This window comes from Pontibacter pamirensis (assembly GCF_010015475.1).
Taxonomy (GTDB): domain Bacteria; phylum Bacteroidota; class Bacteroidia; order Cytophagales; family Hymenobacteraceae; genus Pontibacter; species Pontibacter pamirensis.
The window spans coordinates 1-57,671 of sequence record NZ_SSNI01000014.1 but is presented as its reverse complement, the minus strand read 5'-3'; the positions used below and the strand labels follow the sequence as shown (position 1 = coordinate 57,671).

At 47.1% G+C, this 57,671-nt stretch carries 52 protein-coding genes (1 of these 52 running past the window's edge); 25 read left to right on the top strand and 27 right to left on the bottom strand.

The features are described from left to right. On the bottom strand, positions 1–161 hold the 5' end (the start) of the coding sequence (locus E1919_RS13220; RefSeq protein ID WP_162053879.1) for a YqgE/AlgH family protein. 409 nt of this gene lie to the left of the window's left edge; 161 of the gene's 570 nt are visible here — the first part of the coding sequence; it begins with the start codon at positions 159–161; its stop codon lies off the left edge, out of view. A gap of 581 nt (positions 162–742) precedes the next feature. Here E1919_RS13220 and pdxH point away from each other — a divergent pair. The 4 genes from pdxH (at position 743) to E1919_RS13200 (ending at position 4,640) form a co-directional block, all read left to right on the top strand. Beyond that, positions 743–1,393 (top strand): pyridoxamine 5'-phosphate oxidase, encoded by a 651-nt coding sequence (pdxH, locus tag E1919_RS13215; protein ID WP_162053878.1) that lies wholly within the window; start codon positions 743–745, stop codon positions 1,391–1,393. Between the two features lie 47 nt (positions 1,394–1,440). Beyond that, a complete protein-coding gene (locus tag E1919_RS13210; protein ID WP_162053877.1) occupies positions 1,441–2,739 on the top strand; it encodes a DUF1015 domain-containing protein in 1,299 nt (432 codons plus the stop codon). Beyond that, on the top strand, positions 2,705–3,283 hold the full coding sequence (locus E1919_RS13205; RefSeq protein ID WP_162053876.1) for a Maf-like protein: 579 nt from the start codon (positions 2,705–2,707) through the stop codon (positions 3,281–3,283). The genes E1919_RS13210 and E1919_RS13205 overlap by 35 nt, the downstream gene beginning before the upstream one ends. Before the next feature lie 172 nt (positions 3,284–3,455). Further along, positions 3,456–4,640, top strand: a complete 1,185-nt coding sequence (locus tag E1919_RS13200) for a class I SAM-dependent rRNA methyltransferase (RefSeq protein WP_162053875.1) — start codon at positions 3,456–3,458, stop codon at positions 4,638–4,640. 261 nt (positions 4,641–4,901) lie between these two features. On the opposite strand, the gene E1919_RS13195 is transcribed toward E1919_RS13200, so the two are convergent. Next, complete coding sequence (locus E1919_RS13195) at positions 4,902–6,296, bottom strand: methyltransferase RsmF C-terminal domain-like protein (RefSeq protein ID WP_162053874.1); 1,395 nt, start codon at positions 6,294–6,296, stop codon at positions 4,902–4,904. Between the two features lie 61 nt (positions 6,297–6,357). Beyond that, positions 6,358–6,750 (bottom strand): (deoxy)nucleoside triphosphate pyrophosphohydrolase, encoded by a 393-nt coding sequence (locus tag E1919_RS13190; protein ID WP_162053873.1) that lies wholly within the window; start codon positions 6,748–6,750, stop codon positions 6,358–6,360. A 245-nt stretch (positions 6,751–6,995) separates the two neighbouring features. Between E1919_RS13190 and E1919_RS13185 the strand changes: the two genes are divergently transcribed. Beyond that, positions 6,996–7,529 carry a hypothetical protein gene (locus tag E1919_RS13185; protein ID WP_162053872.1) on the top strand — a complete coding sequence of 178 codons (534 nt, stop codon included), beginning with the start codon at positions 6,996–6,998 and terminating at the stop codon, positions 7,527–7,529. Positions 7,530–7,657: 128 nt separating this feature from the next. On the opposite strand, the gene E1919_RS13180 is transcribed toward E1919_RS13185, so the two are convergent. From E1919_RS13180 to sdaAB, 4 genes are read right to left on the bottom strand one after another with little or no spacing between them, the layout of a single operon-like run. Further along, positions 7,658–8,647 (bottom strand): NAD(P)H-dependent glycerol-3-phosphate dehydrogenase, encoded by a 990-nt coding sequence (locus E1919_RS13180; protein WP_162053871.1) that lies wholly within the window; start codon positions 8,645–8,647, stop codon positions 7,658–7,660. A gap of 20 nt (positions 8,648–8,667) precedes the next feature. Further along, positions 8,668–10,053, bottom strand: coding sequence for an efflux RND transporter periplasmic adaptor subunit (locus E1919_RS13175; protein WP_162053870.1), 1,386 nt, complete (start codon positions 10,051–10,053; stop codon positions 8,668–8,670). Between the two features lie 7 nt (positions 10,054–10,060). Further along, complete coding sequence (locus tag E1919_RS13170) at positions 10,061–11,515, bottom strand: TolC family protein (RefSeq protein WP_237144339.1); 1,455 nt, start codon at positions 11,513–11,515, stop codon at positions 10,061–10,063. Between the two features lie 19 nt (positions 11,516–11,534). After that, a complete protein-coding gene (gene sdaAB, locus E1919_RS13165; protein WP_162053868.1) occupies positions 11,535–12,212 on the bottom strand; it encodes an L-serine ammonia-lyase, iron-sulfur-dependent subunit beta in 678 nt (225 codons plus the stop codon). Positions 12,213–12,595: 383 nt separating this feature from the next. Here sdaAB and E1919_RS13160 point away from each other — a divergent pair, with 383 nt between their 5' ends. The 3 genes from E1919_RS13160 (at position 12,596) to E1919_RS13150 (ending at position 15,847) form a co-directional block, all read left to right on the top strand. Next, the gene (locus E1919_RS13160) at positions 12,596–13,561 is read left to right on the top strand and encodes a tryptophan 2,3-dioxygenase family protein (protein ID WP_162053867.1); all 966 of its coding nucleotides are present in this window, start codon (positions 12,596–12,598) and stop codon (positions 13,559–13,561) included. A gap of 204 nt (positions 13,562–13,765) precedes the next feature. Continuing rightward, complete coding sequence (locus tag E1919_RS13155) at positions 13,766–15,349, top strand: NAD(P)/FAD-dependent oxidoreductase (RefSeq protein ID WP_162053866.1); 1,584 nt, start codon at positions 13,766–13,768, stop codon at positions 15,347–15,349. 135 nt (positions 15,350–15,484) lie between these two features. Then, positions 15,485–15,847, top strand: coding sequence for a CoA-binding protein (locus E1919_RS13150; protein WP_162053865.1), 363 nt, complete (start codon positions 15,485–15,487; stop codon positions 15,845–15,847). 203 nt (positions 15,848–16,050) lie between these two features. Here E1919_RS13150 and E1919_RS13145 read toward each other — a convergent pair whose 3' ends face one another. The 3 genes from E1919_RS13145 to E1919_RS13135 all read right to left on the bottom strand — a co-directional run bounded on the left by E1919_RS13145 (position 16,051) and on the right by E1919_RS13135 (position 20,541). Continuing rightward, positions 16,051–16,884: an SDR family NAD(P)-dependent oxidoreductase gene (locus E1919_RS13145; RefSeq protein WP_162053864.1), complete on the bottom strand. Its 834-nt coding sequence runs from the start codon at positions 16,882–16,884 to the stop codon at positions 16,051–16,053. A 247-nt stretch (positions 16,885–17,131) separates the two neighbouring features. Next, positions 17,132–19,711, bottom strand: a complete 2,580-nt coding sequence (locus tag E1919_RS13140) for an ABC transporter permease (protein WP_317168222.1) — start codon at positions 19,709–19,711, stop codon at positions 17,132–17,134. 122 nt (positions 19,712–19,833) lie between these two features. Further along, positions 19,834–20,541 carry an ABC transporter ATP-binding protein gene (locus E1919_RS13135; protein ID WP_162053863.1) on the bottom strand — a complete coding sequence of 236 codons (708 nt, stop codon included), beginning with the start codon at positions 20,539–20,541 and terminating at the stop codon, positions 19,834–19,836. 144 nt (positions 20,542–20,685) lie between these two features. Between E1919_RS13135 and E1919_RS13130 the strand changes: the two genes are divergently transcribed. From E1919_RS13130 to E1919_RS13115, 4 genes are all read left to right on the top strand, one after another. Further along, a complete protein-coding gene (locus tag E1919_RS13130) occupies positions 20,686–21,417 on the top strand; it encodes an arylesterase (protein ID WP_162053862.1) in 732 nt (243 codons plus the stop codon). Positions 21,418–22,039: 622 nt separating this feature from the next. Next, complete coding sequence (locus E1919_RS13125; protein ID WP_162053861.1) at positions 22,040–22,573, top strand: RNA polymerase sigma factor; 534 nt, start codon at positions 22,040–22,042, stop codon at positions 22,571–22,573. Positions 22,574–22,586: 13 nt separating this feature from the next. Beyond that, positions 22,587–23,480 carry a hypothetical protein gene (locus E1919_RS13120; protein WP_162053860.1) on the top strand — a complete coding sequence of 298 codons (894 nt, stop codon included), beginning with the start codon at positions 22,587–22,589 and terminating at the stop codon, positions 23,478–23,480. 12 nt (positions 23,481–23,492) lie between these two features. After that, on the top strand, positions 23,493–24,617 hold the full coding sequence (locus E1919_RS13115) for an outer membrane beta-barrel protein (RefSeq protein WP_162053859.1): 1,125 nt from the start codon (positions 23,493–23,495) through the stop codon (positions 24,615–24,617). 63 nt (positions 24,618–24,680) lie between these two features. Here E1919_RS13115 and E1919_RS13110 read toward each other — a convergent pair whose 3' ends face one another. Beyond that, positions 24,681–25,433, bottom strand: coding sequence for a TrmH family RNA methyltransferase (locus E1919_RS13110; protein ID WP_162053858.1), 753 nt, complete (start codon positions 25,431–25,433; stop codon positions 24,681–24,683). Positions 25,434–25,482: 49 nt separating this feature from the next. On the opposite strand from E1919_RS13110, the gene tamL reads away from it, so the two are divergent. Continuing rightward, positions 25,483–27,897 (top strand): translocation and assembly module lipoprotein TamL, encoded by a 2,415-nt coding sequence (tamL, locus tag E1919_RS13105; RefSeq protein WP_449422973.1) that lies wholly within the window; start codon positions 25,483–25,485, stop codon positions 27,895–27,897. A gap of 113 nt (positions 27,898–28,010) precedes the next feature. On the opposite strand, the gene E1919_RS13100 is transcribed toward tamL, so the two are convergent. Further along, positions 28,011–30,089 (bottom strand): alpha-ketoacid dehydrogenase subunit alpha/beta, encoded by a 2,079-nt coding sequence (locus E1919_RS13100; protein ID WP_162053856.1) that lies wholly within the window; start codon positions 30,087–30,089, stop codon positions 28,011–28,013. A gap of 226 nt (positions 30,090–30,315) precedes the next feature. On the opposite strand from E1919_RS13100, the gene hemF reads away from it, so the two are divergent. Genes hemF through E1919_RS13080 form a run of 4 tightly spaced genes read left to right on the top strand, consistent with a single transcriptional unit; the run spans position 30,316 to position 35,159 of the window. Then, a complete protein-coding gene (gene hemF / locus E1919_RS13095) occupies positions 30,316–31,215 on the top strand; it encodes an oxygen-dependent coproporphyrinogen oxidase (RefSeq protein ID WP_162053855.1) in 900 nt (299 codons plus the stop codon). Between the two features lie 6 nt (positions 31,216–31,221). After that, positions 31,222–31,794 (top strand): phosphatase PAP2 family protein, encoded by a 573-nt coding sequence (locus tag E1919_RS13090; RefSeq protein WP_162053854.1) that lies wholly within the window; start codon positions 31,222–31,224, stop codon positions 31,792–31,794. Positions 31,795–31,803: 9 nt separating this feature from the next. Continuing rightward, a complete protein-coding gene (locus E1919_RS13085; protein ID WP_237144336.1) occupies positions 31,804–34,221 on the top strand; it encodes a TonB-dependent receptor in 2,418 nt (805 codons plus the stop codon). After that, positions 34,218–35,159, top strand: coding sequence for a DUF4249 family protein (locus E1919_RS13080; protein ID WP_317168221.1), 942 nt, complete (start codon positions 34,218–34,220; stop codon positions 35,157–35,159). The genes E1919_RS13085 and E1919_RS13080 overlap by 4 nt, the downstream gene beginning before the upstream one ends. Positions 35,160–35,229: 70 nt before the next feature. Here the strand turns inward: E1919_RS13080 and E1919_RS13075 are convergent, their stop codons facing one another. Beyond that, positions 35,230–35,814 carry a riboflavin synthase gene (locus tag E1919_RS13075; protein ID WP_162053852.1) on the bottom strand — a complete coding sequence of 195 codons (585 nt, stop codon included), beginning with the start codon at positions 35,812–35,814 and terminating at the stop codon, positions 35,230–35,232. A gap of 249 nt (positions 35,815–36,063) precedes the next feature. On the opposite strand from E1919_RS13075, the gene E1919_RS13070 reads away from it, so the two are divergent. The 3 genes from E1919_RS13070 (at position 36,064) to E1919_RS13060 (ending at position 38,056) form a co-directional block, all read left to right on the top strand. After that, on the top strand, positions 36,064–36,723 hold the full coding sequence (locus E1919_RS13070) for a protein-L-isoaspartate(D-aspartate) O-methyltransferase (protein WP_162053851.1): 660 nt from the start codon (positions 36,064–36,066) through the stop codon (positions 36,721–36,723). Positions 36,724–36,843: 120 nt separating this feature from the next. Then, positions 36,844–37,392: an acyl-CoA thioesterase gene (locus tag E1919_RS13065; RefSeq protein ID WP_162053850.1), complete on the top strand. Its 549-nt coding sequence runs from the start codon at positions 36,844–36,846 to the stop codon at positions 37,390–37,392. A gap of 4 nt (positions 37,393–37,396) precedes the next feature. Beyond that, the gene (locus E1919_RS13060; protein ID WP_162053849.1) at positions 37,397–38,056 is read left to right on the top strand and encodes a hypothetical protein; all 660 of its coding nucleotides are present in this window, start codon (positions 37,397–37,399) and stop codon (positions 38,054–38,056) included. A 295-nt stretch (positions 38,057–38,351) separates the two neighbouring features. Here the strand turns inward: E1919_RS13060 and E1919_RS13055 are convergent, their stop codons facing one another. The 3 genes from E1919_RS13055 to alaS are packed head-to-tail and all read right to left on the bottom strand — an operon-like array spanning position 38,352 to position 43,590. Further along, a complete protein-coding gene (locus E1919_RS13055; protein WP_162053848.1) occupies positions 38,352–39,470 on the bottom strand; it encodes a TlpA disulfide reductase family protein in 1,119 nt (372 codons plus the stop codon). Positions 39,471–39,480: 10 nt separating this feature from the next. After that, the gene (gatB, locus tag E1919_RS13050; protein WP_162053847.1) at positions 39,481–40,938 is read right to left on the bottom strand and encodes an Asp-tRNA(Asn)/Glu-tRNA(Gln) amidotransferase subunit GatB; all 1,458 of its coding nucleotides are present in this window, start codon (positions 40,936–40,938) and stop codon (positions 39,481–39,483) included. Positions 40,939–40,953: 15 nt separating this feature from the next. Continuing rightward, positions 40,954–43,590: an alanine--tRNA ligase gene (gene alaS / locus E1919_RS13045; RefSeq protein ID WP_162053846.1), complete on the bottom strand. Its 2,637-nt coding sequence runs from the start codon at positions 43,588–43,590 to the stop codon at positions 40,954–40,956. A gap of 202 nt (positions 43,591–43,792) precedes the next feature. Between alaS and E1919_RS13040 the strand changes: the two genes are divergently transcribed. Together E1919_RS13040 and dprA are read left to right on the top strand one after the other, a co-directional pair. Next, a complete protein-coding gene (locus E1919_RS13040) occupies positions 43,793–44,140 on the top strand; it encodes a MerR family transcriptional regulator (protein WP_115565859.1) in 348 nt (115 codons plus the stop codon). Between the two features lie 12 nt (positions 44,141–44,152). Beyond that, entirely contained in the window at positions 44,153–45,286 is a 1,134-nt protein-coding gene (gene dprA / locus E1919_RS13035; protein ID WP_237144333.1) for a DNA-processing protein DprA, read from the top strand. 32 nt (positions 45,287–45,318) lie between these two features. Here the strand turns inward: dprA and E1919_RS13030 are convergent, their stop codons facing one another. Together E1919_RS13030 and E1919_RS13025 are read right to left on the bottom strand one after the other, a co-directional pair. Then, positions 45,319–46,281, bottom strand: a complete 963-nt coding sequence (locus E1919_RS13030) for a cation diffusion facilitator family transporter (RefSeq protein WP_237144331.1) — start codon at positions 46,279–46,281, stop codon at positions 45,319–45,321. 331 nt (positions 46,282–46,612) lie between these two features. Then, the gene (locus tag E1919_RS13025) at positions 46,613–46,909 is read right to left on the bottom strand and encodes a GIY-YIG nuclease family protein (RefSeq protein WP_162053844.1); all 297 of its coding nucleotides are present in this window, start codon (positions 46,907–46,909) and stop codon (positions 46,613–46,615) included. Between the two features lie 339 nt (positions 46,910–47,248). On the opposite strand from E1919_RS13025, the gene E1919_RS13020 reads away from it, so the two are divergent. Then, the gene (locus tag E1919_RS13020; protein WP_162053843.1) at positions 47,249–47,509 is read left to right on the top strand and encodes a hypothetical protein; all 261 of its coding nucleotides are present in this window, start codon (positions 47,249–47,251) and stop codon (positions 47,507–47,509) included. 9 nt (positions 47,510–47,518) lie between these two features. Here E1919_RS13020 and E1919_RS13015 read toward each other — a convergent pair whose 3' ends face one another. Continuing rightward, positions 47,519–47,719, bottom strand: a complete 201-nt coding sequence (locus E1919_RS13015) for a hypothetical protein (protein WP_162053842.1) — start codon at positions 47,717–47,719, stop codon at positions 47,519–47,521. Between the two features lie 156 nt (positions 47,720–47,875). Between E1919_RS13015 and E1919_RS13010 the strand changes: the two genes are divergently transcribed. Continuing rightward, on the top strand, positions 47,876–48,625 hold the full coding sequence (locus tag E1919_RS13010; protein WP_162053841.1) for a pseudouridine synthase: 750 nt from the start codon (positions 47,876–47,878) through the stop codon (positions 48,623–48,625). Here E1919_RS13010 and E1919_RS13005 read toward each other — a convergent pair. From E1919_RS13005 to E1919_RS12975, 7 genes are all read right to left on the bottom strand, one after another. Next, positions 48,612–48,968 (bottom strand): hypothetical protein, encoded by a 357-nt coding sequence (locus E1919_RS13005; RefSeq protein ID WP_162053840.1) that lies wholly within the window; start codon positions 48,966–48,968, stop codon positions 48,612–48,614. The genes E1919_RS13010 and E1919_RS13005 overlap by 14 nt on opposite strands. A gap of 38 nt (positions 48,969–49,006) precedes the next feature. Beyond that, the gene (locus E1919_RS13000; protein ID WP_162053839.1) at positions 49,007–49,939 is read right to left on the bottom strand and encodes a DnaJ C-terminal domain-containing protein; all 933 of its coding nucleotides are present in this window, start codon (positions 49,937–49,939) and stop codon (positions 49,007–49,009) included. Positions 49,940–50,091: 152 nt separating this feature from the next. Next, complete coding sequence (locus E1919_RS27915; RefSeq protein WP_262888711.1) at positions 50,092–50,718, bottom strand: YqaE/Pmp3 family membrane protein; 627 nt, start codon at positions 50,716–50,718, stop codon at positions 50,092–50,094. A gap of 159 nt (positions 50,719–50,877) precedes the next feature. Beyond that, the gene (locus E1919_RS12990; protein WP_162053838.1) at positions 50,878–51,597 is read right to left on the bottom strand and encodes an N-formylglutamate amidohydrolase; all 720 of its coding nucleotides are present in this window, start codon (positions 51,595–51,597) and stop codon (positions 50,878–50,880) included. After that, positions 51,591–52,847, bottom strand: coding sequence for a carboxylate-amine ligase (locus E1919_RS12985; protein WP_162053837.1), 1,257 nt, complete (start codon positions 52,845–52,847; stop codon positions 51,591–51,593). The genes E1919_RS12990 and E1919_RS12985 overlap by 7 nt, the downstream gene beginning before the upstream one ends. Then, on the bottom strand, positions 52,840–54,312 hold the full coding sequence (locus E1919_RS12980; RefSeq protein ID WP_162053836.1) for a RimK family protein: 1,473 nt from the start codon (positions 54,310–54,312) through the stop codon (positions 52,840–52,842). Before E1919_RS12980 ends, E1919_RS12985 begins: the two co-directional genes overlap by 8 nt. Positions 54,313–54,315: 3 nt before the next feature. After that, entirely contained in the window at positions 54,316–55,038 is a 723-nt protein-coding gene (locus tag E1919_RS12975; RefSeq protein WP_162053835.1) for a peptidase-C39 like family protein, read from the bottom strand. Positions 55,039–55,218: 180 nt separating this feature from the next. Here E1919_RS12975 and E1919_RS12970 point away from each other — a divergent pair, with 180 nt between their 5' ends. Then, positions 55,219–55,905: an MCP four helix bundle domain-containing protein gene (locus tag E1919_RS12970; protein WP_162053834.1), complete on the top strand. Its 687-nt coding sequence runs from the start codon at positions 55,219–55,221 to the stop codon at positions 55,903–55,905. Between the two features lie 161 nt (positions 55,906–56,066). On the opposite strand, the gene argH is transcribed toward E1919_RS12970, so the two are convergent. Beyond that, positions 56,067–57,398: an argininosuccinate lyase gene (gene argH, locus E1919_RS12965; RefSeq protein ID WP_162053833.1), complete on the bottom strand. Its 1,332-nt coding sequence runs from the start codon at positions 57,396–57,398 to the stop codon at positions 56,067–56,069. Positions 57,399–57,671 lie beyond the last annotated feature (273 nt).

Here is a 57,671-nt window from a genome sequence, read left to right as displayed (position 1 = left end):
TTCAAATTAGAGGTGCGGTTTAGCACTAGCCCAAATGTCCCCTCCTCTTCATCGTGGCTGCAAACAAGTATGACCGTCCGCTCAAAATTAGGATCTCCCAGAAATGGTTCTGAGATGAGCAAGCTGCCGTTCTGAGGTTTTATTAGACTTTTATCTTCCATGAATCTACCCGCGCTGAAAGAGCAAGTTTAACATTTCATTTTTGCTACCCAACAGCCTCCTCTAGAACCTGACACAGCCATTGCTGTTGCAACGGCCTTGCTATATCCTTTTGAGCAAGTCTTATCTGACCTAAAATCACATATGTTTGCACCAAAAACAAAATGAAAACAAGCTCTAAGTGTAATTAAAGAACACCAGGCTTAAACAATGCTGATTTCTTTAAGTTAAAGCTTTTATCATTCTTACGCAAAGCAGCAAATATGGTCGAATTCAGATAAACGTATATGCCAAAGGGAGTCAAATTCTGCATCAAACCACCATAAACGAAGGTTTAGAGCAGAAAAGGCTTGTTTGAAATGTGTATCCAGAGAGCATTATGAATGCCTTTAGGTAATGACAAGGCTCATCCTGAGTAGTATAATAGTAGTGCTTTTGCTAGAAACAATGGCTTCGTCAGAATCTGAAACATTCCTGTTGATAGCTCAAGGAACAACATCGAAACAATAGCTAACAAACCTGCCGGCACAAATTAGTTTAGAGACAGCGGATAATTTTATAATTTTGATTCAAATCTTAAAATATGGCCTTTACTCATAATCTTGCAGATATAAGAAACAATTACTCCAGGCAGGCTCTCTCTGAGGAATCTGTTTCCACTGACCCGATAAAACAGTTTCAGGCGTGGCTGGAGGAAGCCATACAGGCAAAGGCCGAAGAACCCACCGCCATGGTGCTGTCTACTGTGGATGCCTCCGGAAAGCCGTCTGCCCGTGTTGTGCTGCTGAAGGATGTGTCTGCGCAAGGGCTCTCTTTCTTCACTAACTACGATAGCCGTAAAGGCCTGGAACTGAAAGAAAACCCGTTTGCCTCTATTACTTTTTTCTGGCCGGCTCTGGAGCGTCAGGTACGGATAGAAGGCAAAGTGGTGAAAGTGGCGCCCGAGGTCTCTGACAACTACTTCCACAGCCGCCCGAAAGGCAGCCAGATTGGCGCATGGGCCTCTCCCCAAAGCCAGGAAGTAAAAAGCCGTAAAATATTAGAAGAAGCAGATAAAAAACTTACAGAGCAGTATGCCACGGCTGATTTAATACCACGACCCCCGCATTGGGGAGGTTACCAACTGCAGCCGGAGCGCATGGAATTCTGGCAAGGCCGCCCAAATCGCCTGCACGATCGCATTGTTTATAAGCAGCAGGAAAGTAACTGGAATATTAAGCGGCTTGCCCCCTGAAGGATGCTTTAAATGGCTTCTTTCTCTTTATATCAACAACAACATTGATGGCTGAAATACTACCCTTCCGCGCCTGGCGCTACAACGACACCCTGTCTGATAGTATAGATGAACTGACGGCACCTTTATTTGATGTGGTCTCTGAAAAACAGCGGCAGGCACTGTACCGCAACCCCATCAACAGCATACACTTGTCTGTGCCGCTTGGTGACAACCCTGCACAGGCTGCAGCTGTTCTGTTGCAACAATGGAAAAATAAGGGGGTGCTGCTGCAGGACCACCTGCCGGGTATTTACGTGTATTACCAGTATTTCCGGTTACCCGGTAATGACAAAGAATATGTGCGCAAAGGCTTTATCTGTAATATAAAGGCCTATGACTGGAAAGAGGGCATTTTGCTTCGGCACGAAAACACTATACCTGCTGCTGTTAACGACCGGATTGCGCTGCTGGAAGAAACAGAAATGAACACAAGCCCTACACATGGGCTTTATACGGATGAGGCGTTTATACTGGAGCCTTACCTGGACGAGAGTATCCGTTCACCTCTTTATGAAACGGAAGATTATCAGGGAGTGCGGGATGTGCTGGCAGTAATTCATGACCATGCCATCATCAGGCTTTTCGTGGAGACGCTGCGTGAGAAGCAAATTCTGCTGGCTGATGGGCACCACCGCTACGAAGGTTCACTGGAGTACCGGAAAAAGCGAATGGCGCAGAATCCGAACCACACTGGAGTCGAACCTTACAATTACCACCTCATGTACCTGACAAACTCTGAGCACGATGACCTGCGTATTCTCCCTACGCACCGGGTACTGAAACGAATGGAGATGACGGATGAGGAATTCCTGAGTAAGCTCAGTAGTTATTTTACCATCATACCGAAGGAAGACCCGCTGGAACTGAACGAGGTAATTGTTGGCAAGCAGTGGGCCTTTGGCCTGTTCTTAAGCGGAAATGCTTACAAACTGCGCCTGAAGCCGGAGGTGCATGGGCAAATAGACTGGAACTTTCCGTCTGAGGTAAAAAACCTCGACCTAACCGTGATGCATTATTTTATTTTTGAGAAGGTGCTGGGAATTTACCGGAAGGCGCAACGCGATTATGAAGACTTAAGCTACGTACGAAACTTTACCTCCTGCATCAGGCAAGTGGACTCTGGGGAGGCAAGGCTAGCGTTAATTACAAACGAGATCACCATGGATCAGGTGAAGCGTGTTTGCCACAGTGGAGCCATTATGCCTCAGAAGTCAACCTTTTTCTATCCTAAAGTTATTAGTGGTTTCTTATTTAGCTCCATCAAAGAAGATGAATTTATTACGGCCCCTGCTGCTTGCCTCTAACTCCCCCCGCCGCAAAGAACTGCTGGCCGGGCTTGGATTAGATTTTCAGATAAAAGTAAAGGAAGTACATGAGGATTTTCCGGATCACCTGAAACGGGCGGAGGTCGCTGAATACCTGGCCTCGCATAAAGCAGATGCTTACCAGCACGATTTGCAGCACGAGGTACTCCTTACCGCCGACACCATAGTTTGCCTTGAGGATCGTATTTTGAATAAGCCTGCTAACTATGAAGAAGCCTTCGAGATGCTAAGTGCTTTGTCTGGTACCTCCCATGAGGTAATCACGGGTGTCTGTGTGCTGATGAAAGAGCAAAAAGCTGTTTTCCATGATAGCACCAAAGTGTACTTTAAAAAGCTGACGAAGGCAGAAATTGACTATTACATCCGAAATTATCAGCCTTTCGACAAAGCTGGCGCCTATGGCATACAGGAATGGATTGGCATGATCGGAATTGAGCGCATTGAAGGGTCCTATTTTAACGTAATGGGCCTGCCAGTGGAGAAACTATACGCGCAGTTGAAAGCGTTAGGAGTGGTTCGTTAAAGCACTAGTCTAATTATTAACCTGTAAAAAGCTTTGACAATCTTATTCAACATGATTACGGGCTTCTTAAGGAAGGAGTAGACAGAATTAACTCTTGCCCCTGTAAGAAGAGAAGCTTTAGTAAATTACCTTATTAGCACATTGTTTCATTCAGCATTAGCACATCAAAAGCATGTCTTTTATCAAATTATACTTAGCTCCCGGAAAGGAGCATTCTCTAAAGCGCCAGCACCCATGGGTTTTCTCCGGGGCTATCAGGAAGGCAGACGGAGAGCCAGCCGAAGGTGATATAGTGGAAGTATACTCCAGTAAGCATGAGTTCCTGGCAATGGGCCACTGGGCACCAGGCTCTATTGCGGTACGCATTTTTTCATTTGAGCAAGTAACGCCGGATTATGCCTTCTGGAAAGGAAAAGTTCAGCAGGCCTACAACTATCGTGACCGCCTTGGTCTTACTAATAACGCACACACCGATGTCTACCGCCTGATTTATGCAGAAGGTGACGGCGTATCCGGATTAATAGTTGACTACTATAAGTATACGGCTGTCATCCAGACCCATACGGTGGGTATGTATAAGGTGCGGGATCACATTGCCAAGGCACTGCAGGAAATATACGGCGACAGGCTGAGAGCCATCTACGACAAAAGTGCTGAATCGCTTTCACCTAAATCACCGGTTGACGCTGTGAACGGTTATCTCTACGGGGAATCCACTGGCGGCGTGGTGGTCACTGAAAATAAGCATCAGTTTTTTGTGGATTGGGAAAGCGGGCAGAAAACCGGTTTTTTTATTGACCAGCGTGAGAACCGCGATTTACTGGCCCGCTATGTAAAGGACAAGTCGGTACTGAACACTTTTTGCTACACCGGGGGCTTCTCTGTTTATGCCTTGAATGCCGGTGCCAAAGAAGTGCATTCCGTAGACGTATCCAAAAAAGCCATTGAACTTACTATCAAAAACGGTGAACTGAGTCAGGAACCGGAGCGGCACGAGGCCTTTGCCGTGGATACCTTTGAGTTTCTAAAAGGCAAAGAGGAAATGTACGATGTCATCATCCTGGATCCGCCTGCCTTTGCCAAAAGCCAGAAGGTACGCCACAATGCCCTGATGGGATACAAGCGCCTGAACGCGGAGGCGATGAAAAAAATTAAGCCCGGAGGTATCCTGTTTACCTTTTCCTGCTCACAGGTAGTAGATAAGTACCTTTTCAACAGTACCGTGATGGCAGCTGCCATAGAAGCAGGGCGCAATATCAAAATCATGCACCATCTCTCACAGCCCGCCGACCATCCTATCTCTATTTTCCACCCGGAGGGAGAGTACCTGAAGGGACTGGTGCTGTTTGTGGAGTAAACTTTAGGCAAGGTTTCATAACCTTCCTTCCAAATTCCTTTATCCTTGAATTATAAGTATGCCAGAGACGCGAGCATAAAAGAGCAAGCGAAGCAGAGAGAAGTCTGAAACATCATGAGTTCATGAAATAAATAGGTTACTCACTGCTCTGCAGGTCCCTTTCGTCTCGCGCCTTTGGCATGTCCAAGTTACATTTAGGGTTTAAAGAGAGCTGTAATTGTAGCGTTCATTGATAGAAAGCCTATCATAGCAATCAACAATTTAGCTATTCAGCAAATCAAACAACGGCAGCTCCTGCGGCAGCTCCATACGGATACGCCATTCCTTTGTATAGTAATTATTCATGCGATTGCCTACCTGCTTTGCCCAGCCAAGGGGTGTATTTTTATACTGTAGCAGGAGCCAGTCGTTGCCTTCAATTCCTAAATTGATATCTTCTTTGCGGAGGTAACGGAGTGCCTGTTCCAAATCCAGTTCAGCCGTCTCGAACGCGGCTTTGTTCAGGTGCTGCGACAGTGCCAATCCTTGCAGGGGTTTTAGTTTTTTTCCTTTTACCTCCGCTATTTCCGTACCAGCATAAATCACATATAAGTTCTGAAATACCTTGTCAGCGGCTTCAAAGAGATGTGCGGGTATGGCAGAAATAATATCGCCATGCTGTATCCAGGCAAACTGTTCCGGATTATTGAGCCAATCCTGTACCAGTGCCTGCTCCTTCTTCCCGGCCAGGGTGAGTTTATACTTTTTCTTTTTACCGTGAGATGCCGCTTCTTCTGCTGCACCTGCCTTGCGAACTATGGCCACAAAAAAACCTTCTCCCTGGACCTGGTGCGGGTAAAAACGGTATCCTTCGATTCCTTTTAATTGTGAGGGCTTTACACCCCACTCTGGTTGCAAGGTCAGTTTCAGGGACTCTGCCTGCTCCTGCTCAGCCAGCCAGGCAATGTTTTCTTCGTTTTCCTGCTCGTTCCAGGTGCATGTACTGTATATGAGTATACCACCTGGTTTCAGCGCATCCCAAACATCCATCAGGATGCGCTGCTGGCGCTGCGCGCATAGGTTCACACTTTCATCCGACCACTCATTAACCGCCTGAGGGTCTTTCCGGAACATGCCTTCTCCGCTGCAAGGAGCGTCTACCACCATCACGTCAAAAAAGTCGGACAACCGGCCGAAATCCCTGGGATCGTTGCTGGTGACCAGCACATTACCACTCCCCCACTTCGCCACGTTTTCTGCCAGAACAGAAGCCCGACTCCTGATAACTTCATTTGAAACCTGCAAACTGTCCGAAGAGATCAGGCTGGCAAGGTGGGTGGATTTGCCACCAGGAGCACCACATAAATCCAGCACCTGTAGTGGTTGTTCCAGATTCACTACCTGCTTCAGGGCTTGCTCTAGGAACATGGAACTGGCCTCTTGCACATAGTAGGTGCCGGCATGCAGCAGCGGGTCCAGCGTAAAAGACGGACGTTCTGGCAAATAGTAACCATATTCCGCCCAGGGTACCTTGGAAATATTTGGCCTGGCATTTGTTTTAGCTGGATTCAGGCGTATACTTATCGGCGGCGCATGCTGCAGCGCTTTCATGAAATGATGGTAGTCACTGCCCAGCAGCCGCTGCATACGGTCTGTAAAAGAGATAGGAAATTGCATAGTAAACTAAAGGTACAGCAATTTTGATGCAGATAAAAACCTGGTCTGTTTGCAGCATTCCCTATATGCGATGCCACTGCTGCAGGTATTCTTCTACAACAGGCAAATCAGGGAGGCACCAGTCATACGTACGCAGGTCTTCAGGCAAAACCCAATTAAAGGCACGATGCTCCAGCAGTTGAATGTCACCTCCCCTTAGCGAACAAAGGAAAGGAATCAGCTGAATTGTTTTTGTTTGGGTTTGATGTAAAACGGAGGTCAGGTGCCGCAGGGGCTGAACGTATAAATTCAGTTCTTCTTTGATCTCCCGTACCAGGCATTCTTCTTCTGTTTCGCCGGGCTCTATTTTACCACCCGGAAATTCCCACAGCAGTGGATCCGGCATGGATTCACTCCGTTGCGTTATCAGTACCCGACCCTCATGTTCTATAATAGCACATGTTACTTGTAGCATGCCTGGCAAAAAAATAAGGTGAAAATCTGCAGCCTCAGAAAGTCTGTTCTTATATGCAGCAAAATGAAAAAGCATTTTTATATGCTGCCGCATAATAGCAGCGCTAAAGCTGAAATTATTTTGTAAAATAGAAAAGCGATGAAATGTATGGGTGTAAGTATATTTTATGATATATTTAACTTAAAGCCAGTATCTTAAGACTATTAAAGGCGTCATCAGAGTGATCTTTTCAGATAAAACAGCACATGGCTATCAGCATAAACTACAGGTTTCTTATTCGAATTGGAGGCTGGGTGATACTGTCCACAGCCATGCTGTGTGTGCTGCTGCTACAGGTGCTGGAGCAGCATGCGGAAATAGTGCCACTCTGGGGGCAGAAAAGCATATCTACCGACCTTCTAACTTTTAGCTTTGCTTTTGGATTCGTTTTAAACCTGATTGCCACAAAGTTAACGCATAAAGCTTTACTGGCTAAAAAAGTGCTCCCCTTGCACTGGCACCTCAAAAGCCAAACTCTTATTGACAGGCTTCCCAGGCTGCTTCTTCAAAGAGCATTTATGCTTGGTCTGGCTGGTACTCTGATGGCTTGTCTCACACTCTTTTTATTCCGGCTGGTACATGTAGAGCAGGTGCCATACCAGGAATATATAGTTATTTTTCTGCTACATGCCGTATCGCTGGCATGGGCAATAACTGTGATTTCTGTTTACAGAGCATTAGGTGATTACTCTATGCTTCGCAAGGCAAGAGAAAATAAACAGAGCACATCCGCATCCTAGCAAATGTGCTCTGTTTACTTTTTAAAGCAAACGTTACTGCAATAAACCGAAATTTCCTAAACCTGCTCTAACTTATTCTGCCACTCAGCAGCGTTAAGTATTGAGTTTTTGCTGTGCCTCTTTTCTTCTTATTTGAACTTGTCTTTCAGAATCTCAAATTCAACAGCTGGCGATATGCGCTCATATAGTACATGATATACTGCATTTGTAATAGGCATGTCTACTTTAAGCTTTTTGTTGAGTTCGAAGATACTCTGTACCGCATAGTATCCCTCTGCCACCATATTCATTTCAATTTGGGCTGACTTAACCGTATAGCCGTGGCCAATCATGTTTCCGAAGGTGCGGTTACGGCTAAATTGAGAGTAGGCTGTTACCAACAAATCCCCTAAATATGCGGAACCGCTCAAGTCGCGGTGAATGGGCATAATAGCATCCAGGAATCGCTCGATCTCAAACATAGCGTTAGATACCATCACCGCCTGAAAATTATCGCCATAGTTCAGACCCCGCGCTATTCCACAGGCCATGGCTATAATGTTCTTCATTACAGCGCAATACTCTATACCATCCAAATCGTCAAGCGGGTTTGCTTTTACATAGCGGTTCCGGAGCAGCTCACAGAAGCGTTCTGCCGTAGGCATGTCATGAGAACCAATGGTGAGATAAGACTGCTTCTCTAAAGCCACCTCTTCAGCATGACAAGGTCCGGCAATAACAAGCTGATGCGAATTCGGCACATGGTAATTCCGCTCCATATAATCCGTTATCAGAACGTTCTCCTCCGGAATCATGCCTTTTATAGCCGACACTACGACCTTCCCTGTAAATGTATCTTCCGCCAAATCAGCAAGTGCCAGCCGCACGAATGCGGCTGGCACTGCCAATATTACCCAATCAGCGGCAGCAAGCACTGCCTGTATATCAGAAGTAGGTTTTACATAATTTAAATCGAACGATACCTGGCTGAGGTAACGCGGATTGTGTTTGTAACTTATCAGGTGCTGCACATCATTCCTGTTGCGCATCCACCAGTGTACCTGAGATTTGTTTTCTGAGAGGATTTTTACAATGGCTGTAGCCCAGCTACCTCCTCCCAATACTGCTACTTTTTCCAAGGGTGCTTTTTAGGTTATTCCTATTGAGTGTCTGCGGCAATGGCCTGCTTGTCCAGCGTGGCTTCGTCTTTCACCGCTACTTTGGCTCCATCGTTCAGCGTCTGTGATACTGCCCTGAAGGGACCTGCCACTATTTTCTGCCCCGGCTCCAGACCGCTGATTATTTCGATGTTTTCAAAGTCACTGATACCAGTTTTAACATTTACAGCCTCAACTGTGTTTGTGGTGCTGTTATAGGCAAAAACAACTTCCTCTACCTGTGCAGGCGGTGTAGCAGGAGGAACGTTCTGCTGCTGCTCTTCCTCCTCATCTTCTCCTTCAGGATTCGTGCCTTGCCCAGGCGCGCCTGGTGAACGTGTTGTTACCGCAGACAAAGGTACAGATAAAACATTAGGTTTTCTTTCTGTTATAATTTCAACAGAAGCGGTCATTCCCGGTCTGAAAGGGCGGCTGGTTTGCGCGGTAAGGTGGCTGTAGGAGTCATTGATGAGGCGGATGCGCACTTCAAACTCTGTTACAGCCTCCAGTGTAGTCGCGTCTTTCGCTGTGTTGGCAATAGCCGTAACAACGCCTTTAAACTTCTCATCCTGGCTGGCATAAGAATCTACGTCTACCATAACTGAATCGCCAAGCTCTACCCGTATAATGTCGTTCTCGTTCACGTTCACGCGAACTTCCATGTTGTTCAGGTTGGCTATACTCATGATTTCCGTACCTGCCATTTGTGAGGTACCAACCACCCGCTCGCCCTGCTCCACATTTAACTTTGATACAGTGCCGCTTACAGGTGAGTAAATAGTAGTTTTGTTCAGGTTTTCACGGGCATCTTTCAGAGAGGCCTGGGCATTTTGAACGTTGAACCCGGACGCACGAACGCTTGCCTGCAACGATGCCACTTCCTGTTGTGCAGCTTCATAGTTAGCTTTTATCTGCTGCCATTCGGAAATAGAAATTACTTTCTGATCATATAAAGCCTTGTTACGATCATAGTTCTGCTTTGTCTGAGTCAGGTTTGCCTCTGCCTGCGCCAGCCTTGCTCTTGACTGCCCCAGGTTGGCTCGCTGTGTATTCACCATCGCCTCCTGTGCATCCACCATCGACTGGTAGTTATCTGGCCGGATGCGCAGCAGCAACTGCCCTTTCACGACAGAATCCCCTTCTTCCACGTGCAGCTCAATTATCTCACCGGAAACGTCCGGACTTATTTTTACTTCAGTTTCCGGTTGTATTTTGCCGGATGCACTTACCTTTTCTACAATCTCTGCTCTTTTTGCTTCGGCAAGTACAACTTCAGTTCCCTCGTCCTGTCCTATCCAGCCTGCTTTTTTGGCAATCACAACACCAACAAGCACTAACACAAGTACTGCAATCAGAATAGGAATTAACTTCGATTTTTTTTTAGCCATGGTTTTTTTAGAAAGATATATCTTCGCCTTGATAGAAATCCAATACCTTTAATTTAAAAGTATACTCATACTTCGCCTGTAACAGATTAGATTGCGCAGCGCGATAATTGTTTGCAATGATATTGAAATCTACAGTATTTATCACACCGCTGTTCAGCCTTAGCTGCGCATTGCTATAGTTCTTCTCAGCAGCCCTCAGCTGCTCTTTTGCAGAGGTATACCTGCGTTGGGCGGCCAAAGCATCCACATAAGCCTGCTCTATCGTCTGGCGCAGGTTGTTACGGGCAATATCAGCGTTCAGTTGAGCGTCCTGTTGCTGCAGTTTTGCCCGTTGTACATTGCTGCGCACCTGCAACCCATTGAAGATAGGCACCTGTAACGAAAAACCGAAGTTCTTACCTACCCCGTCTTGCAACTGATCAAAGTAAGCATAGGTTTCCCTTCTGAAGGTGGTGGCAGGAGTATAAATAATAAAAGGGTTAGTTCCTTCAGAATCGGTGAATCCAATTGGTGTTGGCCGCAAAGCGCCCTCTTCTGGAAAACGGAAGTCCCTGGCACTGGAGTAAAAGGTATTATATCCGGCAAACATGGACAGCCGCGGATAATAGGCACCTCTTGCCACTTCCAGGCCCTTGGCAGCGCTTAGCACCCGAAGGTCAGCTCCCTGTATGGCGGGTAGTGTTTGTAGCGCCACTTCATATACCTGCTGCCCGTTAATCAGTACAGGGTCCTGGTCTGGTTCCGGAATTTCTGGCACCACAATCTGAAAATCATCAGAGGTAGAAAGGTTCAACACCTGCATTAGGGTGAGCCTTGAAAAATCGCGCTGATTTTGAGCGTTAATGAGCTCCAGATCATCCGCAGCAAACTGCGACTCCAGGTCCAGCACTGCATTTTCAGCCACGCTGCCGGCCTTGAAAAGAATCCTAGTGCGGTCTAGTTGCTGCTGGGTTAAATCTTTAGTCTGCTGTGAAATTTTGATGAGTTCATCCGCAAAGAGGATGTTCAGGTACGAGTTGATGATCTGTAAGGTAATGTCGTTTTGCGCTGACAGCACGTCCTGCTCGCTGGCCCGTAATTCAATCTCGTTTTGCTTGATGGTATTTACCTGCTGGAAACCAGCAAACAAAGGCACGCTTGCATTCAACTGCCAGTTGTTCGTCCGGCTTTCCTCAGAACGCAGTTCAGAAGTCGTTGGATCCACATAAGTACCAAAGTTAAAGTTGTAGGAAGACCCGCCATTCAAGGAAGGTAAGCGCCCAAACTTTGACTGATTAAGGTCTGTTTTAGCTAATTCCCTGTTTAACAGGCTACGTCTTACCTGCAGGTTATTTGCTCTGGCATAACTCACAGCCTCCTCCAGGGACCACACATTGTCGTCCCCCGGGCCCTGCTGCTGGGCCAAAACACCACCCATGCCCGTTAAGGACAGGCCAATGACCAGAAGCAGTTTTTTAGACATTTTTTTCATAGTATAAAGATTAAAGATCGATATTGGGAATATAGATTACATGCTTCACCCAGCTTAGCTGCCGCAGGTACTCCAGGGTAATGGGTTTAATACCTGAATCCATCTCTATAAACTGACGTGCAAGCTCGTTTTTTCCTTTCCTGGACACGCTCATGGTGGCTATGTTACATTGGTCATGTGCCAGTACCGAGGCAATAAAAGCAATACTGCCTGTTACATCCTCCGCGTCTATAATCAAGGTATGCAGTGTTGCCGAAAAGTTAGCAGCAAAGCCATCTACTTCTACAATTTTAATAACACCACCACCGCGGCTCTGCCCTATTACTTCCACCTCGCGGCCAGCTGCTTTAAGGTTTAATTTAATTGTGTTGGGGTGCATGGTAGAAGAATTTCCTACCGACTTGAAAGTATATTTCAGCCCACGTTCCTCCGCATGCTCAAAAGCATCTTTGATTCGCTTGTCATCTGTTTTAAAGTCAAGAAGCCCAGCCACAATAGCACGATCGCTGCCGTGCCCCTCGTAGGTGCGTGCAAACGAATTATAAAAGGTAATAACCACCTCTTCCGGTGCCGCACCAAGTAGCCTGATAGCAGCCCGGGCTATCCGTACCACTCCTGCCGTGTGCGAACTTGAGGGTCCAATCATGACAGGCCCAATCATATCAAAAACGCTGCTTTTCTCAGCCATACCCTTTCTCCCGTAATAATATCGCAAAAATCAAATTTAGCAAGAAACTAAGAGTTTTGCATTATTAAAAAGTTTATTTAGATTTAATTCTACCAACACCGCATATCCATCTACAAAATAAGGAACAGCCTCCACTAAGCGAGAGACAAATATTTTAATAGGCGGGAGTTTTTCCTGGTTCCTCACGAAATTGCCAGTCGTCTTACCCATTTTCCTGCTTCACTATGCACTTAAGATGCAAATTTTTTGCTGATGGTTGCCTCATCTTGAAGATACACTCAATTTTTGAATAGGGGAAATTTTTATACTCATGCTGGGTGGCAAAGGGGAGATTTGCGTACTTTGTAGTCGTTTAAACATCACGTACCACAAATCGTCTTTAAATGGAGCACAGATTTGACCCGGAAGTGCTGGAGCAGCTAAAGCGACTGGAGGAGAAATACGTTCCGCTAGGCCAGAACCTGGCCGCCTACCTCGAAGGGCTTTACTATACTGACTTTTTAAATTACTGGGACTATATCCACCTCGATACGCTGCTAAGCCTTCAGAATCCGCGCACTAATATTCCGGATGAGAAGATCTTTATCATGTACCACCAGATTACAGAGTTATACTTTAAGCTTTGCCTGGAAGAGTATAAGCAAATTGCTGAAGACAAAGAGATCACCACGGATTTGTTCCTGCGCCGCTTAAAGCGCATTAACCGCTATTTCGATAACCTGATCAGTTCTTTTGATGTGATGGTGGAGGGTATGGATCCGCAGCAGTTCCTGCACTTCCGGATGGCACTCATGCCTGCCAGTGGGTTTCAATCGGTGCAATACCGCATGATCGAAATCGCCTCCACTGATCTGCGTAACCTCGTGGACAAGACAAGACGGGCGGCACTGGGTTTGCAAAGTACGCAGGAAGAGATGATTGGCTGCATCTACTGGAAAGAAGGTGCTACGGAAGTGGCTTCAGGCATTAAAACACTGACGCTGCTCCGGTTTGAAGAAAAATACACGAACCAGCTGATACAATTTGCAAAGGAGTATGAGCATACGAATGTATGGTCTGTTTATAATCGGCTTCCGGTAGAAGAGCAGCAGAATCCTAAGCTCACGAATGCCCTGCGCTCGCTCGACAGCAACGTGAACGTGAACTGGCCGCTGATGCACTATAAATCCGCTGTTCGCTACCTGCAGAAAGACCCTGAAATTATTGCGGCCACGGGTGGTACCAACTGGCAAAAATACCTGCCTCCGCGTTTCCAAAAGCGTATCTTTTACCCGGAACTCTGGACTCCGCACGAAGTGGAGGAATGGGGCAAGGGCTGGGTTGAGAAGATTCTGAAGGATGAGATTTAGTTAAATTGTTGAATTGTTAAATTGCTTGATGGTTGAATTATTGCGACAATAAGGAGAATATTGCTCATAAGCAGGTTTTTTGCCATTTAATAATAACATTCCTGCTGTAGACAATAAAACGAACTACAGTAGCGTAAATCATGTTCTGAACTAGCAATTCAACAATCAAACAGGTTTAAGGATAAATCCCTTACCCACTATTCCATGAGAAAAAAAGAACTTGATCTGGTGCTAGCGCCAGAGGTTGCGTTTGATGCGCAGCAATTAGAGCACGAAATGCTGAAGAGTGCTCATATTAAGCCCGAAGATGTAAAATTCCTGCATCGTATCAAGCGCTCTATCGATGCGCGTGGACGGGAAGTTCAGGTACGGGTACGGGCTGACATTTACTTAGACAATCCTCCTACTGATATTCTTTCTCCGCAGTACCATTACCAAGATGTAACCAACACCAGGCTTGTGGTGATTGTGGGTGCTGGCCCTGCCGGCTTGTTTGCCGCTTTGCGTTGCATTGAACTCGGTTTAAAACCAGTTGTACTGGAGCGGGGAAAAGATGTGCGGAGCCGCCGCCGTGACTTGGCAGCCATTAATAAAGAACACACTGTAAACCCAGACTCCAACTATTGCTTTGGAGAGGGAGGTGCCGGCACATACTCTGACGGAAAACTTTATACCCGCTCCAAAAAGCGGGGCGATCTGCAGCGTATTCTGCAGATACTGGTACAGCATGGTGCCACACCGGATATCTTATTTGATGCTCATCCGCATATTGGCACAAACAAGCTTCCCAAAATCATAGAAGCCATTCGGGAAACGATCCGAAACGCTGGTGGCGAAGTGCTTTTTGATAAGCGCGTGACAGATTTTATTCTGGAGAAGGGGGAAATGCGCGGCGTGGTTACGCAAGACGGGCAGGCCTATACAGGCGAGTCTGTTATACTGGCCACCGGCCACAGCGCTCGTGACATTTTTGAACTGCTGCATCAGAAAGATATTACAGTGGAGGCCAAGCCCTTTGCCATGGGCGTTCGGGTAGAACACCAGCAAAGCCTGATTGACAGCATACAGTATAAGTGCGAAGATCGTGGTCCCTGGCTGCCTGCCTCCTCCTATGGCCTGGTGCAACAGACGCATTACAATAACAGGCAGCGCGGAATCTATTCTTTTTGCATGTGCCCGGGCGGCTTTATAGTTCCTTCGGCTACAGCGCCCGGCGAGGTGGTAGTAAACGGCATGTCGCCGAGCCGCCGCGACTCCCGCTTTTCCAACTCTGGCATTGTGGTGGCCATTGAACTGGAAGACATGGAACTGGAGAAGTACGGGCCTTTGGCTGGCTTGCGTATGCAGCAGGCCCTGGAGCAGAAGGCCTGCCGCATGGCGGGTGGTACACAAGCGGCTCCTGCCCAGTTGCTACAGGACTTTACCCGTCGCAAAACAGGTGGAGCCTTGTTAGAAACATCTTACCAGCCCGGACTGGTGCCGGTTGAGATGAATGAACTGTTCCCGGAGGACATGAGTTACCGCCTACGCGAAGGTTTCAAAGCCTTTGGCAATAAAATGCGTGGCTACCTCTCTAATGATGCTCAAATAGTTGGTGTAGAAAGCCGCACCTCCTCCCCTGTCAGAATCCCGCGCAATCGGGAAACATTAGAACATGTGCAGGTAAAGCGTTTCTTCCCTTGTGGTGAAGGAGCCGGTTATGCTGGTGGCATTGTATCTGCTGCCATGGATGGCGAGCGTTGTGCTGAGATGGCGGCTTTAAAAGCTGGAGTTGCCGTTAATCAATAGGCTTTAACCTGCCTTAGTCCATGTTGTTATCCCTGCATTAGCGATCGAAGTAGACATAAAAAACTAACTATTTCGGACGCAGACCGGTAAAATAAAGTATAAACTTGTAGAAAATAGCATTTAAACTTTATATATATGAAGAAGACAGTTGTATTAGGCGCTTCCGATAATCCGGCCCGTTATGCCTACAAAGCTATACACAGGCTGCAGCAGCATGGGCATGAGGTGGTGCCTGTAGGTATAAAAAAAGGAGAAGTGGGCGGCAAGAAAATTATCCACGATAAAGACGAACCCATTGAAGATGTAGATACGGTGACACTATATGTAGGGCCGCAGAACCAGCCTTCCTGGTATGATTATATCCTGAGTTTGAAACCAAAGCGCATCATCTTTAACCCGGGAACAGAAAACAGGGAATTTGAGCAAATGGCAGAGAAAGCTAACATTGCAACACTGCATCACTGCACGCTGGTTATGCTGGCTACTGATAGTTACTGATGCTGTAAAAATTTTAAAAAAAAAGATAAACCTGTCACATATAAGTACGTAAAAGGAGTAAAATAGCAGATGGCATTTGTTGTCTATGCTCAAAGAAGGGACCTTAAGGCAAGGTCCCTTCTTTCGTTTTGTGGCAGGGCAAATAAAAAACCCCACCAGCTATTTTTTAATGCTGGTGGGGTTTTATTTTAGAGCCTTAATTATCAGGTTTCAACGTGATGTTTTTCTCCGCCTTCCGCTTCTTCCATCATCTTGCGCATGGCGGCGGCAGACGTACTGTCAGGCACCATATTAGATGCAGTGGCCTGCACCTTGTTCATCATACCGGAAACAATCTTGGTTTCCCCGCTCATCAGCGCTTCGTATCCATCTCTGGCTACTTCTGCCGGCTCTGATAAAGGACCATTTGCTGCTTTCGTATGTGCAGCTCCAGCTCTTCGGAAGAACATAGTATTACTGGCACCCGGGCATAAGGCTGTCACTGTTATATTTGTATGTTGCAGTTCATTGCTTAATGCTTCAGAAAATGAAAGCACGAAGGCTTTTGTTGCACCATATACAGCCATCAACGGCGAAGGTATCTGGGCTACGACGGAAGCTACGTTCAATATTTTACCTTCGTTGCGCAGCTTCATGTCCTGTAGAAATAGCTTTGTGAGTGCCACGGGTGTGTTCACGTTCAGCTGTATAATGGCATTCTCCCGCTCCAGGTCTGTTTCATGAAAAAAGCCGTGTACACCAGCCCCGGCATTGTTGACCAATACATCTACCTGAATGCCGCTTTTCTTCACCTCTTCGTATACCTCTCTTGCTGAATCCGGACGTGCCAAGTCAGATGTAACAACACAGACATGTTCTAACTGGTGGTCGTCCTGCAGTTTGTATGCCAGCTTCTTCATTCTGTCGGTGCTGCGTGATACCAGTATCAGGTTATAACCGTCCTTTGCGAAAAGCCTGGCAAACTCCAGGCCGAAGCCGTTTGAAGCGCCCGTTATCAATACTGTTTTTCCTCTGTTGTTTTCGTTCATTGCTTTCATAGTTTAAGTTCAAGTACTGCCAATAAGATGCAGCAGTGTTATCTTTTACCAACTAAACAGCAAATGGGTTGCCTCCGTGTACTCGGGTCGCTTCTGGACATGGTCAAGAAACTGGATTGCAGCAGGTTTTAATTTAATGCAGTAGAAGCCTTTCAGCTGATAAAGCGAAAGCCCACGCAATGTCATGGGCTTTCGCTTATAACTAATTAGCACGCTAATGTAAAGACTAAAAAACAGGCAAAGATGTTTAGCCCTCTCTGCGCAGTACTTCGAGTGGTGGCCGGTTTAAAATACCGCGGCTATTCAGCATTCCCACAAAAACAGTCAGGGCGGTTATACCTATGAAGATGGGTAGAAGCGGTGCCAGATCAGGAACAAAAGGCACTTCAAAGCTAAATATCGCGAGGGCCCAACTGGCACCCAGGGCAAGAATTATACCCGTGCCTGCGGCTAATGCTCCAAGCAGCAGGTACTCAAATGCATTGATAGATAGAATCTGTTTTCTGCTGGCACCGAGTGTACGCAACAGCACGCTCTCCTGTACCCGCTGAAACTTGCTGATGTTTACCGAACCGATTAGCACCAGTAAGCCGGTGCTAATGCTGAAGAGCGCCATGAAACGAATTACAAAAGCGATTTTCCCTAGTATATCATCCAGCGTGCGTAGTATCAGGTCCAGGTCTATGGCCGACACGTTTGGAAAGCGCTGCACCATTGTTCTTTGGAACTGCGCCGATTGACTGTCGGTCTGAGTCCGCGTCATAAGCACATGAAACTGGGGAGCCTCCTCTAAAACACCTTCCGGAAACACCACCCTGAAATTTGTCTGTACCCTGTTCCACTCCACTTCACGCAATTGGGCTACTATGGTAGGTATTAGAGCTCCCTGCACATTAAACACAATAGTGTCGCCAACCACTACCTCCAGCCTGTCAGCATACCGGTCTTCTAAAGAGATAGGCACAGCTCCTCCGGAGGAAACTACCTTACCCTGCCAGCTTCCGCCTACTTCCTTTTCAGAATCTATAAGCGAGTCGCGGTACGTCACACGGATCTCGTTAGTGAAAGCTCTTTCTGAGATACCGAGTGTAGTATCCTGGCGCACATCAGCAGCCGTGTATCCTTTAATTTCATCAATGCGCATCGTTACCACTGGTACCATCTGCAGCACAGGCAGGCCCTGCTCCCGCGTGAGTTGGGCCACCTCCTCCTTCTGGGCATTCTGAATATCAAACAAGACCAAGTTGGGCTGATTTTCACTTCCGGCGATGGCTACTTCACTTAAGAGTAGGCGCTGCATCAGGAAAAGCGTTGCAATCAGGGCCGTTCCCAAGCCGATAGACACAGTGAGCAGCAGCGTCTGGTTATTTGGGCGATACAGGTTTGCCAGGCTTTGCCGCCATACATAACCCCAGCTTCTGGGAAAGAAGCGCTTCACCAGCCCCATCATCAGGCGTGCTATCAGGGCAAGCACCACGAAACCTACCAGCACCCCGGCAGTAAAACCTGATGCACGGAGCCAGGTACCCAACTGCAGGTAAGCGAAAACGAAAATAAAGGCTAAAATCAATCCACTCACAGCCCAACGCAATTTATCGGGCTGTTTCGAGACGTGCTCTATTCCGGCACGCAGCGTAATAAGGGGCGAAACATTCCGGATAGACAGCAGCGGCAGCAGTGCGAAAAGGATAGACACCACTAACCCAATGCCAATACCCCCGGCGATAGCACTCCAGGATATTCCCACCGTTACCTCAACGGGCAGGAAAGACTGGAACAACTGTGGAAGATACAGCTGAATCAAGCTTCCCAATATCGCGCCTGCCACAGAACCAATTAGTCCCATCGCCGCCACCTGGAACAGGTAAACCAGGAAAGCCTGTTTGCCACTCATGCCCAGGCAGCGCAATACGCCAATGGTAGATAGTTTCTCCCGAATGTATACATGCACGGCACTCGCTACACCCACACAGCCTAGCAGCAAGGCCACAAAGCCAACCAGCGATAGGAAGCGCGCCAGATTGGCATATGATTCCCCTGTGCTCTCTTTGCGGCTCTGCACGGTATCAAAACCGAAGCCCGCAGCATCAAAACGCGGCTCCAGCTTTGTTGCAAGCTCATCGGCATCTGTATCAGGGGGCAAACGATAGTAATGGTAGTAATTGATGCGGCTTCCTTTCTGCAGCAGGCCCGTTTCCTCCAGGTACTGCTTCGGGATATAGACAGCTGGGGCTATGGTGGCCGTCATCGCAGACTGACCTGGAATTTTATGAAGTGCGCCGGCTATTTCGAAGGTCAGATTACCGACTTTTATAGAGTCACCGGGTTCAGAGTTGTACTGTAGCAGCAGTGTATGGTCTACAAGTGCTTTGCGTCCGCCGCTGCGGAAAGCCGTACTGGCGTCCTGCGGTTCAGACTCAATCTCGCCATAATAGGGAAATCCGCCTTCCTCCAGCGCCCGCACCTGTACCAGCCGTGTGCCCTCAGATGCCTGGAAGTAAACCATGGAGGCAAAACGCACCTCATCAGAACGGTCGCCTCCCACGGCAATGGAATCAAGCAACTGCTGCATCTCGGGCTCAATTTCCTTATTACTAGCTACTACTAGGTCTGCTCCTATCAAAGACTTCGCCTGGTTATCAATATCACTGCGAAGGTTATCAGAGAAGGAGTTGATAGCCACAAGCGCTGCAATACCGAGCACAATAGAAGAAATAAACAGCGCCAGACGCGCCCGGTTACGCCTGCTATCACGCCACGCCATTTTCAGGAGCCAGCGCAGGTTCAGGCTGTTTTTCTTTTCTATATGAATGATGGTATCAGGCACGGGCGAGTTCTTAAAAAGTTAAATGGCTAAATATAAAGCAATGGTTAATTCACGGGTAGGTACTCATGGAGTGGAATAATTTCTGTCGTGACACCTGCTACATGTGGTATAGTAACAATTCTTTATATTTCGTCTCTGCTCACAGAAACAGGGGCACCGGTATCAGAGACAACAGTACCTCCTTTAATACGAATAATACGCTGCGTTTTCTCTGCCAGGTCCAGGTCGTGGGTCACCAGCACCAGGGTAGTGCCGCTCTCCCGGTTCAGGTCAAACAGCAGCTGCTCCACCCGCTGACCTGTCTCTTCGTCCAGGTTACCGGTTGGCTCATCTGCAAAAAGAATAGTCGGCCGGTTAGAGAAAGCCCTCGCCAGCGACACCCGCTGCTGCTCACCACCGGACAATTGTGTGGGATAGTGATCATGTCGTTCGGCCAGCCCTACCCTTCCCAGCAGTTCCATGGCCTGTCGCTGCACGTTGCGCTCGCCTCGCAGTTCCAGTGGCACCATCACATTTTCCAGTGCTGTCAGCGTTGGTATCAGCTGAAAGTTCTGGAAGATGAACCCTACATACTGGTTGCGTACCTGTGCCCGTTCATCCTCTGACAAAGTGTCTAATTTTACGCCATTCAGAATAACAGAACCGGAACTGGCGCGGTCAAGTCCTGCACAGAGGCCGAGCAGGGTTGTTTTACCGCTACCTGAAGGGCCTACGATGGAGCAGGTGTCTCCAGCCTGAAGTGAAAAATTAATACCTTCCAGCACTGTTAAATGGCGGTCGCCGCTGTTATAGGTTTTCTTTAAGTCCTGAATATCGAGAATTGTAGACACGAATAAGTTTTTTATGTATAAGTACTGGTATAAGGTTTGTTAACACATTTTATACCAAAGCACATTCATCTTAAACCAAATAACTAATACAGCACGTTATTAGTTTTAATTGGAGAAGTATAAATTTAGCAAACAATTGCTTGTATGAAGATAGAAAATAGTTTTTTAACGATATGCTTGGCCAGTATAATGGTCATATCCGGTTGTGGTAACGTGAATACGGCAGATCAGCTTGAAGCGGAGCAGGAGACACGGATAGAAAACCCCAGAACTGAAGCGGCCAATACAGAATCTGGAACAAAGACAATTCTTTTCTTTGGCAACAGCCTGACGGCAGGCTATGGGTTGGAACCGGAACAGGCCTTTCCAGCGCTTATTCAGCAGCGCATCGATTCAATGAATCTGTCTTATAAAGTGATCAACGCGGGTGTTAGCGGGGAAACCACATCCGGAGGCAAGAGTCGCATCGACTGGCTCCTGAAACAGCCTGTTGACGTTTTTGTGCTGGAGTTGGGCGCCAATGACGGGTTACGGGGTGTCAGTACAGAGGAATCTTACAACAACCTGAAGGCTATTATTGGGAAAGTGCGCGCTAAATACCCGGATGTAAAGGTTGTGTTGGCAGGGATGCAGATACCGCCAAGTATGGGACAGCAATATGCCCAGGATTTCAGAGAAATATACACGCGCATTGCTGAAGAAGAAAACGTGGCCCTTATCCCTTTCTTGCTGGAAGGTGTAGCGGGTAACAGTGAGCTAAACCAGGGAGACGGCATACATCCGACAGAGGAAGGACAAAAGATTCTGGCTGAAAATGTGTGGGATACTTTAGAGCCTATCGTTCAGGAAGAGGAAGTACAGGAGGAGGAAGTATAAGAAACTGAAATTGAAGTAAATTTGCTGTTGAAATTAATTTTTAAGCAATAGCAACTACTCTGGCCAGATGGCGTACATATGTATGGCTAAAAGTTGAAAATTTAATTTTCAAAAAAATGAAAGGGCTCCTCATCTGCAGGAGCCTTTTTATTTTTCATTCAGCCCCTCTGTAGTAACTCCACTGCTACTCCGTCTGCTTATCACCTGTTGCACCACTATCATTTCACTTCCCGGTGCTTTAAGTATAGAGGCTTTATCTTTCTCTTGAAGATATCCATTTGAAAAGCGCCTCATTTGCAGGTGCTTTTTCTTCTGTATAACATGGTTATGCCAAAAATCAATTACACTCCTACCCTATCTTACCTTAACTTAACTTAACATCAAGGATACATACACTGTCAATAAATAGAATTGGTTTAGTATATATAGCATAATCAGAGTAAATTTATGGCTGAACATCAGCTATTTATAGTGAAGGAGTTGGCGGATCCGGAAAAAAACAAAATATTTAGTAAGTCTCAGGCAACCACACCACGGGTACCTTGCATCTAAGGGGTAAAGAGCAACAAACAGCTCCGGGAATTCGACTTAGCAAAAATTATTTGATAAACCTATACAAAGCGTGACAGAAGCAGAACTGATAGCAGGATGCCAGAAGGCAGACACTAAGGCGCAGAAGCTCCTGTATGAGCGTTTTGTGGCGCAAATGTGTGGGGTGTGCAAACGGTATCTCAGAAACGAGATGGACGCGGAAGAAGCACTCCTTAACGGGTTTATGAAGATTTACCAGAACATTGATCGCTTTGAAGCGAAAGGCAGCTTTGAAGGCTGGGTGCGCCGTATAATGGTGAACGAAGCCCTCGCTTTTTTAAGAAAGAAAGAGCTGCTGCACCTCGCTATCGACGATAGCCACGTACAAGTGGCCGGCACATCTGGGGCTGATCAGGATCTGGCAGAGGAAGAACTGATGGAGCTGTTAAGAACTTTACCCTCTGGCTACAGAGCGGTATTTAACCTGTATGCCATTGAAGGATACTCACATAAGGAAATAGCAGACATGCTCGGTATAACCGAAGGCACATCTAAGTCGCAGTTGAGCAAGGCCCGCGCCATGCTGCAGCGCCGACTTACAGGCCAGGAAGCTATTACAATATAACAAGAAGATGACCATGAGACCAGAAGATATAGACAAATTATTTAAGGAGCGCCTGGGGAACACCTCCCCCACGCCGCCCGCCGATCTGTGGAGCCGCCTGCAGGACCGCATAGAGGAAGAGATGCCGCAAAAGGCACCGCTACAGTTAAAAGAGGAAAGACGCAGCTATATGTGGATTTACTCCTCTGTGGCTGCCTCCATCTCATTGGTGCTAACGGTAGGTGTTGTATTCTTTAACATCAACACGGGTTCACCCGAAATCAATCAGGCTATCACAGAGAAAGGCCCTGTGGAATTACATGAAACGCCTGTCATCAGCCAACCAGCCCCTGAGACTATAGCGCAGGCTGATGTTATAAAAGAAAGCGGCCCTGAAGAAAAAAATATTCACACTCAGGCAACTGATGCAAGCCTTTCCGCATCTAATAAAGCAGAAGAGGATGTTAAAACAGAGGCCATAGCCAAAGCGACACCAAAAGCTGTACAGCAAAAACAAGTGAAGGCTTTAACCTCTAAACAACCTCCGGTGAGTGTGCAGCAGGCCATCGCCGCCAATACGCTTTCTGAAAGAGCCGCTGAAGCTGCAGAGGCCGTGACTGTACCAGCTGGGAAGCCTGTAACCTCCACGTCACTCGCTGTAGCCGATGCCAACATGAACGCTGCGCCTGTCGAAATTATCATCAAACGTGCCAATACGTCTCCAACACAAGTTGCCATGGCAGAGACGGACGACACTTCAGGTGGTTTAGACAAAAGAGCAAGACTTGCAAAGAACATTTTTAAGCAGGTGCGTAACCTGGCAAATGGCGAAGAAGTGGAACTCTCTGAGTTGGGTATAAACGCCGACAAGGTGGCTTTGAACACACAGATCGGCAAGCAAAAATTCTCTAAAGTAATCAATCTCTAACCCTACAAAATCATGAAACGAATACTATTACTCATGGCTATTTTCATGGCCACTGTTACCGGTGTGTCTGCCAAAGGCGGTCCTACCATAGGCGAACGCCTCGGAAGCGAACAGGATACAATCATTATCAGAATGGCAAATGGTGCCAAAATGATACTGCAACTGGAAAACATTCAGCAACTGAAAGCTTTCCAGAACTATAGCCTGGACTCGCTGATGCGGGAGCTTAACACGTATGTGGATCGGGTAGACCAGATGGAGAACTCTAATCCGGGCTCTAAAGACATGACCGTAACATTCAACACATCTAAAGCTGCAGATGGCTCCGGTGACCAGGTGACCGTAACGGTGCAGGAAAATACTCCACAGGGAGAAGTAAGAAAAGAGCGTCATGAAATCCGCATTAACAAGTCGTTTAAGATTGATGTGGAAGTGGAGGAAGACGGTGACAACACCAGAGTAAATGTGGATGTACCTACAAAAGCAGAGCGCGACAGTACCCGTACTGCCCGAAAAGAGGAAAACTATAAATCCACTAAAATGGGCTTTGACCTGGACCTGGGCCTGAATGCCTTTACAAGCGATGCTGCAGATATCCCGGATCTTAAACCATGGGGTTCCCGCTATGTGAGCCTCAACTGGCGCCTGAAGTCGCGGGTGGGTGGCCGCAAAAGCCCTTTCCTCATCGTGTCAGGCCTTGAGTTTGCCTTCAACAACTATATGTTCGAAGACAATATAGTGGTTGAGGAAACAGGTAACATAACCACTTTCCGGGAGGTGCAGGACGTAAACTTCCAGAAGACAAAACTGACGCATTCTTCTGTCAACCTTCCCCTGATGGCACTGCTACAGTTTCAGCGCGAAAACGGCAAAGACGGCTTTATGATTGGTGCAGGTCCCTTTGTAGGTTACCGCCTTGGCAGCCACACCAAACTTAAATTCCAGGAAGACGGCAGAACAGAGAAAGACAAAACCCGTGATTCTTACAACTTAAGCGACTTGCAGTATGGCGTGGAAGGTGTAGTAGGCTACGGAAGCCTGAACCTGTTTGCCAAGTACAATATGAACGACCTCTTTAAAGATAATCGCGGGCCACAGACGAATGTTGTCAGCTTTGGACTAAGGTCATTATTTTAAGTTAAAAGAGTTTTGAGTAATAAGTAAAAAAAGAGGAGCGGTATACCACTCCTCTTTTTTTTTTTAGGGTTGGGTATGGCGACGGAAGTTATCGATGATAATGGCGGTAGCAGTAGCCACATTTAAAGACTCGGCTTCGCCGAATGAGGGTATTTTAATGAGTTGATTCACCTGAGCCGCTATTTCAGGACGTATACCATTTGCCTCGTTGCCCAGCACCACAATACCTTCCGGCTTCAGGGCCATGGCATGCAAACTCTCACCGGCCAGAGAGGCGCCGTATATGCTGAATTCTTTTGTGTGCTGCTGTAACCATTCCGCCAGGTTCAGGTAATGCACGTTAACACGTGTAAAAGAACCCATGGTGGCAGAAATAACCTTTAAATTGTAAAAGTCAGCGCAGGTCTCAGAACAAACAATCGATTTAATGCCATACCAGTCGGCGATACGGATAATGGTGCCGAGATTTCCCGGATCCCTTACGTCGTCTAAAGCAATAACCAATTCTTCTTTTTTAATTTGCAGTGGGGGCAGCTGCCGTATACGAGCCACGGCAAGCGCCGCGTTATTGCTTGAGAAGCTACCTGCCTTTACAAGTTCTTCTTCTGTAACAACGTCAAAAGCAAGTCCCTGTGGCAAACTACTGGTATGTTGCCTGTAAAATGGTTCGGTTATGAAAACATACTCCAGCTCAAAGTCCGCTTGAAGTAATTCCAGCACGCTCTTGGCTCCCTCTACTACAAAGGCTTGGTGTTGCTTGCGGTATTTTTTTATTTGCAACGATTTGATATACTTTACAACTGCTTTTGATAACATACTTCAACGTTTGAAATCACGATTATACATATCTGTACTGGCATTAACAATGTTGTGTTTACAGTCCTGTGTGCCCACCAGGTATTTAGGTGAGGATGAAAAGCTTTTGGTAAGCATTCAACCCGAAGGACTGGAAACAGTGGAACCCACTGCAATACAGGCACTTTACCAGCAGGAGCCAAACCGTATGGTGCTTGGGTCAACCCCCTATCTGGGCCTTTATAATTTCGGTAAAAGGTTTTATGATCCGCAGCAGATCCAGGAGCGCATTGAAAAGCAGGAAGCCAGGATGCAGCAACAAATTGTAGAGGCAGGCACTGATTCAGCAAAGATACAGCGTCTGCGGCTAAAGTTTGAGAGCCGCATCGACAGGCTACAGGAAAAAAAGACAGAAGGCAATTTTCTGATGCAGCTTGGTGAACCTCCCGCCATCTATGATTCTACGCTGATGGAGAAGACAATGGATCAGATTGATATATACCTCAATGCTAAAGGCTACTTCAACCACCAGACCAATTACGAGAAGGAAGTAAAAAGTGATAAGCTGGTTTACATCACCATCAATATAGAGGAGAACGCCCCCTTCCGGTATACAGAGTTTAGCTATGGCATCCCGGACGAAGACATCCGGCAGCTAGTGCAGGCTACCGCCAACCGCTCGTTGCTGCAGCTAGGGGATAAATATGATGAGGATGTGTTGACCGCAGAACGCGACCGGTTGTACACCTTGCTGAGAAACAGGGGCTATTATGACTTTGCCCGTGCATACATAGAATTCGAAGTAGATACCAGTGCTACCGGTAGAGCCGCTACGATCAAGACTATTATTCAGAACCCGGAGCAGGACTCCACGCATAGGTTATATACTATTAATGAAGTGTATTTCAAAACAGATGAAGACCGTTTTGGCATACCGCGCGATACGATAGTATACAATGGCATCAACTATGTTGCCTACAGGCACAAATACTCTCCGGATATTCTGGATAAAAAGGTAGATATATACCCCGGCCAACGCTACAGCCAGTTTCGCACCTCCGCCACTCAGCGCAAGCTGGCTGAGTTAGACGTTTTTCAGTTCAACACTGTGCTGTATAACCGGATAGATGCCACCACCGACTCCAGTTACCTGCTGAATGCTTACATCAATGCCTTACCAGCCAAAAAGTTTCAGGAAACACTGGAGTTGGGATTAAACTATACCGAACGGATTCCCGGCCCCTTTTCAAGTATAAGGTTGCGAATCAGGAACATCTTTGGTGGGGCAGAAAACCTGGATATAGGCCTGAGAGGAGGAATTGAGGGGCAGGCAAGCTTCACAGATCCAAACAGAGCTGTACTTATCAAGGAGTTTGGCGCTGATGTGTCTTTGTCATTTCCTGTTATTCTGATGCCGTTTACCAATAAAAGCCTTCTGTCAGAATACAGCCCCAGAACCCGGTTTTATTCCGGCTACACGAGTAGTGACCGGGAGCAGTACTCCCGCACAAACTACCAGCTTGGCCTCGACTATATCTGGCAAATTACAAGGAACCCGCTTCGGCCACCGGTGATGCAGTTCATCTTTTCTCCTGTAAACCTGAATATTGTACAGGGAGAAATATTAGACAATAATTTCCGGCAAAGTCTTATCAATAACAGTGAGGGCAGCAGGTCGCTTATAGAGAGTTTTTCAGATGGTATCATCTCTTTTATAGGGTTCAACTTTATCTATAATACCAACGACTTTACACAAACCAGAAACGCGCACTATTTCCGTACCCTCGTGGAAGTGGGCGGACTGTCAAGGCAGTTGGGACTTGATATAGGCTATAATAACCTTCAAACCTTTCAGTACGCCAAAATTAATCCTGATTTTCGCCGCTACATTCCACTGGGAGGGCAAAGGTACTTCGTGTACCGCGTGAACGGAGGAGTAGCCTCTCCTATTTTTGATTCTAAAGTGCTGCCTTATGAAAAGCATTTTTTTGCTGGTGGCGCCAGTAGTGTGCGTGCCTGGCAGTCGCGCCGCCTGGGCATGGGCTCCTATGCTTCTGTGAGACCTGTAGAAGAAAATGGGAATGACGGGTCTTATACGGTGGGTTTAGAACGCGACTATAGCCTGGAACAGCCTGGTGAAGTTTTGATTGAGGCAAACGTAGAGTATCGTTTTAATATCTTTAGCTTCCTGAACGGAGCCTTATTCGTGGATGCAGGAAATGTATGGCTTCTGCAGGAAGACGTTAACAGGCCGAAAGCAAACTTCGACTTCAACAGGTTCTACAAAGAGATGGCAGTGGGCACAGGCTTTGGTATCCGCTTCGACCTAGCCGTACTGATACTCCGCTTCGACCTTGCTACAAAAGTCTATGACCCGGCAGGACTTTATGGAAACAAGTTTATCCTGAACGACTTCAGATTCTCGGATTTCTTCACCAGAAACAGCCAAAGTACACTGCAGATTGGCATCGGTTATCCTTTCTGATGTAGAAAATTTATACTTGGCTTTGAAAGATATTTGAAGGGTATGTATAAAAAAGTTAAGGCGGCCTCTGTTATACCAGAAGCCGCCTTTACTTTTTTATAATGCATTCATAATTAATAGTTTAGTAAATCCTCCATAGCAGCGGCTACCTTTTCCGGGTTAGGCAACATCATCTTTTCCAGATCCACGTTAAGCGGAATAGCCGGAAGATTAGCAGCTCCCAACGTATATATAGGGGCGTCCAGCTTCTGGAAGCAGTCTTTTGACAGGCGCCCTGCCAATGACTCCGCAAAGGAATTCATCAGCGGCTCCTCCGTGAGCACCAGTGCTTTACCGTGCCGTTCTACCGATGCTTTCACAGTCTCATAATCAAGCGGGTTCAACGTACGGAGGTCTACAATTTCTACACTTCCGGGATACTGTTTTGAAGCTGCTTTAGCCCAATACACGCCCATGCCATAAGTGATGACGGTCATACTGTTGCCCCTACGCATCTCCTGCTCATCAGCCTGCTGTACGATACTTGCTTTGCCAAGAGGCAGGATGTAATCAGCGTCAGGCTCAAAGGTTTTCGCGTCCTCAGTGCCAGGCACTTTCGACCAGTAAATTCCTTTGTGCTCCAGCATCACCACCGGGTTCGGATCCAGGAAAGCAGCTTTCATCAAGCCCTTCATGTCGGCGGCATTGCTCGGGAAAACTACTTTGATGCCCCGGATATTGAGCAGTGTCGACTCTATGCTTCCGGAATGATAAGGACCGCCGCCTCCGTAAGCCCCTATCGGCACCCGGATAAGGGACTGCACCGGGAACTGCCCATTTGAGAGGTAGCAGCTTTTAGACAGTTCCTCTACTAGTTGATTAATGCCAGGCCAGATATAATCAGCAAACTGGATTTCCACAATTGCTTTAGCCCCAACAGCTGACATGCCCGCTGTAGAACCGACTATATAGGCTTCTTGTATCGGCGTATTGAATACCCTTGCATCGCCATATTTCTTCGCCAGCAGGGCTGCCTCCCGGAACACGCCTCCCAACTCTCCCCCGACATCCTGTCCGTAGAACAATGCCTCGGGATAATTCTTCATAATATCATCCACCGCATGTAGCGCCGCATCCACCATAGTCACTTTTTCGGCACCGGCCGGTTTGCGCTCGCCCTTTTCTTCCGTAACAGGCGTAGGAGCAAACTCATGCGTATCAAAAGTAGTCGGATCAGGCGCAGGTGCTTCCAGCGCCCGCTGGTAATCCAAGGCCACTGTATCCTTTGCCTCCTGCTCCAGCGCCTCTATTTCATCTTCAGAAACTTCCGCATCCAGCAAGGTCTGGCGCATTTGAGGGATAGGATCATTTGTTGCATGCTGTTGAAGGTTGTCGCCCCGGTACCACTCGCGACGCACGCCGGAGGTATGATGGCCCAGGAGCGGCACTTTAGCATGCACGAGTATAGGCCGGCGCACCTTGCGGGCATATTCAAAAGCTACACGCATGCCTTCGTACGACTCCTCAAAATCAGATCCGTTTACGCGCAGGCGCTCCATACCCTTAAAGCCAGCCGCAAACTCATAGGAATCCATGGCGCGCATCTCTTTGCCGGTGGCGGAGATACCCCAGTCATTGTCCTGCACGAGGTATACTATCGGCAATCCTTTCAGCACTGCCATCTGGAAAGCCTCAGAGACTTCTCCTTCCGTTACAGCACCATCCCCTATAGAGCATAGCACCACGGGCTTCTCCTCACCCTGCAGCAGCCCCTGTCCTTCCAGGTAAGAGATACCATGCGCCATACCAGTAGCCGGAATAGCCTGCATGCCTGTGGCCGAACTCTGGTGCGGAATAGTTGGAATGCCCTCCCGCTTCAGCGAAGGATGGCCGTAATAGGTGCGCCCGCCTGAGAAAGGGTCATCTGCTTTCGCCATAAGCTGCAGCATAAGTTCGTAAGGTTGTAAACCTATACCCAGCAGCATTGCATCATCCCGGTAATAGAGAGAGGCATAGTCGTAAGACTGAAGCTGGAAAGCAGCCGCTAATTGAATGGCTTCGTGTCCTCGCGAGGTACTGTGCACATACTTGCTACAGACTGCTTTATTTTCTTCGTAGGTGTCTGCCAGTGTTTTGGCAGTTATCATAAGTTGGTAAGCTTTGTTTAACAGATCCACGTCCAGTTTTACAGCTTCCAAAGAATCTTTTACCATAATTTTGTATTGGTTTGCCCAAAATTACGAATTTCCGGCTTCTTCCTAAAATTTGTCACTTGCTTCGGTTGTACGCTTTTGATTTGGTAATTTTACTTCTGATAAAGATATATTTTAAGTACCGAGTATTTATTCAGGATAAATTTCCCTCTGTTTGAGTTTGTTCATAAGCAAACATGAATACAGGAACAGTAAATAATTGTTTTAACCCTGCAGCCATAAAATCATGTTCAGAGATGAAGTACAAGCGTTTATGCGCCAGTTTCAGAAAGACCTTTACCAAGCACTGGAAGCCTGCGATGGCGGTGCTACCTTCAGTGCCGACGAGTGGCAGCATGAGAGCGGCGGCGGGGGCATATCCCGCGTGATAGAAGGCGGAAATGTTCTGGAGAAAGGTGGCGTGAACTTTTCGGCCGTGGAGGGTGAACTCTCTCCTGCCTTTATGAAAATGCTGCTGATGCCTGACCCAAATTATTTTGCCACTGGCGTATCGGTAGTCATGCACCCGCATAGCCCAATGGTGCCTATCACGCACATGAACGTGCGATACTTTGAGGCCGGAGACGGACAAGCTTGGTTCGGCGGCGGCATAGACCTTACCCCCATCTACTTGGATCTGAAACAGGCAAAGGAGTTTCATGAGCAGATGAAAGCGGTATGCGACAAGCACCACCCCTCCTACTATCCTGAGTTTAAAAAGTGGGCAGATGATTATTTTTACAATGAGCATCGGGAAGAAACCCGGGGTGTAGGCGGCATTTTCTTTGACCGCTTATCTGCTAATGAGGAGTTCACCATAGAGGAACGTTTTGCTTTTGTGAAGGATGTGGCTTATGCTTTTATTCCGTTCTATACCTCCATCATGAACCAGAACCGTGACCTGCCCTACGGGGAGCGGGAGAAACAGTGGCAGTTGTTGCGCCGTGGCCGCTATGTAGAGTTCAACCTGGTGTATGACCGGGGTACTAAGTTTGGGCTGCTCACAAAAGGCCGAATCGAGTCTATCCTGATGAGCCTTCCTACCCACGCCTCCTGGATCTATAATTTTACACCGGAGCCAGGCAGCGCCGAGGAACAAACGCAGGCATACCTGAAAAAAGAGATTAACTGGCTACAGGTGCAATAGCAGAACATGGAAGAACTGGAACAACTCGATCAAGACCTGTTCGTTTACCTCAACGACATGCAAAATCCTTTTTGGGATGCCGTGATGGTCTTTGTCTCGAATAAATATGTCTGGATTCCTTTTTACTTGGGCCTGATCGTTTACCTTGTGTGGCGTTACCGAAAGCAGAGCATCCCGATGCTGCTGTTGGCTATTGTAGCGGTTGGGCTGGCAGATTTTGTGGCCTCAGGCATTTTTAAGCCTTATTTCGCACGCCTGCGCCCCTGCCACGACCCAGAACTTTCAGCAGTGGTCAACATTGTTCAAGGCTGTGGTGGCCGGTTCGGATTTATGTCTTCACACGCCTCTACAGGCTTTGCGCTTGCGGTGTTCTTTAACCTTATACTCTCTGACCGCTACCTGATTTTTAAGATTGTGCTGGTGGTCTGGGCGGTGGTGGTATCCTACAGCCGCATATATCTTGGGGTGCACTATCCAGGCGATACAATTGGAGGCGCTTTACTGGGTTCTTTCTTCGCTTACTGTTGTTCGCTTGGTTATACTATACTTTTAAACAAATATCCCTCTCTTATACGTTAAACCTTTAGGATGAAAAGCTGTTCTTCCATCATCTATAAAACAGCCACTGGTTTGCGCATAAACAGCATCAATTTATTGGTTTCTATCATGCTTTTCCTAGCTTTTGCCCCTGCATCTGCACAGGATAGCTACAGGCTTTCCGGACGTGTGGTAGATGCACTAACCGGTGAGGGGCTGGCCGGAGCATCTGTTTCCCTGCAGGAGCGCATTAGCATAGGTGCTATCACAGAAACAGATGGAAGCTTTTCTCTGACTGCTCCAGCCGGCACCTATACCGTTGTGGCAAAATACATCGGCTACGATGACACAAAGCAGGTGCTGGAGTTAGACCAGAATAGCCAGGTTAACATAAAATTAGCACCAACAGCCTACAGCGTGCAGGAGGTGGTAGTGGTGGCGGAACGGCAGCAACCCATTACCCAAACAGCTACCCTGGGGCAGTTGGAATTGCCGATGGAAACCATCAAAACGCTCCCTGTTCTTTTTGGGGAATTGGATATCTTAAAAACCATTCAGCTGTTACCGGGTGTGCAGTCCGGTGGCGAGGGCAACACAGGCTTTTATGTGCGTGGCGGAGGAGCCGATCAGAACCTGGTGCTGCTCGATAACGCCGTCGTTTACAATCCAGGGCACCTGCTGAACTTCTTTTCGGTGTTCAACAGCGATGCCATAGCGAACACCACTCTTATTAAAGGAAACATGCCTGCCCGGTACGGTGGCCGCCTCTCTTCAGTGCTCGACATAGAAATGAGAGAAGGAGACATGTCTGATTTCAGTGCAGAGGGCGGTATTGGATTAATCTCTTCGCGGCTTACGGTGCAGGGACCAATTGTAGAGGACAAGGCTTCTTTTATCTTTTCCGGTCGCCGTACTTATATTGATGCCATTCTGAATCCTTTTTTAAAAAACACAGAACAGGGTGGCGTGCCCTTTCGGTTTTATGACCTGAACGGAAAATTAACTTATGATTTGTCGGCGAAAGACAAACTGTCTCTGAGCGGTTACTATGGGCGGGACATTGGTGATTTGCGCTTGTCTGATGGTCGCTTCAACTCTGAGTTTTCCTGGGGCAATGCCACGGCCACGGCCAGATGGAAACACCTGTTCAACGATAAACTTTTTATGGATGTGTCAGGGGTGTTCAGCAATTATCAGTTTGAGTTTAACTGGGACTTTGGTGGCTACAATACTGTGCTGCAAACGGGCGTGGAGGATTATAGCCTGAATGTTGATTTTGATTTTACACCAAGTGTGCGGCACCACCTGCAGTATGGGGTGCAGTATACGTACCATACCCTTCGCCCCCGCACAGGCGAGGCGGAGGGCGAAGATGGAGAAACCTTTGGCACCAGCCAGGTTCTGCCCAAATACGCCCACGAAACAGCCTTCTATGTGTCTGATGACTGGAACGTGACGGACAAGCTGCTTGTTAGCCTGGGCTTGCGTAGCAGCCACTTTATGCAGGTGGGGCCATTCAGTTATTACCGTTTCAACGAGAACAACATTGTTACAGACTCTACCAGGTATGGAAGTGGCGAGAAGGTGAAAACATTTCAGGCGCTGGAGCCAAGGGCGTCCGCGAGGTATAAACTCAGTGAGCAGTCGTCGGTAAAAGCTGGCTTTGCCCGTTCTGCACAGTACCTTCATTTAGTTTCTAACGCTTACACTACCCTGCCGCTGGATGTGTGGGTGCCGAGTTCTGCTATTGTTGAACCGCAACGCGCAACACAGTATGCTTTGGGCTATTTCAAAAGCTTTGCTGAAAACCAGTATGAAGGATCTATGGAAGTATACTACAAAGACCTAGAAAACCAGCTGGAATATAGAGAAGGCTTTGCCCCCGGCCCCAGCAACCGCGACCTGGAATACGAGTTTGTCAGTGGCAATGGCGAATCATATGGTGTGGAGTTTTTCCTGCGCAAAAACTATGGCAATTTGCAGGGTTGGTTTGGTTATACACTGTCTAAAACCACTCGCCAGTTCCCGGACCTGAACAATGGAAGAGAGTTTCCTGCCCGCTTCGACCGGCGCCACGACCTGTCGCTGGTAGGCAGTTACAAATATAACAACCGCTGGACCTTTGGTGGCAGCTTTATTTTTGGAACCGGACAGGCGACTACTTTGCCTTTGCGACGCTATTACCTGGAAGGCACCATCAATTACCAATATGGCGACCGTAACAGCTTTAGGATGCAGCCGACGCACCGCCTCGATTTGTCGGCAACGTTGAAAGGCAAAGACCGCGAACGCATTGAATCAAGCTGGACTTTCTCTATTTACAACGTCTACGGGCGGCGGAACCCATTTCTATATTATGTCGATAACGAGGGAAGCCTATCGAATCAGAACCTGAAGCTGCAGGCGAAGAAGGTATCCATTATCCCTTTCCCGCTGCCTTCTGTTACTTGGAACTTTAGCTGGAAATGAATATGAGAATGCATCCTTCTATATTTTATTTGTTCTTGCTCCTGCTATTCTCTAGCTGTGAAGAAGACCTAAACTTAATCCTTCCTGAAGGAGAAGAAATGCTTGTGGTGGAGGGACATATAGAACAAGGCACTCCTCCGGTAGTAGTTCTGACACGGTCAGTGCCTGTTTTCTCAGATCTATCTGTAGAAGCGCTGGAGCAAAGCTTTGTCCATGATGCACAGGTAACGGTAACGAGCAACGGGCAAGCGTATACGCTACAGGAAGTTGCCTCCCCGGCGTTCTCCGAAGCGCTGCGGCAGGTCGTAAGCATGCAACTAGGTATTCCGGTGGAGCAGCTAAGGCGCAACAGCGGCTTCCTCTTTTATGTGTATACCACTGATGCGTTATTGGGTGAAGTGGGTCAGAGCTACGGGCTGCGCATCAATCAGGAGGGCAGGTTGCTCACTGCAACTACCACCATACCGCAACTCAATCCAGTTGATTCGCTCTGGACAGTACCGCACCCCGACCCGCAGCAGGATAGCCTGCGCATTTTGTACTACAGCTATACCGATCCAGACACGCTGGGAAACAGCATCCGTTACTTCACCAAGCGTAACAACGAGCCTTTTTTCCCCGGCCTGTTTACCTCTGTTTTCAACGATGAACTGGTGAACGGCAGCTCCATCAGCTTTCCGCTGGACCGTGGAGAGCCGAAGGGGCAGGCAGAGATAAATGTGGATTTATACAGCTACTTTGGTGTAGGAGACACAGTTACTGTACGTTGGGCCGCTATCGATTTGCCGCACTATCGCTTCTGGTATAGCCTGGAGAATGAACAGAACAGCAACGGCAGTCCCATTGGCACTCCTAACATCACACAATCCAACATAGATGGTGGTCTCGGCATCTGGGGTGGCTATGGTGTAACGTATCACACCATCGTAATAGAATGATTAAATTTCCAAAGAGATAAGATATCCTTCTGTTATTTCAGTTACTCAAAATTCACTCATTCAAAATTAACTACTTCCCCAGCAGCCGCGCTACATACTTTCCAATGATATCGAACTCGAGATTCACTGTGTCTCCGGGCTTCACGTGCTGCAGGCTGGTGTGCTCGTAGGTATACGGAATTATAGCTACGGAAAAGGCATCTTCTCTAGAGTTAACGACTGTCAAACTGATACCATTTACACAGATGGAGCCTTTCTCTACTGTAACATTTCCTTTGGAGGCATCATACCGGAAGGTAAAGACCCAGCTCCCGTTCTCATCTTCTACTGATTCGCAGATAGCGGTCTGGTCCACGTGGCCTTGTACAACGTGCCCATCGAAACGGCCATTGGCTTGCATGCACCGCTCCAGGTTCACTATATCGCCTTCTTTTAAATTGCTCAGGTTAGTTTTTTGCAGCGTCTCGTCAATGGCTGTCACCGTATAGGCATCTCCTTCAATGTTCACAACAGTAAGACAAACCCCATTATGCGCCACGCTCTGGTCAATCTTCAGCTCATTTGTGAAAGAGGCACTGAGGGTATAATGCTTGTTTGTGTTTTCCTCCCGGATTTTAGTGACACGTCCTAAGGTCTCTATTATTCCTGTAAACATTTTCCTGCTTTATATGTGTATTGGATGTCCTGCATAAAACAGAAAAATAAGTTTTATGTAAGCTAACACTACTATTTTTAACAAAATTAACTTAATTCTGCGGCTAATGTTCCAGCGACACCTTTTAATAACAGTTTAAGTATGAATGAAGAAGCATATTTGAGCAGGTATGCTTAATTTCGCATAGCTACGGTACTTCATAAAGGTATTGTAGCATGATATGGTAGTATAATATAAGAACAGATAAAGATGGAAACAGATTCGTACAGACACAAAGGCATGCGCCGTGCATTAATTAAAATACTGCAGGAGAAAGGCATCCGCGACCCACGCGTGCTGGCTGCCATTGAGGCTGTACCAAGGCATTACTTTTTTGAGAAAGCATTTCTAGAGCAGGCATACCAGGACAAAGCCTTCCCGATTGGGGAAGGTCAGACGATTTCACAGCCTTACACTGTCGCATTTCAGACGGAGTTACTGAACCTGAAGCCAACAGATAAGGTGCTGGAGATTGGCACCGGCTCTGGTTACCAGTGTTCTGTGTTGCTGCAACTGACACCACATGTATATACCATAGAATACAACCGTGCGCTGTATGAAAAGGCGCTTCTTTTCTTCAAAAAATATGGATTGAAGCCGCATATGTTTCATGGCGATGGCTCAGAAGGTTTGCCCACCTATGCGCCATACGATAAAATTATCGTGACAGCTGGTGCTCCCGGTGTGCCGAAGAGCCTAGTGCGCCAGTTAAGTGTGGGAGGCTCGCTGGTAATACCTGTTGGAAATGAAAAGAGCCAGAAGATGATGCGGATAACACAGGTAGAGCAAAACGAATTTACCAAAGAAGCGTTCAGCAACTTTAAATTTGTGCCGCTTTTAGGAAAATCTGGCTGGGAAAGGGAAATGTAACAATACTTCGTACAGGGGCTTGTACATCAATTCATACATCACTTTGCCCCTTCTGCTGAAGTATATTTCCTGCTTTAAGCTTCCACATGTATCTTTGCGGCATCAAACAAGCATAACAAAATGCGAAAATCAAAAAAAGTACAAGACTCTTACGTCATCATGACGGAGCTGGTGTTGCCAAACGACACCAATACGCTACATAACCTGATGGGCGGCCGTATGATGCACTGGATGGACATCGTATCAGCCATCTCTGCCCAAAGGCACTCTAACCGAATCGTAGTAACAGCTTCAGTAGATAATGTTTCTTTCTCAGAAAGCATTAAGCTTGGAAATGTGGTAACACTGGAGGCCAAAGTTACACGCGCCTTCAACTCCTCTATGGAAGTACACATCGTAGTGTATGCCGAGGATATACCAAGCGGAAAAAAAGTGATGTCGAACCAGGCTTTTTTCACTTTCGTAGCTGTTGACCAGTTAGGAAACCCAATTGACGTACCGGAGGCGATACCTGAAACAGAAGAAGAAATCAAGCTTTACGAAGGAGCTTTGCGCCGCCGCCAGTTGCGCCTTGTTTTAGCCGGCCGCATGAAACCGAGCGAGGCAAAAGAACTCAAATCGATTTTCGAAATCAATGAAGAAGCACAGGGTTTAGATAAGGTACAATAAATATATGGCAGGTTTACAGGCAGACAATATTAACCCGGAGTTTTTGAAGAACTTTATCACGGAAACCATTTATGTGGTGGAGGGTGATGTTGCCGCCGTGCCTGCCTCGCCACCTGCTGCATCAACAGCGCCTCCAACTCCGGAGGCAGAAAGAACTACAGCAGAATCCAGGCCTCAAACCGCTGTTAAGAACCTGATAACAGACCATGCACTTGTATCCACGCCACATCTTCCTAAAACACCTGATGCCGCTGCTGCAGTAGCAAAAACGGTTGAAAAATACGAGATAGCTGGCGCCAACGCCAAAGGAGTAGTTGTGCTGGTAACCTTGCCTGATGATGAATTCAACAAGTTGCCGAAGTTGCAGTTCCTGCAGAAGATTTTAGGGGCTATCGGACTACAGCCTGCTGATGTGGCTTATGTCAATAACAAAACAGGCGCTACTGCCTTGTTCGAAGACCTGCAGCAAGCGCTACAGGTAAACTATATTATCAGTTTCGCGAGCCGCCTGGATACAACGCTGCCCCATGACAAGTTTACACTTTACCATCCGGTGATAGTGGGAGATGTGCCGGTTGTTTTCTCCCAGGCCCTCTCTATGCTGGAAAATGACCAAGAACACAAGAAATTGCTGTGGAACGCACTGCAACAGGTTTTTTTATAGGGGTAGGCAATTTTCTCTAAAATAGAGTCCCAGCGGGACGATCTGTTTATAGAAAATGTACTCTTCATACATATTTGTAGCTCCAGAGGAGCGACCTGTAAACTTTATTTATAACAGGCCGCTCCTCTGGAGCTATAAGTGCTTCAAAGGTTTTAGGCTATCAACATTCCTCCCGCTGGGACTATGTTCATAGGGTATAAAATTGATTTTAAAAGACAGGGGCCTTTCCAATTCGGAAAGGCCCCTGTCTTTTGGGAATGAAGGCTAATGATATAAAAAGAGCTGCTATAAAAATCTATTCTAATAACGAAGCCAGCTTTTGCTCCAACTCTGGACCTCTTAAACCTTTTGCAATGATTTTTCCTTCCGGGTCAATGAGCACTGTCTGTGGAATGGCTGTTACATTGTATAGCGTGGCAGCGCTGCTTTCCCAGCCTTTTAGGTCAGAAACATGCGGCCATGTCAGTTTGTCTTTTTCGATTGCCTGTAGCCACTTGTCTCTCGACTGGTCAAGTGACACACCGAAAATCTCGAAACCTTCGCCCTTGTCTTTATAGGCGTTGTACATCCTTACCACATTTGGGTTTTCCTGGCGGCATGGACCACACCAGCTGGCCCAGAAGTCAATAAGGACATACTTTCCGCGCAGTGATGAAAGTGACTTAGAGCCTCCGTCCGGCGTAGGGAGCGATATATCGGGAGCAGTCTGACCTATAGCCGTGTTACGGAAAGGCTTCAGGCGCTCATTCAACAACGTTGTGTATTTGGAATCCGGAATATTCTTGTTGAACAAAGTTGACATGCTATCAGCGAAAGCAAAGTCATTAGTCGGATCCACGAGACTTGCAGTACCAAAAGCGGAAACAACAGAGTTTGGGTGCTGCGCAATAAAGTTTTTTACCTGGTTTTGCATCACGACAAACTCCTGGCGAACCTGCTCTGCCTCTTCTGTTTTGCCTTCCTGCATCGCCTTTTTGAACTGCTCTTCCAGTTCCATCTGCTTTAGGCGCGTTTCATTTACCAGCTTGTTTAATTCAAGAAAAAGCTTCGTATCTTCGGAGCCTTCTACTTTCACTGTGCCATTCAAGTCCTCCGCATCGGCCTCCACACTTATCTGGCCTTTATCCAACACGAGCATCAATCCATTTTGCTGGTCCCTTGCAATGCGGTAAAAAGTTGGCTCCGACACATTGCCTTCAAAGGTGAAGGTGCCATCTGCGGAAATCTGTGCGGTATCGCGGGCCACAAACTGTACCTCCCCCAACTCATAAAGGTAAATAGGGCCTGAGGCTGCATTGTTCAGCTTGCCTTTAATGGTATACCCCTCACCACCGTTAGAGGCAGATTTGTTACCCTGACAACCTGCAAGCACAACAACAGTTGAGGCAACTGCCGCTATAGTTTTTAATTTCATATACATGGCATTAAGCATTTAAACTTTCACGAAGCAGCTTGTTTGCTACTTTAGGATCTGCCTTTCCTTTCGTTTTCTTCATTATCTCTCCCATAAACATGCCAATTAGTGACTGTTTACCTGCTTTGTATTCTTCTACCTTAGCAGGATTATCAGATAACACGCCTTTGATGATTTGGCCAAGCTCATCAGAGTCTGACTCCTGCAGCAGGTTCTGCTCCTCGGCCACCTGTTGTGCCGAAGTATCAGGATGCTGCAGCATGTAAGGGTAAATCTGCTTGGAAGCGATGGAGTGGCTTACCTTATTTTCATCTACTAAAGCGATTATCTGGGCAATTTGTTCCGGAGCCAGCGGAAAGTCTCTCATGTGAATTTGCAACTCGTTCAGGTAAGACTTAACAGGCCCCATCATCCAGTTAGATGCAGCCTTGTAATTCTTCGTATGGTTGCATAGCTCCTCAAAGTACAGCGCGATTCCTTTCTCGTCTGTAAGTACGGTTGCATCATACTCCGGCAAACCAAACTCACCCACAAATCTGGCAAACAAAACCTGAGGCAGGCTTGGCATTTCTACTTTTATTTCTTCCAGCCATTCTTTCTCTATTACCAAAGGCTGCAGGTCTGGCTCCGGGAAATAGCGGTAGTCGTTCATGGTTTCTTTTGAACGCTGAGCTGTCGTGGTGCCTGTATTGGCATCAAAACCACGTGTCTCCCCCTCTACTTTTTCGCCGCGCTCCAGAATAACAATCTGGCGCTCTATTTCATGCTCGATGGCACGCTGCACGTTGCGGAAGGAGTTCATGTTCTTCACCTCCACTTTAGTGCCGTATATGTTGGAGTCTTTCAGCATCACCGACACGTTGGCGTCACAGCGCAAAGAACCTTCCTCCATATTACCGTCACAAATCTCCAGGTATTCTACCAGCCGCTTAATTTCCGTCAGGTAGTTATAAGCTTCTACTGAGTCTCTAATGTCCGGCTCTGATACGATTTCAATAAGCGGTACACCGGCACGGTTCAGGTCAACGAGGGTTTCTATTTCTCCCGGTAGGTGCATCGATTTACCGGCATCTTCCTCCATATGTATGCGGGTGATGCCAATGCGCTTGTCGTTATTCTCAGCATTTTTCACCACCAGGTGTCCATGGGTACAGACAGGTGTTTTGTCCTGCGTGATTTGGTATCCTTTCGGAAGGTCAGGGTAGAAATAATTTTTACGAGCAAACAAATTGTAGCGTGTAATATCGCAATTTGTGGCCAAGCCCATTTTAATCGCCATTTCTACTACTTTTTTATTAATGCGCGGCAAAGTGCCCGGGTGTCCCAGTGTAGTTACACTCAGGTTGGTGTTCGGCAGCATGCCATACTCCGTAGAATCTGCCGCGTAAGCTTTACTTTCCGTCAGAAGCTGCGCATGAACCTCTAAACCAATTACTGCTTGGTATTTATCTCTTATCTCTTTATCCATCTGTTTAGGTACAGATTATATTTTTAACGAATTCTTTACTAATTCCAATGCTTTGGCTGGTATTGCCTGTAAACCAGCGGTTTCTTTACCACCTGCTGTGGCATAAAATGGTTGACCACCGCCGCCGCCTTTTATTTCTTTGGCCAAATCACGTACCAACTGGCTGGCGTTCAGGCTCTTTTCTGACACCAGGTTATCAGACAGCATCACTGCAATCTGTGGTTTGCCGTCAATTTCAGCAGCCAGTACCAGCACCAGGTTATCAACTACTTGTCGCATATCAAAAGCAAGCTTTTTCATGTAATCGGCGTTACTGACCTCCACCTGCGCTGCTACAAAATTCAAGCCATCCAGCTGTTGTGCCTGTTGCACCAGGCTGTCTTTCAGGCTGCCTAACTGCTTCAGCTCAAACTGCTCCAGTTGTTTCTGCAACACTTTATAATCCTCCTGTAGCTTTTGCACGGCTCCTGAAAGATTACTTTGTGTTCCCACCACTTCCCGCACCGCGTGCAGTTCGTTCAGTTGCTGCTGCACATAATCTTCTGCCATCGTAGCGGTTACAGCCTCTATACGACGAACACCTGCTGCTACAGAACTTTCAGACACAATTTTAAAATAGCCAATCTGGCCGGTATTGTACACGTGCGTGCCGCCGCATAACTCTACAGAATGCTCCCGGTCGAAAGCGATAACACGAACAAACTCTCCATACTTCTCACCAAACAATGCCATGGCTCCCATGCCTTTTGCATCGGCGATAGGCGTGTTACGTTGCTCTTCCAGCGGAATACTCTGGCGGATACGCTCGTTCACGATATGCTCAACTTCACGCATCTGGGCTTCCTCTACTTTAGCGAAGTGTGAGAAGTCGAAGCGTAAAAGCTTTTCACTGACAAGAGAGCCGCGCTGCTGTACATGGTCACCTAATACTTTTCTCAAAGCAGCATGCAGTAAATGCGTAGCAGAGTGGCTTTTACGTATAAAGTTACGCCTTTCTGCATTCACCTGACTTCTGAACTCCGCCTCCACATGCTGCGGTAGCTTTCCCGTAATGTGCAGTATCAGGTCGTTTTCCTTCTTTGTGTCCAGCACTTCAATCTGCTCTGTGTCAGATATAAGAAATCCGGTGTCACCTATCTGTCCACCGCTTTCAGCATAGAATGGTGTCTGGTCCAGCACAATATGGTACTCGCTCTTGTTCTTGGTTTTCACCTGGCGGTAACGCAAAATATGAGATGCTGCCTCATCCTGATCATAACCTACAAATTCAGTGGATACATCCGGTTGCAGCACTACCCAGTCACTCTGCTCAGTGGCAGAAGCGTTGCGGGAACGGTTTTTCTGCTGCTCCATCTCCGCAGTGAAGCCTGCTTCGTCTACATTCAGCCCTTTCTCACGGGCAATAAGGGCAGTCAGGTCCAGCGGGAACCCGAAGGTATCGTATAGTTCAAAGGCAGTTTTGCCGTCGATGGTATTGTTATTTTCTTTGAATCTTTCCTCCAGTGCATCCAGGCGTTTCAGACCATTGTCGAGGGTGCGCAGGAAAGCGTTTTCCTCCTCCTCTATCACACGCTGTACAAAGCTTAACTGCTGCTTCAGTTCAGGGAACACATGCGTCATCTGGTCAGCCAGCACCTCCGCCAGTTTATACAGGAACGGTTTCTTGAAGTCCAGGAAGGTAAAGCCGTAGCGTACAGCCCGACGCAGAATGCGGCGAATCACGTATCCCGCTTTATTGTTAGAAGGTAATTGTCCGTCTGTGATGGCAAAAGCAATGGCCCGGATGTGGTCGGCCAACACGCGAATGGCAATATCCTTTTTCTCATTCTCGCCATACTTCACGCCAGCTTCCCCGGCAATGAACTGAATCAACGGCTGGAAAACGTCAGTATCATAGTTTGAGCGTTTCTGTTGAATGGCCATGCACAAACGCTCAAAGCCCATACCTGTATCTACGTGCTGGGCAGGCAGTTTTACTAGTGAACCATCAGCCAGGCGGTTGAACTCCATGAATACGTTATTCCAGATTTCCACTACCTGCGGGTGGTCGTTATTAACGAGGTCTTTACCCGGCACCTGGGCAATTTCTTCTTCAGAGCGCAGGTCGATGTGGATTTCAGAGCAGGGGCCGCAGGGACCAGTATCACCCATTTCCCAGAAATTGTCTTTCTTGGAGCCGAACAAGATGCGATCCTCAGAAATCATCGATTTCCAGATGTCGTAAGCATCCTGGTCTTTCTCCAGGTTGTCTTTCTCATCGCCCTGGAAAACAGAAACGTACAGCCGGTCTTTTGGCAGCTGGTATACTTCTGTTAAGAGTTCCCATGCCCAATGCAGCGCTTCCTTTTTAAAGTAATCGCCGAAAGACCAGTTCCCCAGCATCTCAAACATGGTGTGGTGGTAGGTGTCGTAACCAACTTCCTCCAGGTCGTTGTGCTTGCCACTCACGCGAAGGCATTTCTGAGTATCTGCGATTCGCTTATAAGGTGCAGGTTTGTTCCCCAGGAAATAATCTTTAAAAGGAGCCATACCGGAATTGATGAACATCAATGTCGGGTCGTCTTTTACCACAAGGGGCGCAGATGGCACCACCTGGTGTTGTTTGGAAGCAAAGAAGTCAAAAAACTTCTGTCTTATCTCAGCTGAATTCATGTATGAGTATTAAGCCTTTAGATACAAAGTGCTGTACTTGTTGTTTAATAACAAAAAATAACGAATTTTTGCCTTACAAAATCCCCCTGATGGACGATGTATGAAAAGCTCATTAGAGGCAAAAGTAGCATTATTTAGCCGTAATCAGTAGCATCAGCGCGGAAATTAGTTCTGGGACCGCCTTAAATATAGAAGAAAAGCAATGCCTTATAAAGAAAAAGAAATCGAGAAACAGTACTATAGTATAGGTGAAGTAGCAGCGCAGTTTGACGTGGCCCCTTCCCTTATCCGTTTCTGGGAAACAGAGTTTGAGCAGCTGAAGCCTAAAAAGAATAAAAAAGGCAACCGCCAATACACGCCCAAAGACATCGAGAACCTGCGCACCGTGTATCACCTCGTGAAAGAGCGGGGCTATACCATACAGGGTGCCAAGGAGATGATGAAGAACAAATCGGTGCAGACAAAAGATAAGATTGAAATCATTGAATCGCTAGAGAAAGTGAAAGCTTTTCTGCAGGGCATCAAGAATCAGTTGAACACAAAAGCATAATCCCCTCGTACGATGCCTGTAATGGTGGATGAGCAGAACATTTACGAAATAGCCTTAACGAAACTTCCCAACGTCGGATCGCAACTGACACGGTTGCTTGTCAGCTATTGCGGTTCTCCAAAAGCAGTTTTCGAGGCCACTACAGGCAAACTGCTTAAGATTCCGGGTGTCGGGAGCAGCAGGGCTAAAGGCATTTTAAATGGCGCAAAAGGAGCCTTATTAGAGGCGGAACAAATTCTAAAGCAGGCGCAGGAGATGGAAGTTCAGCCGCTCTTTTATACCTCTGCAAAATACCCTGATCGCCTGAAGCAAATCGCTGATGCGCCGGTGCTGCTATACTATCGCGGCAACGCCAACCTGAACCAGAAGCGCATCATCAGCATTGTAGGCACCCGACAGGTTACTTCCTACGGGCAAACGGTTACAGAGCGCATCATAGATGAACTGAAGCAGTTTAACGTGATGGTGGTAAGCGGTTTGGCCTATGGCATTGATATTATCGCGCACAGGGCTGCTCTGCAAGCAGGAATACCTACCATTGGTGTGATGGCGAGCGGCTTAGACATTGTGTATCCGTCAGCACACCGCAAGTATGCGGAGCGCATGCTGACTCAAGGCGGATTACTGACCGAAAATGTATTCGGTACAAAACCTGATGCGCCACGTTTCCCTGCCCGCAACCGCATTATAGCCGGAATGTCTGACTGTACCATTGTGATAGAGGCAGCACTAAAAAGCGGAACCCTTATTACAGCCGACATTGCCCACAGCTACGACAAAGAAGTACTCGCTGTGCCCGGCAATATTACCTCTCCTGTTTCAGAGGGGACTAACCACCTTATAAAGTCTCACAAAGCAGCTGCTTATACCACGGCACAAGACCTGGTAGAACTGCTGAACTGGGACTTACAGGATGCCGCTGCCGCCAAAGCAAAAGCCGCTACTCCTTCTTTCGATGCTTCGGAGTTTAATCCCGATGAGCTGAAAGTGTTGCAGGTGCTGCAGCAAACGCGGGAGGAACAGATGGATAACCTGAGTTGGAAGGCCCAGGTACCGGTAAGCCTGCTGGCTTCTGTGCTGTTAAACCTGGAGTTCAGAGGAATTGTGAGGGCCTTACCTGGTAAGCGTTTTAAGCTGCTGACATAGCGATTTTGAAGTTAATAGCATCAGCTAGCTGCTTAATCCAGCGTGTGCTTCCGGTCTGCAATCACCTTATTAAATTCCCATTCTACCCGCGCTTTAAACGGGTGCCGCCGCACTTCGCAACTATCTAATTTTGTGCAGATAGAACAGGAAGATTCTATACAGGGGTCTGTATGAATGAAAAGCTCAATGCTGGGGTCAATTTTTTCGCGCACCACTTTTCCTACTGCCTCTACTTCGTCATGTGCTTCCAATACGTTCAGGTACCAGGGCACAGTTAAATGGCAGTCGATGTGCAGGGTGGCGCCATACTTAATGACACGTAGGTTATGAATATCAATCCAGTTCTCACGACGGTTCTCATTAAGTGCCTGCACGATGTCCTTCAGTAGTTCATAGTCTGCTTCATCCATGATACCCGCTACAGAGCTTCGCAGTATGCGATAACCGGTTACGCAGATTATCAAGCCAAACAAGATTGCCACCACGCTGTCGATCCAGAACTGCCCGGTAAAGTAAATCAGCACAAGACCCAGCAGGATACCTGCGGTAGAATATGCATCTGACATTAGGTGCTTTCCTCCCGCTGTCAGCACCATAGACTTAGCATGCTTCCCTCTGCGAGTAGTGATATAGCCCACAATAAAGTTAATAACACCTGATACAGCAATCAGGAGAATACCTATATCCAGTTGTTGCAGCGGAACGGGCTCAACGAGGTTGTAAATCGATTTGATGATGATTATACCCCCGGCCACTAAAATCAGAGAGCCTTCGAGTGTAGCCGCAATGAATTCTATTTTGCCATGCCCGTAAGGGTGGTTCTCGTCACGAGGTAGCGCAGACAGAATGAGACTGTAAAGCGAAAAGCCTCCTGCTATTACATTAATAATTGACTCCAGTGCATCCGTCAGAATCGCATTGGAATTTGTCAGGAAGAAAGCTACAAATTTAGCCAGCAACAGGAGCACACCTACTGCCACTACAAGTATCTGCAACCTTACATTTTCACTTTTGTTTCTTAATTTCCTGAACACTTGCCGCTTACTATTGAATATTAATCTGATACGCGTAAACAACACCAGCAGGCATTATTTAGGGGGGCACAAAGGTAAGAGAATAGCCTGTTAATGTCTAACCACAGCAGTGGAACAATCAAATCAATAATCAAACTCACTGTCTCTATATTTGTTATGACCTAATTAGTTCTCATCAGGACTAGGCAGTTTTAGAATACAGCATTTGTAGCGGAACGGCAAAGTATCTCTGTTACAAAACAAAAGCGATAGGTTTAGCCCATCGCTTTTGTTTTGTAGAAGTGTTATATTTTCAAACCAGTGTGTCACTCAGATCAAGCCAGTTTGGATTCATGGATTCTACCAATCGTAATGTGAAGTCATCTCCACCATTCTTTATTTCCTGCTCCCGATTGATCGCTATTTCTTCTCTCTCATAGTGCTCATAGTAAATCAGTTTGGGCTGCTTTTCGGTTACGGCGGCATCTACGGCATCACCCTGATTTACCTGCTTTATGTGCTGTTGCAGGTCTCCGACTATTCCAATACGTAAACTGCGTGACTGGTCGCCAAGAATGTAAACAAAATAATGTGGTTGTGGTGCTTGCATAAGTATTCGCTTCTTCGGTTGTATACGGAGAATAAGTGACTGCGTTCAGTGGCCAAACCCCCTCCTCCTGACTCAACGCAGAGAGCCCTAACCTTATTGCCGGAAAGAGAATACACTGAATCAATGAGGTGTTTTTTGTTGAATAAATATCAGTTGCAGCATAGTTTTATTGCCTGCTTTACTGCGCTCATCCCTTTGGCGAAAGGTATCTTGTGTTAGTGTGGGAGGGTCATAAAGCATCTTTCCAACACAGTTATAGGTATAAAGATGGCAAGCGCAAAATACTTTTTAAAGACACGAGACAAACAGATTCTGCCAACAAATTTTAAAGCGCAAAATATGGCTATCAACCCAAAGCTAATGAAGATCCTGGACAAGACACACGCACCGCAGGAGCGGTATGACCAGAAACTGCTGGGGAAGGACATTACCTATATCACAAATGAGCACGGTGAACCAGTCACTTTATTTATTGGCAACCGCCGGGAGGATGGCAGTATAGCAGGAGAACGCTACGTGCGACGCATTGTAAGGAAGCCGGACAGCCTGGAGATTCAGAAAAGCCACTGGGAAAATAAAGGGAAAGTGAGCCGCAGCTAAAATTTTCAGCTATAGCTCATCCAGATCATAGTCTTTGCCTTTGCCATACTTTACCAGTTCGTTGAGCATATACGTATCTAAGGTGGTAAGATCCTTCACTTTATAAACCCCATCCTCCGGCATCTCTATAACCTGAAACTCAAATTCCTCTCCGTAGTTCTTTAAACGGTACTTTTTGCCTTTCCGGAGGTTGTCTATTGATATCGCCATCGCTGCTGCCCTTTTGTTGTTCTTGAAAATACTGTTTCCTGCAAATATACGTTTCGCTTACGTTTAACCCTGCTCTAGTACATTACTTTATAAAGTTGCTATACAAAGCAGGTAAACTGTGGCGGGAAAAGTATCTTTGCCTGAAAATTATATAAAGTGCTGGAGATTATTTACGAAGATGCGCAGTATGTAGCCGTCAATAAGCCCAATGGTTTATTGGTGCACCGGACGCGTATTGCCGAAGAAAAGAAGGAGTTTGCCCTGCAATTGCTCCGCGACCAGTTAGGCTACCATCTATTCCCTGTTCACCGTCTTGACAGGGGCACCTCCGGTGTACTCTTGTTCGCCAAATCTGCAGGAGCAGCCACTCCTATTGTGAAAGCCTTTGAGGAACGACAGCCGGATAAAACTTACTTTGCCATTGTGCGCGGCTACGCTCCAGAGGCAGGCACAATAGACAGCCCCATTCGCCCGGACAAGGACCATCAGCATAAAGCGGCACAGGATGCTGTAACACATTACACTCGCCTTGCCACAACTGAATTGCCCACACCCGTGGGGCCTTACAGTACCTCCCGCTATAGTTTGGTTAAAATAAAACCTGAAACAGGCAGAATGCATCAGATAAGAAAGCATTTCGCCCACATCAGGCATTATATAATCGGCGACAAGCGCCACGGCGACTGGCGCCACAACCGGATGTTTGTGGAAGAGTTGAACAGCCCTTTTCTCCTGCTGCATGCCGCTAAATTGCGCTTCATGCATCCATATACGGGGGAACCAGTGGAAGTAAGTGCGGCTTTACCGGACAACATGCTGCACTTGTGCCTGCAGTTTAACTGGGGTGCAGCACTGGCGGCACAGGAGGCTTTGCCACAGCCTGTTCCGCTTATTAAGAGTAGTTAAGCACCCGCTTTACTATTTCAACCTGCATGCGTGCCACAACATCCTTATGAGAGTCTGAGTTGATGACCATAAGCAGGTACGCCATTGGCGAAAGGCGCCAATCCTGCACTACTTCTCCGTTCTGAGAGCGGTAAACGACCTTGAAATTTTCGCGTAGCGGCAGGTGCATGGTGTGGCAGACTTCTGTGGCGCGTCGCACAGCCTGCCCCAACTCTTCAATGTTGTCACAACAACGTTTCTCCAGCAAGTCTGATGCATAGTAGGTAAGCTGTTGCTCAGCAAGGCTATCTAAAAATTCCTCTAGAGGGCTGTAGGTTTGGGTTTGTTCGAAAGTAACTAACATGGCAAAATACCTCAAGCATAGGTGGACTACATCTACTATTACACTGCTTTTGCCTGCCTTATATCCCGTAGCTTCTCAAGCAGTTGACGCTCTTCGGCAGACAAGTCTGTAGGCAGGTTTACTTCTATTTTTACGTAAAGATCTCCAAACTGGTCAGCTTTACCGTAAACAGGCATTCCTTTTCCGCGGAGGCGTAATGTTTTGCCTGCCTGTGTTCCTTTGGGTATTGTCAGTTTCAGTTGTCCACTCATGGTATTTACCTGCGCCTGCCCTCCTAATATAGCCGTAAACATGTCGAGCTGCAACGTTGTGTAAAGGTCGTCGCCGCGGCGCTCAAACCGTGGGTCAGGGTGCACTCTGATGTCGATGTACAAATCGCCGGGTGCGCCACCTCCCGCCGCCGGACCGCCTTTACCATTAATACGTAGTTGCTGGCCGTGCGCCACCCCCGGTTTAGTTGTAATGCGAAGCTGTTGATTATTCAGGTTGATGAGCCTGGAGGTGCCCGTGTAAGCCTCGGTTAACGACAGTTCTAAATCCGCCTTATAATCCTGGCCTTTGCGTGTTCTGGTTCTGCCGCCTGCTGCCTGGCCAAAGCCGGCACCTCCACCTCCACTAAAAAACTGTTGAAAGAAATCAGAGAAGCCGCCTCCGCCCCCGCCGCCAAACATATCACTGTAATCTGCTTCGTTGAAACCACCTGGCTGACCGTAATACTGCCCGCCGCCTGCGCCTGCGTTCTGGAACTGCCGCCAATTAGCGCCTAGCTGGTCATACTGCTTTCGCTTAGCTTCTTCGCCGAGTACTTCATACGCTTCACTAATATCTTTGAACTTGTCTTCTGCGGCTTTGTCGCCTTTGTTTTTATCAGGGTGATACTTCTTGGCCAATGCGCGGTACGCTTTTTTAATATCGGCCTGTGAAGCAGATTTTTCTACCCCAAGTATGGTATAGTAGTCTTTATATTCCATTTGGTAGATACATTAAAAAACCAGTTAAAACTTAGCTGCCTTTTACTCCTGTAACGATATCACATTATTGTGGTTAAATCAAATTTGTCTAAAAAAGACAGGAGCACCGCTACTAACGGTGCTCCTGTTTGATAGATTTTATTTGATGTGGATTAAATCGTGTCGGTTACCACTAAAAGAGCATATATAATTCCAGGTAAGAAGAAAAGCAAGGTTAGGATGATGCTTATCCAGAAGCTGGTGCCAATGCCATCGTGCAGGAACACAGCCAGTGGAGGTAATAGGATAGCCAGAATTATTTCTATAATGTTGGCTCCTCCACCACCCTGGCGGTAAGCCTCTCTCACTTCTTTTTTCAGCTCTTTCTTTTCTGCTTTGGTCATATTGGCAATACGCTCCCTGGCCATAGCTAGCGCTTCTGCCTCTGTTACGGTTACCTCTCTCTTGTCAAGCGTTACACTCTCATCTACAACAGGCGTTTTTACGACTTCAGCAGTTTTATTTTTCTTTAAAGCTGGTGCTGTTACGGCGGCACTTGCCTCCATATCAGGTGCTGTTTCAGAAGATTTAGCTTTTTCGTTTGCAGCAGCGAGTTCTGTTTCAGCCATGGTTGGTTCCACTTCTACAGGCTCTGCAACAGGGATTGGTTTCTCTTTTATCTTGTTATAGGCTTCGGGCTTTTGAGCCGAAAATTTGTAGTATTCAGCTGAACTACACGAAAAAAGGAATTGACCTGCGAGCAGAACTACAACCAGATGTAGTAGACTTTTAATTTTCATAGTTTTAAGGATTTATGGTGAAAAACACTTTTTGTAAAAACCTTTTCAGCCTGCTACACGATTCCTCTACCTCACAAAAGTTTCATATACTTCTGTACATTACTTCATATTCTCCATTTTTGTTATCAGATTTGCTGTTTTTCAATTATTGAGTAGAAGTTATCTCTCTGTTTCCGGCAACTGAAAGAGAGTTTGCACCCGCTCCATACCCTCTTTGACTACATTTATTAACTCTTTCCATTGCAGTGCCTCTTCCAGCGGATATTTCTGATTGACCTCCAGTTCAACGCCTAAGTACTGCTGCGCCGTAAATTTGCGCCGAAGGTATGTCGGAAAACCATCGGAAATTCCAAGATAAGGATAGTTAAAACGCACTTGAAAACTTGGGTGCAGCTGTTGCAGCTGCTTTTTAAAGTGGCGGCAGAAGCTTTTCTCCGAGCTGCGTTTAGGGTCATAGAGGAGACCTATATCCGCCTGCCGCACTAGGCCCTCCAGCACCGGCGTGAAGGTGTGGACTGAAATATGCAGAACTTGCCTGCCTGTTTTGATATAGCTTTGTATCTGTTCCTCTACAGCTTCCCGATACGGGTGATAGTACTTCTGCAGCATCTGCTGTTTTTCTGGTTCCGCTAAGTTCTTTGTAATACCTGAGAAAAGAGATTCGGAGTGTAGCGAACGGTTTAATTCAACGAGTAGCCGTGTGGTATCCGCAAAAAAGGCTGCATGGGCTACCCCTTTGAGTTCATCAAATAATTCCTTTGATCCGATGTCGTAGCCCCGGTGCGAGGAAAGTAGTTCCTGCTGCCCCTCAAATAGATGGGCATAAGCAGCGGGTACCTTGTTTCCGCCATGCTCGCAGGTTATCACGAGCTTTAACATGGTTCATCCGGAGTAAACACACCTCCTTCCTGAAGACATACTGCCAACTGATGGTATACTTCTCTTATTCTTTCTTCTGAAGGGTTTTCGCCGGTAGCTTCAAGAATCCTGCCGGACAAACTTCCCCTAGAAACGATAATGTTAAGCGCATGCGCTACTTCCGGTTCATCGTCAAGTACCACAAGATGCTGTACCAGGTGCTGCCAGAGTTCACCTGCTGTGCAGCTTTCGCTGCTGTCTGACCCGAAGAGGCGCACGTAATCCTGATTGGTGATAACTGCCTTCGGTCCTTTTTGGATTACCTCCAGCAGTATAGCTGCCAATTCATTCTCATCCCAGGCTTTTAAATCCTCAAGAGGCACCCATCTTTCAGCCACCAATGCCTGCAGTACTGTCACAATAGCATGTAGCACTGCAATATCCGCCAACGGACTTTCCTGTATGTCGATAATGCGGATTTCAATCGCATTCCGTACGAAGCGGGCTATGGCACCACGGGAGTTTAGGAACTCCTCCTGTAATATTCCCTCCGGGTCATAAGGTGATATGTCTTTGTAGATTTTTTGCAGAATTTGCTCTTCATACTCTTTCTTCGAAAAGACAGCTTCAGGCACTATTTTTCCCGCTATAGCTGGAATCTTGTTCTGGTTATGGCGGTATACCTCCAGACGTGTATCCTGCAGGCCGCTTACTTGACCATCCAAAATAGGAGAAGAAGCACTCAGGGCGGGGATGATCGGCAGCAGAACCCGTATAGCTGCATGTAGTTTCGCAAACTCCGCATCGTTGGCAAATGGCAGGTTCAGGTGTGTACTCTGCAGGTTGGACCAGCCATGGCCCTGGCAACCGAAAATGCGATCATAAGCTTCATACACAGCATTATGCTCGTGCGGCCACAATTTGGTGTCTCTTTCTGGGTTCATGAGCGGGTGCGCTCCTGTGGGCAGCAGCATGGCGTTGTGTTTCTCCAGCATCCCGTTAATTTTCTGAACATGTTCCTGGAAATTCACCTGTAAGCCCAATATGCTTTTGGCCGGCTCCTGCGTTTTCAGCTCTACCACATGCAGCACCAGTTCATTGCTCCAGGCTATATCACCGAACTCCACATCAGAAAGATAGTCCCCCACTTCTTCATAAATCAGCTTATCTAAAATTGGAAGCACCTGCAGGCTATCGCGCTGCACAATCATATACTCTAACTCTACACCGAAGCCTTCAAAGAGGTGTAGGGGTTCTTTGACACTATTCATAATTCCGGCTGTTTTTGTGGGTGTCAATGCGTTTTTTAATGGATTTGATGATCGAAGCATATAGCTCTTTTTTCAGGATTCTGTCTTCCACACCTGCATCAATACTTGGGTTGTCATTCACTTCAATCACATAGGCTTTCCCATTGATCTCTTTCACATCTACCCCATACAAGCCGTTGCCGATTAAGTTTGCCGCTTTCAGGGCGGTGTGCAGCACATGAAAAGGCACCTTTTCAAACGGCACTACTTCGCCATCCCCCTCCTCATCCTGTTTTTTCTTGCCGTTCCAGTTATAGATCTGCCAGTGCCCTTTGGCCATAAAGTATTTGCAGGCATACAGCGGCTGCTTGTCCAGCACACCAATGCGCCAGTCAAAATCTGTTGGTTTATATTCCTGACCGATAATTAGCTCAGAGTCTGCCAGCATTTTATCCAGTTCCTCCTTCAAACTCTCTTGATCTTTCGCCTTCACCACACCCTGTGAGAAAGAACTATCAGGCTTTTTGAGAACACAGGGTAATCCCAATGCTGCCTCTACCTGTGTCCGGTTGTCTTTGTGGATGATCATGGTCTTAGGCACCAACACCTTCGCTTTCGTTAGTAACTCGGCAAGGTATACCTTGTTTGTGCAGCGCAGTATAGAAACCGGATCATCTATTACCACAAGACCATCTGCGTGCGCTTTACGGGCAAAGCGGTACGTATGGTGATTGACAGCCGTAGTTTCCCGAATGAAGAGTGCATCAAATTCTGCCAGTCTTCGGTAGTCATCTTTGGTGATAAGTTCTGTATAAAATCCCTGGCTCTCCGCCGCTTCTACAAAGTACTGTATGGCTTTTTCGTTGGAGGGCGGTGCTTTTTCATGTGGGTCTATTAGGATGGCCAAATCATAAATTTTACGGGAAACACGGACACTGGAAAAACGGTGTCTTGCAAAATATGTCTTGGCAAAGCGTTTCAAATCATTTCTATGATTTTCCGGTACTTCATTGACAGGTATTGGAGAAATGCTCTGCAGCACCCACTCCTCTTTATAAACGAATTGGGCTCGCAATAAGGGTGCTTTGAATAGGTCGTGGAGCTGTTTACACAGCTTCTCATATTTCATGGCGACATTGTGCCCGAAGTAAATGCTGAGGGTAAAGTTTTGGGACCGCAGCCCCGCCAGGCTTTTTTGGATTAGATCGTTTAGCTCAACTGTAATCGCCCTGACGATGGTCGGGCTCTTCAGGTCCTGCATGGTTGTGACGCTTGGAATGGCTTTATGCCCCCTTGCCTCCGCCAGTAACGAGACGTAGTAACCTGCGCTCTGATACCGGTAGGAACGACTGAGGTTAAATATCCTGGCGTTTTTAATATCGGTATAAGCAGCGTCCGTCAGGTAGGTCTGCGTATCCACTACTTCGGTGTCTTCTGTCGCCTCATCCCAATCCTTGGGGTAATCAACAACAACTATTTTTCGCATGTTTTATTCTTGCTCGGTAACTTGAGTGGCAGGTTGTATCGCTAAGATATTGGCATCGAAGGTGACCATGCCCAACATGATGGAATTTATCAGGTGCGAGGCCTTCACTTCGTAGTAGTTGTCTCCGAAATACGGATTTTCGCGGTAAGGATCTGCTACCACAATGCATTTCGGATCATTGGCAAAGCCACAGAGCACCACAAAGTGCCCCATCGGAAAGCCATGCACGTCATGATAAATAGATTTCCCCAGTTCGTCCTCCATTTCCCGGGCGCTCTGGTATAAGTAGGTTGCACTTAGCCCCGTCAGTAGTGGTATTCCCTGGTCAAAGTATTCCCGGAGCATGGTCTTGGTGAGGTCGCGGCAGCGTAGTTCTCCTCCTAAACGAAGGAACTCGATGTAAGCGAGTGAAGCCCTGTGAAGTTTGCTTCCTTTCTTTACCTGCATCTGCTTCTCTAGCTTCATGATGATTTCTTCATTGCTCAGCGTGAACCAGGTTGGATCGAAAATGTGCAGGTTATACGTATAAATGCGGGCACTGTATCCCCGCTTCAGCGCATGGCAGGCAAGTAAAACTTCCAAGGTCCCCCCCTCATCTAGGTAAGGAACCTCTTTTATTACCTCACTTAGCGAAATAGCATCTTTAAAATAACGGTAGACAGCATGCAGGCTCGTTGGCCCACAGGTAGAATCATCTGGCTGCGTATGGATCTTGATAGGAATCACAGTAATGATTTACATTATATAAACGTTAAAATCTGACTGTTATACGCGTTAAACAAGAATTGAAATTTTATTTTTCCAAGATTTAAAATAGCACTTTCTAAAGCTAAACAAGTAGAGTCATGGGCAGTAGCATAACATCTTTATTATGCTTATATTTAATATAAGTTAACCGATAAGATTATGAACTGGACATACAGGATTCGGGAGCAGAATAAAGTAGCCCTGGCCTTAGGAGCTGTTTTTATTATCATTGTGCTGGCTAACTGGTGGGTAAGCTATAGCATGAAAGAAGTTAGTAACCAGTTTAAATCAGTTTACCAAGACAGGCTGGTACCAGCACTTGACATAGCGGCTATGCAGGAACGGTATTACCAAAACCTCATGCTCCTGGAGGAGCACATGCAGGCACAGTCAAAGGAACAGGAGCTGCACCTGCAGGCAAAATTCAATCAGAATATAAAAGAAGTAGACTCGCTTCTGGCTAAGTATGAAACTACTCTCCTGACACAAAAGGAGGCCGAGGACCTGCAAGAGTTTAAAGCTGCGCTGCGGCAGCTCACAGAATTACAGCATGCAGCCATGAACCTGAGCCAAACCAGCGATAAAGCGGCGGCTTCCAGCATGTATACGACAGAGGTGGTACCAGCCTTCAACCAGATGCTCCTGCCTCTACATGCACTCAGCAAGTTGCAGCAGGAAGTAGGGCACGAACTATATGCCTCTGCAGAGAAGCAGCTGAGCTCTCTTAAAACACTTTCTTACCTCGTGATAGCGCTTGCAGTTATACTTGCATTACTGGTAGGAGCCCTACTGCAGACCTCCCGCAGCATGAAGCACATCAAACCTCAGAAGTTTCATCTTAACTAAGAGCATGTTTCAACTTTATTCTTTTAGCTGCAAATGCGCGCTTTCAGAACCTGACTTCAGCTATTTTTCGCGCAATAGCGCTGCTATTACACTCAAAATGAGCTTTGTCAGAACCTAAAGTCACGCATTTTCGCTGTCAAAAAATAATATTCAAATAAGCTCTAAGCCAGCAAATCGGCATATGCTTTTTCAACCCGTTTAAAATTAAACTGAGTTATTGCATGTTGCATTTGATTTGCTATTTCTTTGTTGCAAAGATTGCCGATGCTGCCTTCATGGGTGTGGGTTACGGTAGCTGTTGGGGAGAAAGTACCGGCTTCAATATCGGCTCCAACTTTTTTGTAAGCATCCCGGAAAGGCATTCCTTCCAGCACCAGCGCATTCACGGCATCCACGCTAAACAGGTACTGATACTTCTCGTCCTGTAGTATATTTTCCTTCACCTGTACCTGCTTCATCATAAAGGCCATCATTTGCAGGCAACGCTGCAGCTCCTCAAAAGCCGGAAAAAGATTCTCCTTCAGCAGCTGTAGGTCGCGGTGGTAACCGGATGGCAGGTTAATGAGCAGCATAGAAATTTCCGTTGGCAGAGCCTGTAGCTTATTGCACTTTCCGCGCAGTAGCTCAAACACATCCGGGTTCTTTTTATGCGGCATGATGCTGGAGCCGGTGGTGAGGCTGTCAGGCAGCGTGATGAAGCCGAAATTCTGGTTCATGTACAGGCACAGGTCCATGGCCATTTTAGCAAGCGTAGCTGCCACGGAGGCCAGCGCTGTCGCCACTACCCTCTCAGATTTACCACGGCCCATCTGCGCATACACCACGTTATAGTTCATACTCTCAAAACCCAATAATTCTGTCGTCATCTGGCGGTTGAGAGGAAAAGAAGAACCATAACCAGCGGCAGAACCCAAAGGATTTTTGTCGGCTATTTTGTAGGCAGCCTGCAGCAGGTACATATCATCCACCAGGCTTTCGGCGTAAGCACCGAACCACAATCCAAAGGAAGAAGGCATGGCAATTTGCAGGTGAGTGTATCCGGGCAGCAGCACATCTTTATACCTTTCGCTTTGTTCCTGCAGTAAGTCGAACAAATCCTTTGTTTCATCTACCACGGCCTGTAGCTGATGGCGGAAAAACAGTTTAAGGTCCAGCAGCACCTGGTCGTTTCGGGAGCGGCCACTGTGGATCTTTTTACCGGCCTCCCCGACACGGCGCGTCAGCTCCAGTTCTACCTGCGAATGGATGTCTTCGACACCAGGTTCTATGGCAAAATTACCTGCTTCAATGTCTTTATAAATTTTTTTTAGCTCTGCCTGCAGCACATTTAGCTCTTCGGCTGTCAGCAAGCCTATGCTTTGCAGCATACGCGTGTGCGCCAGCGAACCCAGCACATCAAAAGGAGCCAGCTGCATGTCCAGCTCAGCGTCTTTGCCGACTGTAAATTTCTCTATTTCCTTTTCTGTGCCTGTATTCTTTTGCCAAAGTTTCATGTGGTGTATTTGAATATGGGTTGATGAGTTAATATACTTATATCACTTTTATCGCCGATGCTGCGTGTTCTCACCAACAGCTTATTGGCAGATAATATTAGAATGTATGATGATATGGGGCAGCAACTGTGCTTGCTGGTGAAAACACCATAGCCGTCAGGCTAAGGGTAAAGTATATCATTTGGCGATGGTTTTAGTAGCCCGTTTTTGTCTCTTCTTTTTTCTTTCCTGCCTATCCTGATTACCCTTCTGAGCACTTTCCAAAACCACTCT

Bases quoted from the DNA above. Each gene is read 5' to 3' on its own strand.
- E1919_RS12985 (WP_162053837.1), bottom strand. From the start codon at position 52,847: ATGAATAGTGTCAAAGAACCCCTACACCTCTTTGAAGGCTTCGGTGTA.
- pdxH (WP_162053878.1), top strand. From the start codon at position 743: ATGGCCTTTACTCATAATCTTGCAGATATAAGAAACAATTACTCCAGG.
- E1919_RS13190 (WP_162053873.1), bottom strand. From the start codon at position 6,750: ATGCTACAAGTAACATGTGCTATTATAGAACATGAGGGTCGGGTACTG.
- E1919_RS12980 (WP_162053836.1), bottom strand. From the start codon at position 54,312: ATGCGAAAAATAGTTGTTGTTGATTACCCCAAGGATTGGGATGAGGCG.
- dprA (WP_237144333.1), top strand. From the start codon at position 44,153: ATGCCTGTAATGGTGGATGAGCAGAACATTTACGAAATAGCCTTAACG.
- E1919_RS13090 (WP_162053854.1), top strand. From the start codon at position 31,222: ATGGAAGAACTGGAACAACTCGATCAAGACCTGTTCGTTTACCTCAAC.
- E1919_RS27915 (WP_262888711.1), bottom strand. From the start codon at position 50,718: ATGAAAATTAAAAGTCTACTACATCTGGTTGTAGTTCTGCTCGCAGGT.
- E1919_RS13020 (WP_162053843.1), top strand. From the start codon at position 47,249: ATGGCTATCAACCCAAAGCTAATGAAGATCCTGGACAAGACACACGCA.
- E1919_RS13070 (WP_162053851.1), top strand. From the start codon at position 36,064: ATGGAAACAGATTCGTACAGACACAAAGGCATGCGCCGTGCATTAATT.
- alaS (WP_162053846.1), bottom strand. From the start codon at position 43,590: ATGAATTCAGCTGAGATAAGACAGAAGTTTTTTGACTTCTTTGCTTCC.
- E1919_RS13200 (WP_162053875.1), top strand. From the start codon at position 3,456: ATGTCTTTTATCAAATTATACTTAGCTCCCGGAAAGGAGCATTCTCTA.
- E1919_RS13150 (WP_162053865.1), top strand. From the start codon at position 15,485: ATGAAGAAGACAGTTGTATTAGGCGCTTCCGATAATCCGGCCCGTTAT.
- E1919_RS13160 (WP_162053867.1), top strand. From the start codon at position 12,596: ATGGAGCACAGATTTGACCCGGAAGTGCTGGAGCAGCTAAAGCGACTG.
- E1919_RS13145 (WP_162053864.1), bottom strand. From the start codon at position 16,884: ATGAAAGCAATGAACGAAAACAACAGAGGAAAAACAGTATTGATAACG.
- E1919_RS13080 (WP_317168221.1), top strand. From the start codon at position 34,218: ATGAATATGAGAATGCATCCTTCTATATTTTATTTGTTCTTGCTCCTG.
- E1919_RS13005 (WP_162053840.1), bottom strand. From the start codon at position 48,968: ATGTTAGTTACTTTCGAACAAACCCAAACCTACAGCCCTCTAGAGGAA.
- E1919_RS13210 (WP_162053877.1), top strand. From the start codon at position 1,441: ATGGCTGAAATACTACCCTTCCGCGCCTGGCGCTACAACGACACCCTG.
- E1919_RS13075 (WP_162053852.1), bottom strand. From the start codon at position 35,814: ATGTTTACAGGAATAATAGAGACCTTAGGACGTGTCACTAAAATCCGG.
- argH (WP_162053833.1), bottom strand. From the start codon at position 57,398: ATGAAACTTTGGCAAAAGAATACAGGCACAGAAAAGGAAATAGAGAAA.
- E1919_RS13130 (WP_162053862.1), top strand. From the start codon at position 20,686: ATGAAGATAGAAAATAGTTTTTTAACGATATGCTTGGCCAGTATAATG.
- E1919_RS13015 (WP_162053842.1), bottom strand. From the start codon at position 47,719: ATGGCGATATCAATAGACAACCTCCGGAAAGGCAAAAAGTACCGTTTA.
- E1919_RS13120 (WP_162053860.1), top strand. From the start codon at position 22,587: ATGAGACCAGAAGATATAGACAAATTATTTAAGGAGCGCCTGGGGAAC.
- E1919_RS13195 (WP_162053874.1), bottom strand. From the start codon at position 6,296: ATGCAATTTCCTATCTCTTTTACAGACCGTATGCAGCGGCTGCTGGGC.
- E1919_RS13185 (WP_162053872.1), top strand. From the start codon at position 6,996: ATGGCTATCAGCATAAACTACAGGTTTCTTATTCGAATTGGAGGCTGG.
- E1919_RS13060 (WP_162053849.1), top strand. From the start codon at position 37,397: ATGGCAGGTTTACAGGCAGACAATATTAACCCGGAGTTTTTGAAGAAC.
- E1919_RS13025 (WP_162053844.1), bottom strand. From the start codon at position 46,909: ATGCAAGCACCACAACCACATTATTTTGTTTACATTCTTGGCGACCAG.
- E1919_RS13155 (WP_162053866.1), top strand. From the start codon at position 13,766: ATGAGAAAAAAAGAACTTGATCTGGTGCTAGCGCCAGAGGTTGCGTTT.
- gatB (WP_162053847.1), bottom strand. From the start codon at position 40,938: ATGGATAAAGAGATAAGAGATAAATACCAAGCAGTAATTGGTTTAGAG.
- E1919_RS13205 (WP_162053876.1), top strand. From the start codon at position 2,705: ATGAATTTATTACGGCCCCTGCTGCTTGCCTCTAACTCCCCCCGCCGC.
- E1919_RS13065 (WP_162053850.1), top strand. From the start codon at position 36,844: ATGCGAAAATCAAAAAAAGTACAAGACTCTTACGTCATCATGACGGAG.
- E1919_RS13110 (WP_162053858.1), bottom strand. From the start codon at position 25,433: ATGTTATCAAAAGCAGTTGTAAAGTATATCAAATCGTTGCAAATAAAA.
- sdaAB (WP_162053868.1), bottom strand. From the start codon at position 12,212: ATGGCTGAGAAAAGCAGCGTTTTTGATATGATTGGGCCTGTCATGATT.
- hemF (WP_162053855.1), top strand. From the start codon at position 30,316: ATGTTCAGAGATGAAGTACAAGCGTTTATGCGCCAGTTTCAGAAAGAC.
- E1919_RS13085 (WP_237144336.1), top strand. From the start codon at position 31,804: ATGAAAAGCTGTTCTTCCATCATCTATAAAACAGCCACTGGTTTGCGC.
- E1919_RS13100 (WP_162053856.1), bottom strand. From the start codon at position 30,089: ATGGTAAAAGATTCTTTGGAAGCTGTAAAACTGGACGTGGATCTGTTA.
- E1919_RS13055 (WP_162053848.1), bottom strand. From the start codon at position 39,470: ATGAAATTAAAAACTATAGCGGCAGTTGCCTCAACTGTTGTTGTGCTT.
- E1919_RS13175 (WP_162053870.1), bottom strand. From the start codon at position 10,053: ATGGCTAAAAAAAAATCGAAGTTAATTCCTATTCTGATTGCAGTACTT.
- E1919_RS13040 (WP_115565859.1), top strand. From the start codon at position 43,793: ATGCCTTATAAAGAAAAAGAAATCGAGAAACAGTACTATAGTATAGGT.
- E1919_RS12970 (WP_162053834.1), top strand. From the start codon at position 55,219: ATGAACTGGACATACAGGATTCGGGAGCAGAATAAAGTAGCCCTGGCC.
- E1919_RS12990 (WP_162053838.1), bottom strand. From the start codon at position 51,597: ATGTTAAAGCTCGTGATAACCTGCGAGCATGGCGGAAACAAGGTACCC.
- E1919_RS13115 (WP_162053859.1), top strand. From the start codon at position 23,493: ATGAAACGAATACTATTACTCATGGCTATTTTCATGGCCACTGTTACC.
- E1919_RS13170 (WP_237144339.1), bottom strand. From the start codon at position 11,515: ATGTCTAAAAAACTGCTTCTGGTCATTGGCCTGTCCTTAACGGGCATG.
- E1919_RS13000 (WP_162053839.1), bottom strand. From the start codon at position 49,939: ATGGAATATAAAGACTACTATACCATACTTGGGGTAGAAAAATCTGCT.
- tamL (WP_449422973.1), top strand. From the start codon at position 25,483: ATGTTGTGTTTACAGTCCTGTGTGCCCACCAGGTATTTAGGTGAGGAT.